50 protein-coding genes, 1 tRNA gene, 1 other RNA gene and 1 pseudogene (1 of these 53 running past the window's edge) are annotated in these 57,671 nt (G+C 43.7%); 16 read left to right on the top strand and 37 right to left on the bottom strand.

Features of this window, described 5'->3' with window-relative positions; translation table 11 throughout:
- The 7 genes from acsD to DHBDCA_RS01120 form a co-directional block, all read left to right on the top strand.
- On the top strand, positions 1 to 171 hold the final stretch of the coding sequence (gene acsD, locus DHBDCA_RS01150) for an acetyl-CoA decarbonylase/synthase complex subunit delta (protein ID WP_015042300.1). It extends 774 nt beyond the left edge of the window; only the last 171 of its 945 coding nucleotides appear in the window; the start codon falls outside the window, past its left edge; it ends in the stop codon at positions 169 to 171.
- A gap of 51 nt (positions 172 to 222) precedes the next feature.
- Positions 223 to 1,578: an acetyl-CoA decarbonylase/synthase complex subunit gamma gene (gene acsC, locus DHBDCA_RS01145; RefSeq protein ID WP_015042299.1), complete on the top strand. Its 1,356-nt coding sequence runs from the start codon at positions 223 to 225 to the stop codon at positions 1,576 to 1,578.
- Between the two features lie 81 nt (positions 1,579 to 1,659).
- A complete protein-coding gene (acsE, locus tag DHBDCA_RS01140) occupies positions 1,660 to 2,445 on the top strand; it encodes a carbon monoxide dehydrogenase/acetyl-CoA synthase methytransferase subunit (RefSeq protein ID WP_015042298.1) in 786 nt (261 codons plus the stop codon).
- A 55-nt stretch (positions 2,446 to 2,500) separates the two neighbouring features.
- Positions 2,501 to 4,627 (top strand): acetyl-CoA decarbonylase/synthase complex subunit alpha/beta, encoded by a 2,127-nt coding sequence (gene acsB, locus DHBDCA_RS01135; RefSeq protein ID WP_015042297.1) that lies wholly within the window; start codon positions 2,501 to 2,503, stop codon positions 4,625 to 4,627.
- 51 nt (positions 4,628 to 4,678) lie between these two features.
- Entirely contained in the window at positions 4,679 to 6,613 is a 1,935-nt protein-coding gene (gene acsV / locus DHBDCA_RS01130; protein ID WP_015042296.1) for a corrinoid activation/regeneration protein AcsV, read from the top strand.
- 74 nt (positions 6,614 to 6,687) lie between these two features.
- Positions 6,688 to 6,879, top strand: a complete 192-nt coding sequence (locus tag DHBDCA_RS01125; protein WP_034379108.1) for a CooT family nickel-binding protein — start codon at positions 6,688 to 6,690, stop codon at positions 6,877 to 6,879.
- Between the two features lie 11 nt (positions 6,880 to 6,890).
- A complete protein-coding gene (locus DHBDCA_RS01120) occupies positions 6,891 to 7,496 on the top strand; it encodes a DUF3786 domain-containing protein (RefSeq protein ID WP_242824939.1) in 606 nt (201 codons plus the stop codon).
- A gap of 186 nt (positions 7,497 to 7,682) precedes the next feature.
- Here the strand turns inward: DHBDCA_RS01120 and DHBDCA_RS01115 are convergent, their stop codons facing one another.
- Positions 7,683 to 8,321 carry a cobalamin B12-binding domain-containing protein gene (locus DHBDCA_RS01115; RefSeq protein ID WP_015042293.1) on the bottom strand — a complete coding sequence of 213 codons (639 nt, stop codon included), beginning with the start codon at positions 8,319 to 8,321 and terminating at the stop codon, positions 7,683 to 7,685.
- A gap of 419 nt (positions 8,322 to 8,740) precedes the next feature.
- On the opposite strand from DHBDCA_RS01115, the gene DHBDCA_RS01110 reads away from it, so the two are divergent.
- Positions 8,741 to 10,117, top strand: a complete 1,377-nt coding sequence (locus DHBDCA_RS01110; RefSeq protein WP_242824890.1) for an ISNCY family transposase — start codon at positions 8,741 to 8,743, stop codon at positions 10,115 to 10,117.
- 93 nt (positions 10,118 to 10,210) lie between these two features.
- Here DHBDCA_RS01110 and DHBDCA_RS01105 read toward each other — a convergent pair whose 3' ends face one another.
- Complete coding sequence (locus DHBDCA_RS01105) at positions 10,211 to 10,990, bottom strand: TatD family hydrolase (RefSeq protein WP_015042292.1); 780 nt, start codon at positions 10,988 to 10,990, stop codon at positions 10,211 to 10,213.
- On the bottom strand, positions 10,987 to 12,984 hold the full coding sequence (gene metG / locus DHBDCA_RS01100) for a methionine--tRNA ligase (protein ID WP_015045096.1): 1,998 nt from the start codon (positions 12,982 to 12,984) through the stop codon (positions 10,987 to 10,989). The genes DHBDCA_RS01105 and metG overlap by 4 nt, the downstream gene beginning before the upstream one ends.
- A 292-nt stretch (positions 12,985 to 13,276) precedes the next feature.
- On the opposite strand from metG, the gene DHBDCA_RS01095 reads away from it, so the two are divergent.
- Positions 13,277 to 13,543, top strand: a complete 267-nt coding sequence (locus tag DHBDCA_RS01095; protein ID WP_015042289.1) for an AbrB/MazE/SpoVT family DNA-binding domain-containing protein — start codon at positions 13,277 to 13,279, stop codon at positions 13,541 to 13,543.
- Between the two features lie 59 nt (positions 13,544 to 13,602).
- Here the strand turns inward: DHBDCA_RS01095 and rsmI are convergent, their stop codons facing one another.
- From rsmI to DHBDCA_RS01040, 12 genes are all read right to left on the bottom strand, one after another.
- The gene (rsmI, locus tag DHBDCA_RS01090) at positions 13,603 to 14,436 is read right to left on the bottom strand and encodes a 16S rRNA (cytidine(1402)-2'-O)-methyltransferase (protein ID WP_015042288.1); all 834 of its coding nucleotides are present in this window, start codon (positions 14,434 to 14,436) and stop codon (positions 13,603 to 13,605) included.
- Positions 14,437 to 14,451: 15 nt separating this feature from the next.
- The gene (locus DHBDCA_RS01085) at positions 14,452 to 14,760 is read right to left on the bottom strand and encodes an initiation-control protein YabA (protein ID WP_015042287.1); all 309 of its coding nucleotides are present in this window, start codon (positions 14,758 to 14,760) and stop codon (positions 14,452 to 14,454) included.
- A gap of 2 nt (positions 14,761 to 14,762) precedes the next feature.
- Entirely contained in the window at positions 14,763 to 15,515 is a 753-nt protein-coding gene (locus DHBDCA_RS01080; RefSeq protein WP_015042286.1) for a PSP1 domain-containing protein, read from the bottom strand.
- Complete coding sequence (locus DHBDCA_RS01075; RefSeq protein WP_015042285.1) at positions 15,508 to 16,353, bottom strand: DNA polymerase III subunit delta'; 846 nt, start codon at positions 16,351 to 16,353, stop codon at positions 15,508 to 15,510. Before DHBDCA_RS01075 ends, DHBDCA_RS01080 begins: the two co-directional genes overlap by 8 nt.
- Positions 16,354 to 16,366: 13 nt before the next feature.
- Entirely contained in the window at positions 16,367 to 17,812 is a 1,446-nt protein-coding gene (locus tag DHBDCA_RS01070) for an aminotransferase class I/II-fold pyridoxal phosphate-dependent enzyme (RefSeq protein ID WP_015042284.1), read from the bottom strand.
- A 605-nt stretch (positions 17,813 to 18,417) separates the two neighbouring features.
- The gene (gene nifJ / locus DHBDCA_RS01065) at positions 18,418 to 21,954 is read right to left on the bottom strand and encodes a pyruvate:ferredoxin (flavodoxin) oxidoreductase (RefSeq protein ID WP_015042281.1); all 3,537 of its coding nucleotides are present in this window, start codon (positions 21,952 to 21,954) and stop codon (positions 18,418 to 18,420) included.
- Between the two features lie 289 nt (positions 21,955 to 22,243).
- Complete coding sequence (locus DHBDCA_RS01060; protein WP_015042280.1) at positions 22,244 to 22,498, bottom strand: pro-sigmaK processing inhibitor BofA family protein; 255 nt, start codon at positions 22,496 to 22,498, stop codon at positions 22,244 to 22,246.
- A 145-nt stretch (positions 22,499 to 22,643) separates the two neighbouring features.
- On the bottom strand, positions 22,644 to 23,240 hold the full coding sequence (recR, locus tag DHBDCA_RS01055; protein ID WP_015042279.1) for a recombination mediator RecR: 597 nt from the start codon (positions 23,238 to 23,240) through the stop codon (positions 22,644 to 22,646).
- A gap of 81 nt (positions 23,241 to 23,321) precedes the next feature.
- A complete protein-coding gene (locus tag DHBDCA_RS01050) occupies positions 23,322 to 23,660 on the bottom strand; it encodes a YbaB/EbfC family nucleoid-associated protein (protein WP_015042278.1) in 339 nt (112 codons plus the stop codon).
- A 108-nt stretch (positions 23,661 to 23,768) separates the two neighbouring features.
- The gene (dnaX, locus tag DHBDCA_RS01045) at positions 23,769 to 25,445 is read right to left on the bottom strand and encodes a DNA polymerase III subunit gamma/tau (protein ID WP_015042277.1); all 1,677 of its coding nucleotides are present in this window, start codon (positions 25,443 to 25,445) and stop codon (positions 23,769 to 23,771) included.
- Positions 25,446 to 25,629: 184 nt separating this feature from the next.
- Positions 25,630 to 25,896, bottom strand: an RNA gene (gene ffs / locus DHBDCA_RS14790) — signal recognition particle sRNA large type.
- A gap of 77 nt (positions 25,897 to 25,973) precedes the next feature.
- Positions 25,974 to 26,067 (bottom strand) — tRNA-Ser (locus DHBDCA_RS01040).
- Positions 26,068 to 26,262: 195 nt separating this feature from the next.
- Here DHBDCA_RS01040 and DHBDCA_RS01035 point away from each other — a divergent pair.
- Complete coding sequence (locus DHBDCA_RS01035) at positions 26,263 to 27,639, top strand: ISNCY family transposase (protein WP_242824890.1); 1,377 nt, start codon at positions 26,263 to 26,265, stop codon at positions 27,637 to 27,639.
- 33 nt (positions 27,640 to 27,672) lie between these two features.
- Here DHBDCA_RS01035 and DHBDCA_RS01030 read toward each other — a convergent pair whose 3' ends face one another.
- Genes DHBDCA_RS01030 through DHBDCA_RS01010 form a run of 5 tightly spaced genes read right to left on the bottom strand, consistent with a single transcriptional unit; the run spans position 27,673 to position 32,067 of the window.
- A complete protein-coding gene (locus tag DHBDCA_RS01030; protein WP_015042275.1) occupies positions 27,673 to 28,299 on the bottom strand; it encodes a TetR/AcrR family transcriptional regulator in 627 nt (208 codons plus the stop codon).
- 17 nt (positions 28,300 to 28,316) lie between these two features.
- A complete protein-coding gene (locus DHBDCA_RS01025) occupies positions 28,317 to 29,432 on the bottom strand; it encodes an ABC transporter permease (RefSeq protein WP_015042274.1) in 1,116 nt (371 codons plus the stop codon).
- 15 nt (positions 29,433 to 29,447) lie between these two features.
- Complete coding sequence (locus DHBDCA_RS01020; protein ID WP_015042273.1) at positions 29,448 to 30,371, bottom strand: ABC transporter ATP-binding protein; 924 nt, start codon at positions 30,369 to 30,371, stop codon at positions 29,448 to 29,450.
- On the bottom strand, positions 30,372 to 31,286 hold the full coding sequence (locus DHBDCA_RS01015) for an ABC transporter ATP-binding protein (RefSeq protein WP_015042272.1): 915 nt from the start codon (positions 31,284 to 31,286) through the stop codon (positions 30,372 to 30,374).
- Positions 31,279 to 32,067, bottom strand: a complete 789-nt coding sequence (locus DHBDCA_RS01010) for an efflux RND transporter periplasmic adaptor subunit (protein WP_015042271.1) — start codon at positions 32,065 to 32,067, stop codon at positions 31,279 to 31,281. The genes DHBDCA_RS01015 and DHBDCA_RS01010 overlap by 8 nt, the downstream gene beginning before the upstream one ends.
- 256 nt (positions 32,068 to 32,323) lie before the next feature.
- Here DHBDCA_RS01010 and DHBDCA_RS01005 point away from each other — a divergent pair, with 256 nt between their 5' ends.
- Positions 32,324 to 32,992, top strand: a complete 669-nt coding sequence (locus DHBDCA_RS01005; protein WP_015042270.1) for a hypothetical protein — start codon at positions 32,324 to 32,326, stop codon at positions 32,990 to 32,992.
- Between the two features lie 169 nt (positions 32,993 to 33,161).
- Here the strand turns inward: DHBDCA_RS01005 and DHBDCA_RS01000 are convergent, their stop codons facing one another.
- The 3 genes from DHBDCA_RS01000 to DHBDCA_RS00990 all read right to left on the bottom strand — a co-directional run bounded on the left by DHBDCA_RS01000 (position 33,162) and on the right by DHBDCA_RS00990 (position 36,397).
- Positions 33,162 to 34,838 (bottom strand): CotH kinase family protein, encoded by a 1,677-nt coding sequence (locus tag DHBDCA_RS01000; protein ID WP_015042269.1) that lies wholly within the window; start codon positions 34,836 to 34,838, stop codon positions 33,162 to 33,164.
- 55 nt (positions 34,839 to 34,893) lie between these two features.
- Positions 34,894 to 35,619, bottom strand: coding sequence for a DUF4956 domain-containing protein (locus DHBDCA_RS00995; protein ID WP_015042268.1), 726 nt, complete (start codon positions 35,617 to 35,619; stop codon positions 34,894 to 34,896).
- A 97-nt stretch (positions 35,620 to 35,716) separates the two neighbouring features.
- Positions 35,717 to 36,397 (bottom strand): polyphosphate polymerase domain-containing protein, encoded by a 681-nt coding sequence (locus tag DHBDCA_RS00990; RefSeq protein WP_015042267.1) that lies wholly within the window; start codon positions 36,395 to 36,397, stop codon positions 35,717 to 35,719.
- Positions 36,398 to 36,513: 116 nt separating this feature from the next.
- On the opposite strand from DHBDCA_RS00990, the gene DHBDCA_RS00985 reads away from it, so the two are divergent.
- The gene (locus DHBDCA_RS00985) at positions 36,514 to 37,758 is read left to right on the top strand and encodes a CapA family protein (RefSeq protein ID WP_015042266.1); all 1,245 of its coding nucleotides are present in this window, start codon (positions 36,514 to 36,516) and stop codon (positions 37,756 to 37,758) included.
- A 309-nt stretch (positions 37,759 to 38,067) separates the two neighbouring features.
- Positions 38,068 to 39,329 (top strand): annotated as a pseudogene (locus DHBDCA_RS00980) (ammonium transporter).
- Between the two features lie 118 nt (positions 39,330 to 39,447).
- Here DHBDCA_RS00980 and DHBDCA_RS00975 read toward each other — a convergent pair.
- The 3 genes from DHBDCA_RS00975 to DHBDCA_RS00965 form a co-directional block, all read right to left on the bottom strand.
- Positions 39,448 to 39,783 carry a group II intron maturase-specific domain-containing protein gene (locus DHBDCA_RS00975; RefSeq protein WP_015042264.1) on the bottom strand — a complete coding sequence of 112 codons (336 nt, stop codon included), beginning with the start codon at positions 39,781 to 39,783 and terminating at the stop codon, positions 39,448 to 39,450.
- 176 nt (positions 39,784 to 39,959) lie between these two features.
- Complete coding sequence (locus tag DHBDCA_RS00970; protein WP_015042263.1) at positions 39,960 to 40,601, bottom strand: hypothetical protein; 642 nt, start codon at positions 40,599 to 40,601, stop codon at positions 39,960 to 39,962.
- Positions 40,602 to 40,886: 285 nt separating this feature from the next.
- Positions 40,887 to 41,255 carry a helix-turn-helix domain-containing protein gene (locus DHBDCA_RS00965; protein ID WP_015042262.1) on the bottom strand — a complete coding sequence of 123 codons (369 nt, stop codon included), beginning with the start codon at positions 41,253 to 41,255 and terminating at the stop codon, positions 40,887 to 40,889.
- Positions 41,256 to 41,475: 220 nt separating this feature from the next.
- On the opposite strand from DHBDCA_RS00965, the gene DHBDCA_RS00960 reads away from it, so the two are divergent.
- Together DHBDCA_RS00960 and DHBDCA_RS00955 are read left to right on the top strand one after the other, a co-directional pair.
- Positions 41,476 to 41,679: a helix-turn-helix domain-containing protein gene (locus DHBDCA_RS00960; protein ID WP_015042261.1), complete on the top strand. Its 204-nt coding sequence runs from the start codon at positions 41,476 to 41,478 to the stop codon at positions 41,677 to 41,679.
- Between the two features lie 198 nt (positions 41,680 to 41,877).
- The gene (locus DHBDCA_RS00955) at positions 41,878 to 43,239 is read left to right on the top strand and encodes an MATE family efflux transporter (protein ID WP_015042260.1); all 1,362 of its coding nucleotides are present in this window, start codon (positions 41,878 to 41,880) and stop codon (positions 43,237 to 43,239) included.
- Positions 43,240 to 43,396: 157 nt separating this feature from the next.
- Here the strand turns inward: DHBDCA_RS00955 and DHBDCA_RS00950 are convergent, their stop codons facing one another.
- Positions 43,397 to 45,004: an L-lactate permease gene (locus DHBDCA_RS00950; protein WP_015045094.1), complete on the bottom strand. Its 1,608-nt coding sequence runs from the start codon at positions 45,002 to 45,004 to the stop codon at positions 43,397 to 43,399.
- Between the two features lie 182 nt (positions 45,005 to 45,186).
- On the bottom strand, positions 45,187 to 46,461 hold the full coding sequence (locus DHBDCA_RS00945; protein WP_015042258.1) for a hypothetical protein: 1,275 nt from the start codon (positions 46,459 to 46,461) through the stop codon (positions 45,187 to 45,189).
- 293 nt (positions 46,462 to 46,754) lie between these two features.
- Here DHBDCA_RS00945 and DHBDCA_RS00940 point away from each other — a divergent pair, with 293 nt between their 5' ends.
- Entirely contained in the window at positions 46,755 to 48,161 is a 1,407-nt protein-coding gene (locus DHBDCA_RS00940) for a sensor domain-containing diguanylate cyclase (RefSeq protein WP_015042257.1), read from the top strand.
- 1 nt (position 48,162) lies between these two features.
- Here the strand turns inward: DHBDCA_RS00940 and DHBDCA_RS00935 are convergent, their stop codons facing one another.
- From DHBDCA_RS00935 to DHBDCA_RS15645, 9 genes are all read right to left on the bottom strand, one after another.
- Positions 48,163 to 48,450 (bottom strand): hypothetical protein, encoded by a 288-nt coding sequence (locus tag DHBDCA_RS00935; RefSeq protein ID WP_144020262.1) that lies wholly within the window; start codon positions 48,448 to 48,450, stop codon positions 48,163 to 48,165.
- Positions 48,451 to 48,650: 200 nt separating this feature from the next.
- A complete protein-coding gene (locus DHBDCA_RS00930) occupies positions 48,651 to 51,125 on the bottom strand; it encodes a S8 family peptidase (protein WP_015042256.1) in 2,475 nt (824 codons plus the stop codon).
- Positions 51,125 to 52,084: an AAA family ATPase gene (locus DHBDCA_RS00925; protein WP_015042255.1), complete on the bottom strand. Its 960-nt coding sequence runs from the start codon at positions 52,082 to 52,084 to the stop codon at positions 51,125 to 51,127. The genes DHBDCA_RS00930 and DHBDCA_RS00925 overlap by 1 nt, the downstream gene beginning before the upstream one ends.
- Before the next feature lie 111 nt (positions 52,085 to 52,195).
- Entirely contained in the window at positions 52,196 to 53,476 is a 1,281-nt protein-coding gene (locus tag DHBDCA_RS00920; RefSeq protein WP_015042254.1) for a tyrosine-type recombinase/integrase, read from the bottom strand.
- The gene (locus tag DHBDCA_RS00915) at positions 53,451 to 53,717 is read right to left on the bottom strand and encodes a helix-turn-helix domain-containing protein (RefSeq protein ID WP_015042253.1); all 267 of its coding nucleotides are present in this window, start codon (positions 53,715 to 53,717) and stop codon (positions 53,451 to 53,453) included. Before DHBDCA_RS00915 ends, DHBDCA_RS00920 begins: the two co-directional genes overlap by 26 nt.
- 605 nt (positions 53,718 to 54,322) lie before the next feature.
- Positions 54,323 to 54,745, bottom strand: coding sequence for a sigma factor-like helix-turn-helix DNA-binding protein (locus DHBDCA_RS00910; RefSeq protein ID WP_015042252.1), 423 nt, complete (start codon positions 54,743 to 54,745; stop codon positions 54,323 to 54,325).
- Between the two features lie 968 nt (positions 54,746 to 55,713).
- Positions 55,714 to 55,884 carry a hypothetical protein gene (locus DHBDCA_RS15340; RefSeq protein WP_167967852.1) on the bottom strand — a complete coding sequence of 57 codons (171 nt, stop codon included), beginning with the start codon at positions 55,882 to 55,884 and terminating at the stop codon, positions 55,714 to 55,716.
- 47 nt (positions 55,885 to 55,931) lie between these two features.
- Positions 55,932 to 56,780, bottom strand: a complete 849-nt coding sequence (locus DHBDCA_RS00905) for a permease (RefSeq protein ID WP_242824938.1) — start codon at positions 56,778 to 56,780, stop codon at positions 55,932 to 55,934.
- Between the two features lie 67 nt (positions 56,781 to 56,847).
- Positions 56,848 to 57,126 carry a MarR family winged helix-turn-helix transcriptional regulator gene (locus DHBDCA_RS15645; RefSeq protein ID WP_051014013.1) on the bottom strand — a complete coding sequence of 93 codons (279 nt, stop codon included), beginning with the start codon at positions 57,124 to 57,126 and terminating at the stop codon, positions 56,848 to 56,850.
- Between the last annotated feature and the right edge of the window lie 545 nt (positions 57,127 to 57,671).

Genomic DNA, 57,671 nt, shown 5'->3' with positions numbered 1-57,671 from the left:
TCTGCCTCTACAGAGGAAGATTCTCCGGAATGGGGCTGCCAGGAAGAGCGTGGAATTGCCATGGAGGTTTCCACCGCCGCCAGTGTTATCGCCGTCGGTTCTGATGCTGTTGTTCTGCGTCATCCGCGTTCAGCAGAGACGATCCGTGCTTTCGTGAATAACCTGAAATAATTAATATTTGAAGACTTTGATAGTAATTTTGATTCAAGGAGGAAAATGAAAATGGCAATGTCCGGATTGGATATCTATAAACTGACTCCCAAAACCAACTGTAAAGAATGTGGCTTTCCTACCTGTATGGCTTTTGCGATGAAGGTAGCAGCCGGTGGTGTAGAAATAAGCAAGTGCTCGCACATGAGTGATGATGCGATGGCAAAGCTCTCTGAGTCCACGGCTCCCCTGATGAAGATCGTGACTTTCGGCAAAGGAGAAACCGAATGTAAACTTGGCGGTGAAACTGTTCTTTTCCGTCACGAGAAAACTTTTGTCAACCGCAACAGATTTGCTGTACTGCTTTCCGATGCGATGTCCCAGGAACAAATCGATGCGAAAATCGCCAATATGAAAAACGTCGACTATGTCCGAATCGGCGAAGAAATGAGAGCTGAAATTGCTGCCCTACAGTATGTTGGCAACAAAGACGCTTATCTGGCTTTAATCAACAAAGTCAAAGCTTCCAGTTTAAAAGTAGCCTATATGCTGGTATGCGCCGATGTTTCCGTGCTGAAAGATGCTTTGGAACTGGTCAAAGATGAACTCCCGATCGTATTCGGTGCTAACAGCAACAACTATCAGGAAATGGTTGCTTTGGTCAAGGAGCTCAAACTGCCTCTCGGCTTAAAAGCACCCTCACTTGCTGAATTGTATGATCTGGTTGAAAATGTCCAGAAACTTGATTACAAAGAATTACTGCTGGATATCGGCAACGCTTCCGCACGTGAAGCTTTTACCAACGCTGTGCAGATCCGCAGAACAGCTTTAAAAGAACAAGACAGAACCTTTGGTTATCCTTCCGTAGCCTTTGTCAACGAGCTGGCCAAAGGCGACAAATTTATGGAGGTTGCTCTGGCCTCCCTGTTCACCATGAAATATGGTTCCCTTATTGTTATGGACGATATGGATTACGCCCGCGCTCTCCCGCTCTTCGGTTTAAGACAGAATATCTATACTGACCCGCAGAAACCGATGAGAGTTGAACCGGAATTCTATCCGATCAATAACCCTGGTGACAACTCACCTGTTTTGATTACGGTCGACTTTGCCCTGACTTACTTTGTTGTTTCCGGTGAAGTGGAAAGATCCAAAGTACCGGCCTGGATGGGAATCCCTGATGCCGGCGGTTACTCTGTACTGACAGCATGGGCCGCAGGCAAGTTTAGCGGCTCGGTCATTGCCAAATTCATTAAAGAGTCCGGCATTGAAAGCAAAACGAAATGCAGAAAGCTTATTATCCCTGGAAAAGTTGCCGTTCTGAAAGGTGACATCCAGGACAGTCTTCCTAACTGGGAAGTTATCATTGGTCCTGATGAAGCCATGCATCTTCCTAAATTCTTAAGGACGATGGAAGGCATTAACTGAACTGAAAAAGATACGAATTAACCTGAAGTATTAACCCGAAGTATTCTGTTCTCAATAAAAAAATTCGGAGGTGCTCCTAACATGGATAGATTTTTAGTCATTGGTGAAAGAATCCACTGTATTTCTCCGGTCATTCGGCAGGCCATCGCTGACCGTAATCCTGCCCCGATTCTCCAGAGGGCTAAAGAACAGCTTGATGCCGGCGCTGTTTACCTCGACCTGAATATTGGACCTGCTGAAAGAGACGGCGAAGAAGTCATGGCCTGGGCCGTTCAGCTTCTGCAGAATGAATTTGATAATGTTCCGATTTGTTTGGATACAGCCAATAAAAAAGCAATTGAAGCCGGTATCAGAGTCTACAACCGTTCCAAAGGCAAACCGATTATCAATTCTGCCGATGCCGGTCCGAGACTGGGGCTCTTAGAAGTCGCCGCCGCCAACGATGCCATGGCTATTGCCCTGTGTGCTAAAGACGGCATTCCTTCTGACGTTGAAGAGCGCATCACCTACTGCACCGAAATGCTGGAAAAAGCAATGATGCTCGGTATCGACCCGATGGATCTCTTATTTGACCCGCTGTTTCTGGTCATCAAGGGCATGCAGGAAAAAGCACCGGAAGTCCTTGAGACCATTCGCCAGATCACGGAAATGGGTCTCAGAACCAATGCTGGATTAAGCAATGTCTCCAATGGTGCTCCAAAACATGTCCGTCCGATCATTGACGCCACCTATTGTGCAATGGCCATGCAATGCGGTCTGACTGCAGCCATTGTAAACCCTTGCGACCACAGGCTTATGGAGACAATCAAAACCTGTGACATGATTAAAGGCAATATGTTATATGCCGATTCCTACCTGGAGCTATGATTGATAGCCTCGTCTTGCAACGGCCTGGGGGGATTCTACGGAAAGGGGAATATACATGAATTTATATAGCACCATATTTGCAGGCGCCAAGCAAGCTCTCGATACTGCTGCCGGATATGTTGAAAAAGCAATCTCCTTAAAAGGAAGAGAGCATAAAGTTGCTTTTCCGGATACCGCTTACTCCCTGTCCCTTATTTATGCCATTACCGGCAAAAAAATAGGCACCCTGGGAGAACTTGAAGGTGCTTTAGACCTTGTCAGAAGCCTTATTGTGGAAAGAGAACAGCTTCGAGAAGCAGAGAATGCCGGTATGGCAGCTGCTGTCTCTTCCGAAATTATTGAAGCTTTAAAGTATGTCGTGGACGAAAAGCCCTATGAAGCTCCGTGCATGGGTTTTTTGACGGATGCGATTATCCGCGGTTGGGGTGTTGGTCTCGTAATGGACGATATCCCGGGGCAAGCGGTTATCATTGGTGAGTTTCCGGACCCCGAATCAGCCGCCAAAGTCATCAAAGAATACCAAGCTAAAGGGCTTTTAACCTTCCTTGTCGGTAAAGTCATCGATCAGGCCATTGAAGGCGGGGTCAAAGTAGGACTTGAGTTCAGGGTCATGCCTTTAGGTTATAACATGACCTCTGTAATCCACGTCGTTACGGTAACCATCCGCGCTGCTTTAATCTTTGGAGCCTTGACCCCTGGCGACTGGGAAGAATTCAAGCGTTATACCTATAAAAGATTGAAAGCTTTTGTCAATGCAGTAGGACCTTTAAGCAATTACAAAGTTGCTGCAGGCGCAGCTGCGATTAACCTCGGCTTCCCGGTTGTAACCGACCAGGATGTTGCCGAAGTCCCGATGAAGCTTATCACTCAAAAAGATTACGATAAAATGGCTGCAACTTCCCTTGAGATCAGAGGCATTAAGATAAAGATCACAGAAATTCCGATTCCGGTTGCTTTTGCTGCTGCTTTTGAAGGAGAGAGAATCAGAAAAGATGCTATGTTTGTTGAATTCGGCGGCAGCAAAACAGAGTCCTGGGAGCTTGTTACGCAAAGAGAAGCCAGTGAGATTGAGGATCATAAGATTGTGATCATTGGTGACGATATTGACACCGTGCAGCAGGTCCCCGGAAGAATGCCTCTGGCAGTACTCGTCGAAGTAGCCGGCAAGAGCATGCATTCAGATTTTGAGCCGGTTCTGGAAAGAAGAATCCACTATTTTATGAACTATATTGAAGGCATCATGCACGTCGGCCAGAGAGACGCCACCTGGATCCGTATCAGCAAGGATGCTTACGAAAAAGGCTTCAGACTACGCCATTTTGGTGAAGTGCTGTATGCCAAGATGCTGGACGAGTTTGGTGCAGTCGTCGACAAATGTCAGGTCACGATTATTACTGATCCTGACAAAGTCAAAGAAGTGAAAACCCAGCAGGTTGTTCCCAAATATGCAGCAAGAGACGAGCGTATTGCCAGTTTGACTGATGAAAGTGTCGACACTTTTTATACCTGTATTCTCTGCCAGTCCTTTGCCCTATCCCCTGTGTGCCTTGTTACACCGGAAAGACTAGGATTATGCGGCGCCGTAAGCTGGCTTGATTCCAAAGCTACTTTTGAGCTCGATCCAACCGGTCCTTGTCAGCCAATTAACAAAGGTCCTGTTGATGATCCTGTCAAAGGTATCTGGCAAGAAGTCAACAAAACCGTGGAACGGCACTCCCAAGGCGCTTTGAGCCAGATTACGCTGTACAGTTTACTGGAAGATCCGATGACTTCCTGCGGCTGCTTTGAATGTATTGCTGGCATTATGCCGGAAGCCAACGGCATTGTCATTGTGAACAGAGAGTTCTCCGGCGTATCTCCGGTAGGCATGACATTCGGCGAACTGGCTTCCATGACAGGCGGCGGCGTTCAGACTCCTGGATTTATGGGACATGGCAGACAGTTTATTTCCTCTAAGAAGTTCATCTCAGCTGAAGGCGGTCCCGGACGTATTGTCTGGATGCCGAAAGAACTCAAGGAATTCGTTGCTGACAGACTGAATGCAACTGCGAAAGAAGTGTATGGAATTGATAACTTTGTCGATATGATTTGTGATGAAACCATCGCTTCAGAGTCCGAAGCAGTCTTAGAGTATCTAAGTGAAAGAGGCCACCCTGCACTAACAATGGATCCGCTGATGTAGTTTAAGCAGTACTGTTATAGGACTGTCCTATCAGAAGGGGTGTGGTGCAACATGTTTAAAGTAAAATTTATCCCTGAAAACACCGTTGTGATTGCCAAATTAGGTGAGACACTGTTCGATGCGGCCCGCAAAGCTGGTATCTTCCTTGATGCGCCTTGCAATGGACTCGGATCATGCGGCAAATGCAAGCTAAAGGTTCTTAAAGGCAGTGTAAATTTTCGTAAAAACCATCACATTACTGAATCTGAACTAGCACAGGGTTTTGTCTTAGCATGTAATTCCAAAATTAATGGCGATATTACTGTTGAAGTGCCGGCTATCCAGACATCCGCACTAAGCGGAATGAAAGTTGAAGATTTGGCTGGAACGAAAGATCAACATATCATCGACAGCGTTATTAACATGGCTGCCAAGAATCATATTCTGTTTAGCTCTCCAGTGCAAAAGGTCTATATGGAGTTAGACCTGCCAAGCCTTGATGACTGCCTCTCCGACTGGGACAGAATCCAAAGACATCTGCTTAAGAACAGCGCTTATCACAAAGTCGTCTGCCAACTGCCTATCCTCAAAAAAATCCCTCATGTTCTAAGGGAAAATGATTTTCAGGCGACCGTAACGTATTTCGCAGAAACCAGCGAGCGAATCAGAGTCATTAATATTGAGCCCGGAGATACATCCGACAAGCTGTATGGGGTAGCTATAGATGTAGGCACTACATCTATAGCTACCATCCTGGTCGATCTTTATAACGGACAGATTATTGCCAAATCCTCTGCCGGAAACGCCCAGATTAGATATGGCGCTGATGTGATCAGCAGAATCATCCACTCAACCAAAAAAAATGGCTTACAGGAATTAACCAATGCAATTATTAAAGAAACAATTAATCCTTTGCTTAAGAAAATGAGACAGGAAATTGGTATTTCCAAAGACGCGATCAGCGTGATCGTCGCCTCAGGAAATACAACCATGATGCACCTCATGCTCGGGGTTTATCCGGACTATTTGCGGAAGGATCCCTATATTCCCGCTTTCCTTAGTTCTGAATACCTTAAAGCTGGCGACCTCGGATTAGAGGCTTACGCTGAAAGCATTATCTATATATTGCCTTCAGTATCAAGCTATGTTGGCGGAGACATTACTGCCGGCGTGCTCGCTTCTGGCCTGTGGTCGGAAGATCAAAATATTCTTTTTATGGACTTGGGTACCAATGGTGAAATTGTTTTTGGCAATAAAGACTTCTTGCTCACTTGTGCCTGTTCGGCCGGACCTGCATTTGAAGGCGGAGAAATAAGTTCCGGAATGCGCGCGGCACCAGGCGCGATTGAAAATGTCAGGATTGATAGAAAAACTTTTGAACCTACCATAGATACAATTGATAATCAACTGCCGCTCGGCTTATGCGGCTCAGGGATCATCGACGCCATAGCCGAAATGTTCAAGGCAGGGATCATTGACAGCCGGGGCCGTCTGAACCGCCATCTGAAAACCCACCGTATCCGTTCTGATGAATATGGAATCGGCGAATATGTGCTGGCTTTCAGCAGAGAATACCATATCCCCAAAGATATCACAATTACCGAAATTGATCTAGAAAATTTTATCCGGGCCAAAGGTGCTGTCTACTCTGCCGTGGTCGTATTATTAAAAAGCATGGGTATGGATTATTCCGGAATAGACAAAATATATATAGCTGGTGGGATCGGCACGAATATCAATATGAATAACTCAATTACGATTGGGCTTTTCCCGGATCTCCCGGTCGAGAAGTTTGAATATCTCGGCAATAGTTCCTTGTTAGGCAGTTATCTGACTCTGCAAAGCACTGACGCCAGAAAAAAAGCCGAGGATATTGCCTCCCATATGACTTACCTTGAACTCAGTGCCGACAGCTCCTACATGGGAGAATTCATATCTGCCTGTTTCCTCCCCCACACCGAAATTGAAAGATTCCCAACCGTTAAGAACCAGCGAAAAATCGTCTAAATTAATGCGTAAGCAGCTGGATTGAAGCCCCATCTGACAGGCATAAAAATAACTGTTAAGAAAGGTGATTTAATATGTGTGAATCTAACGCTTATGTTCTGACTCCTAATGGAGAGAAAATGGTTATGGAAAATATTGCAAACATGAAGGTTGACTCTGGTAAGATCTTTTTAACAGGTTTATTGGGAGACGAAAAAACAATTAACGGCATCATTCAGGAAATAAAACTCTTGGAACATAAAATCCTGATCACCGAAAAAGCGTAAAGGAATAGCACGTGTCTGATACACCTATGCACTATGAATTTATTCGCGCGAAACTCAAAGACTGTGACCCTGTGGAAATATCCCGGAAATCGGGAGCAACGTATGACAGGCAAAAGCAAGAGTTTCATGTTTTATTAATGGGCACAACTTATTTTGTCTCCTACCCTTCAGGGGAAATCTGTGATTCTGACGGTGCCAAAATTACAAACTTTCCGGTTATAACATTACTCCTGCGTTACCTGGTCAACGCCAAGGGTACAGCTCCTACACAAAGGGACATCACCTATCGGGAAGTCTCGGGCGGACAGGTTTACTACCCGAATTTTTACGGCCGTTGTATCATGCGGCTTGCCAGGATGTTCGGCAAGGATTTCCCCGCCTTGGAACGCGCGATGCAAAAGTTGAATGCAGTGAAAACAACGCACGGAGACCTCAGCTACCGTTTTCAGTTTATAAACAACATTTATGTCACCTTTATTCTCTGGAACGGCGACGAGGAATTTGCCACGGGAGCCAATATTCTTTTTGATGCCAATACACTGGATTACTTCAACGCTGAAGATCATGCTGTTGTCTGCGATATTGCGCTAAGCTTTTTGAAGGAGCTCGCGAAGTAAATAGATCATTATAACATGAATCCAAGCAAGCTTAACAAGGACGCTTCATTATATTGAGGCATTTTTGCAGCTCCAAACAGCAATAAGGGAAACAGTCCCAGTGGACTATTTCCCTTATCTCCTCGCTAACATCCAAAACGCCTTAGTTTTGCTGAACATGGTCGCTTCGGCTTTTACATCAGATATTTACTTTACCCAGCTCTGGCAAATCTTAACGCCTTCGGCTGCATTCGTGGTAAATGCATCTGCCCCAATCTGTCTGCAGGCTTCTTCTGTTACAGGGTTTCCGCCAATAATGATTTTGAGGCTGTCACGCACGCCAGCAGCTTTCAATTCATCTACCGTTTTTTTCATCGCTTCCAGGGCCAGCGTCAGTACACCGCTCATCCCTACGACATCAGGCTGTACTTCTTTGACTTTTTCAATGAATGCGCTCGGGCCTTGGTCGATCCCCAAATCAAAGACTTCAAATCCGGCTGCTTCAGACATGCTTCTGAAAATGTTCTTGCCGATATCGTGCAAATCGCCTTCGACAGTGGCCAGCACGATCTTGCCTACTTTGGCGGATTCGTCGCTGCCGATTACCGGTTCCAGGATATCGATGGACTGGGTTAAGAGCTCACCAGCAAAAATCAAATCGCCTATAAAGTACTCGCCGCTTTCAAACAGTTCGCCTACTTTTGCCATCCCGCGCTGGCAGGCACCAACGACGGACTGAGCCTCTTCTTCGGTAGGCTTCGATGCAACAAAGTCATTCAGCATCCCCATCAGTTTATCTTCGTCCAGGTCACCTACGGCATCTGTTAACACTTTCAGATCAATCATTTTTATTTCCTCCTTAAAATTAATAACGCAAAGCAATTATAAAAAATTCGCATCCGCTTAATACTAATATCTTGTTTCTAGGACTGAAATAATATCCTCCGGTAACCGAGAAATATTGCACTCCTCCTGTCTGGTACGTGTTTTCTTAATCAAAGACTCCAGTTTCAAAACACATCTTTCCGCTATCGGTGTATAGCTGTATCTACAAGCTGGTGAAAAAAATTATTAGCCCTCTCGAAACTTGAACGAGTCTAATCTGATTTGGTATTTGCATTTTTCCTATACACTATATATTTTACCATTAGACCGGGAGTATTCACAATAGAAAAGATGACCATTTGTTGTTGATCTGCGATAATGTCATAGTATAATTCTTCAAGGAAAATGTCATCCCCTCACAAAACAGATATAATGGGAGGATGAAATTAGAAATGAGCAAGCAAGAAGCAAGAAAAGTAACCATTATCGAAGAATTATTGGCAGGCCATTTATTAAACAAACAAGCAGCAGGGCTTCTAAATCTCAGCGTCAGACAAGTACAGCGGTTGAAAGTGGAGGCCACCGCCAATGGGGTCATGAGCATTCTGCATAAAAACAGAGGACGTAAGCCTGCTAATGCCTTAGATCCAAAGTTAGCCTTGAACATCATTGAGATTTACGAAAAGGAATTGATCAACTATAACTTTTGCCATGCTACCGATGTTCTCGCTGAAGACAAGGGGATATTTGTCTCTGTCAGCACTGTTTCAAGACATCTAAAAGCCAGTGGTATTCGATCCCCAAAGGCCAAACGAAGACCGAAGAAACATCGGTCAAGAAATGCCCGTAAACGTGAAGGAGAACTCGTTCAGATGGATGCTTCCAGTTATGATTGGCTGGGCAATGACTCCTACCTGCACCTTCATGGTGCTGTAGATGATGCCACAGGTCGTATTCTAGCTCTTCATTTCGAAAAGGAAGAAACCTTTGAAGGGTATTGTGAGTTGATGTTTCAGATGAATCAAGACGGCCATTTGCCAAGGGAAATTTACACCGATGGTAGAACAGTCTTTGCTTATGACAGTAAAACAAAAAAGAAACTGACACTAGATGAAGAACTAACTGGTAAAGTCGAGCGTCAACCCCACTTCGCAAGAGCTCTCAGAGAAACCAAAATTCTACTTATCATTGCCAAGTCTGCACAAGCTAAAGGGGGGATTGAAAGGCTCTGGGAAACTTTGCAGGATCGTTTGCCTAAAGATATGAAGCGTAAAGGCATTAATTCAATTGAACAGGCTAATGAATTCCTGAGGCAATATATTCCCTATTACAACCGCAAATTCTCCGTCCAGGCTGCCAGCATGGAAAAGGCCTATTTGCCCAAACAGGATTTGGCTGCATTTCAGTTAACCTTTGCTATACATGAAACAAGAAAGCTTGATTCAGGCCTTTCCTTTTCTTATAGAGGTCAGAAATACCGGTTGCCAATTTCTAAGGATAATAAAGAAATCCCTGCATCCCCTCATGACACGATTACTGTAGCAACCAGTAAACATATCGGAATGCAGGTTCTTTTCAAGGGCCTTGTGATTAAACCAGAACCGCTTAATACTCAGCCTAAGGAAAGTATAATACATATCTCTCAGCCAGACAACTCTACTAATTGCCTACCTTCTGAGACTTTAATTAAACCTAAAAACAAAACTAATTCCCCTTGGTTTGGCTATACCGAAATTTTCTATTCCAAGAAACTTAGGGATGACATTTCTGCTGCACAGTTATCACCCTATCAGGGTGACATTATCGCAGACTATTGACATAGAAAAGATGACCATTTTGACAAAAAACCGCCAAAATTTTCAGAATAATGCATCTCTTCGTTCGGTTTGCAGATCACTGAAGATTACTACCTATTCACACTGAAGCTGATCCATTCTGAACAATCTGCGGGCATTTTCACTGCTCAGACGGGCTGCTTCCCTGATCTCCATTCCCCTGATTGCCGCAATTTTGGCTAGCACTTTACACACATAAGCAGGCTCATTTCGTTTGCCACGATAGGGTTCAGGAGTGAGATACGGACAATCTGTCTCAATTAAGAACCTATCTTCCGGCACTTTCGCCGCGACTTCAGGGGCATGACGGGCATTTTTAAAAGTAAGCGGTCCTGAAAAAGACAAATAAAAACCCATGGCCAAAAGTTCTTTTGCCATTTCCCAGGAGCCTGAATAAGAATGAAAAACGCCGCCTGCCTCAGGAAGATGATTTTTAATAATTTGGAGAACATCCCCGTGTGCATCCCGGTTATGAATGATCACCGGTAAACCGGCTTCATTGGCCAGTTTTAATTGATGAATAAACCACTTGCGCTGGTCATCCCGTGGCGAAATGTCCCTGTAATAATCCAGACCAATTTCTCCCCAGGCAACAACTTTCGGGTTCTGCGCCAATCTGAACAACGTTTCCCAGGTTTTATCCGTACAAGTTTCAACATCGTGCGGATGAATGCCTACTGCTGCATAAATAAACGGGGATTCTTCAGCCAGCCTCACCGAATCCTGACTTGTCTTTTCTGTAGAGCCGACGTTTACAATCGTCGTTACACCAGCTGCGGTAGCTCGGGCAATGGTCTCATCCCTGTCCGGGCTAAACTGGCTATCCTCTAAATGCGCATGCGTATCCCAAATCATTTGACCTGAGCCCCTGTCGGAAGATCTTTCTGAACATTAAGCACCTCCAGCTCTCCGTCCTGCGACGCTGCCAGAATCATTCCCTGGGACATGATTCCGCGGAGCTTGGCAGGCTTAAGATTCGCAACCAGAATAACCTTTTTGCCGACAAGCTCTTCGGGGCTGTAATGCTGGGCAATACCAGATACAATCGTTCTACGCTCCCCACCCATTTCTACTTCCAGTTTTAACAGTTTGTCGGCTTTTTCTACTTTTTCTGCCTGCAGCACTTTAACAACCCTAAAATCCATTTTGGCAAACTCTTCAATGCTGATTTCTTCCTTGAGCGGAGCCATCTCCGCCATGTGCTGCGAATCTTCCGGCTGCGAAGGACTGACTTCTAGATTTACTTCTTGTTGATGGTCTGTATTCCCCTGCACCTGTGTGACACACCTTTCTATTTCAGAATTGACCTGCTCAAGATATGCGGAGACATCGATTCTCGGGAAAATGGCTTCTCCCTTTCGGATGGCTGTGCCCGGCTGAATAACATTCCAGCTGTCTGCCTGTTCCCAGTCCTTGAAGAAATCTGTATCTCCCAGGAGGGGTTTGATTTTTCTCGGTACTCCCGGCATAAAGGGGGCGCATAAAATACCTAGGATCCTAATGCACTCCATAAATGTATAAAGCACCGTATCCAGCCTGTCCTGATTATCCTCACTTTTTGCCAGATTCCAGGGAGCTGTCTCATCGACATATTTATTGCACCTGCTGACAAACTGCCAGATGACCTCAAGCGCAGCCGCCGTATCACAGGCCAGCATTTTTTCTTCTGTCCCTTGTTTTACCCTGCTGCTTAAATCTCTGATCTCCCTCTCCAGATCGGTATCTTCTCCGGGTTCCGGGACAATTCCATTCCGGTATTTTACGACCATGGCCAAGGTGCGAGACACAAAATTTCCAAGATCATTCGCCAGATCACTGTTTAATTTTTCGACCAGATCGTCCTCTGAGAAAGTACCGTCCAACCCATACTGTAGTTCTCTTAACAGGAAATACCGAATGGGATCAGCACCATATCTCTGAATCAGCTGAAACGAATCCTGAACGTTTCCTCTTGACTTGGATATTTTTCCACCTTCTTTACTTAAGAACCATCCGTGTCCAAAAACCTTCTCGGGCAAAGGAAGATCAAGCGCCATCAAAATAATTGGCCAGATAATGGTATGGAAACGGACAATATCTTTGCCAACAAGATGAACATTGGCCGGCCAGTAAGTTTTGTATTTTTCGCCGTCAGGATAGCCCAGCGCAGAGATATAGTTGATCAGGGCATCGAGCCAGACATAGACCACATGTTTCGGATCAAAAGGGACCTTGATGCCCCACTGGAAGGTCGTACGCGATACACAGAGATCTTCAAGCCCGCCTTCAATAAACCGGATCATTTCATTTCTTCTCGAAGCAGGCTGAATAAAATCGGGATGGTCCTGAATATATTGCAGCAGTCTGCCACTGTATTTGGACATCCTGAAAAAGTAACTTTCTTCTTTCAGAAGTTCCACATTTCTTCCACAATCCGGATTCGGACATTTTCCGTCAACAAGTTTGTTCTCTGTCCAGAAAGTTTCACAAGGTGTACAGTACCAACCTTCGTATTCGGATTTGTAAATATCGCCCTTTTCATAAAGCCTTGTAAATATTTGCTGTACGACTTTGGCATGCCGTTCTTCTGTTGTCCGGATAAAATCATCATTGGAAATGTCAAGCAGTCTCCAGAATTCCTTAAATTTATCGACGATTCCGTCAACATATGTAAGCGGATCCATCCCGGCATTTTCAGCAGTCCGTACAATTTTTTGCGCATTCTCATCCGTCCCGGTCAAAAAATAGACATCATCGCCCTTCATTCTTCGCAGACGGGCCATCGCATCCGCAGCAATAGTCGTGTACGCAGTCCCGATATGAGGACTGGAATTGGGATAATAAATAGGTGTGGTAATATAATATTTCACAGGAATAGACCTCCTTTTATTTACGGTAGACAATTCGTTATCATCAGCAGTTTCAAGGTTTGCTTTGTTTGCATTTTCTTAATAAATATAAGAAACTTCAGCAAATACTGTCAAGGCCAATGAGATTATTTCGACGAACTAAATATTATAATTTTGGATATCATGAATATACTATATATTTTTTGTGATAAAAAAGCGTTTTTAAAACTTTTCGCCTATTGACTTTTTCAGGCATGATTGGTAACATTAGGATGATATATGTCGAAACTTGTTGAGAAAGGGGATGAAAATTATGAAATCCACAGGAATTGTGAGAAAAGTTGATGAATTGGGTCGAGTCGTATTACCAATCGAACTTCGCAGAACATTAGGAATTGATGAAAGAGACGCTTTGGAAATATATGTTGACGAAGAAAAAATCATACTTAAAAAGTATGAGCCAGCTTGCGTCTTCTGTGGCAATGCTTCCAATGTTCAAGTATTCCGCGGAAAGAATGTCTGTCGTGAATGTGCCGCGGCAATGGGGGAAGCTGCTGCTTCAGAAAATAAGGCCGGTTGAACATCTGGCTTTCCAGACAGGAGGTAAATAGTTACTTCCTGTTTTTTTTGTCCATTTTGTCACTTCTGATCCAGAAAAGCCTTATAAATCATACTCTTACTCATACCATATTTTTTAGCAACCATTTTCATTGCTTCCTTGCGATCTTTGCCGTCTTTTTCAAATTTTCGGAGGTCCTCCATCCAAAGGGAAGGGTCCCCGGGATCAATGTTTTTTTCTGCAGGTGCCAGAATAATACAGCATTCACCTTTTACTGGTGCAAGCCGGAATTCCTGCAGAAGTTCATTTGCGAGACCCCTGTGTACCGTTTGGTGCAGTTTAGTCAGCTCCCTGGCTACTGCGGTCTGACGGTCCCCAAGAATCTCCAGAATGTCTTCCAGCGTTGCTTTGATCCGGTGAGGTGCCTCATAGAGAATAATGGTGTAAGGAATCTCGGTCATTTCTCTAAGGATTTTCTTGCGCTCTGTTTTTGTTGAAGGCAAAAATCCCAGAAAGAGAAAATTCTCCGCCGGCATTCCCGACAGAACAAGTGCTGTTAAAGCAGCATTGGCGCCAGGCAAAACGTCAACACAGATTTTTTCTTCCTGACAGCGGGCAATAAGTATATGACCGGGATCAGATATCCCGGGCATTCCCGCATCAGAGACCAACGCACCGCTTTTTCCTTCTTTTAAGAAGCGAACAATCTCCTCGGCACGCGATTTTTCATTATGGTCATGGTAACTTAAAAGAGGGGTCTTAATCTGATAATGATCAAGAAGTTTTCTCGAATGCCTCGTATCTTCCGCGGCTATAAAATCGACTGCTTTCAGTGTTTCGAGCACCCGAAGCGTAATATCTCCTAAATTGCCGATTGGGGTGGCACAGACATACAAAATCCCTGTTTGCGGCATGATATCCTCCGGTCGTCAGTCTTTACGAAGAAAAGCATTGCAGAAAAGGCAGCTTCCTTCAACGGGTTCGCCGAAATAAATATGGCAGACATGAAAACCTTCCTGATAGAGCTTTTCGAGATTTTCCTGTGCTTCCTTTTGGATTTTGGCTGCATTTTTCTGTACTCTGACCGTATCTGCCTCTGAGACGGCACAAAGCTGCCTTTTTAGTTTGACGTTTTCTTCTTCCAGATACTCAACATATTGCCTAAGGCTTTTTACTTCACTTAAAAGCGTTGAGATATTTTCTTCAACTTCCGTAATTGCCTGATATAGCTGGCCCAACTCTATTCCTCCGCTTCTTCGGCAACAAGTTTGCGCAATTCTTCTTGGCTCTCCTTATCATATACCTCAGAGAAAACTCGATTCTCTTTGGGTCCCTTATTTAATGTGTTGTGACATTCATAGCAGCTATTCTCATATTTAAGACAGCACATCAGCCTTCCGCAGATGCCGGAAATTTTTGTCGGGTTAAGCGAAAGATTCTGATCTTTGGCCATCCGGATCGATACCGGTTCGAAATCTCCCAGGAAAGAGCTGCAGCACAGTTCCCTGCCACAGGAACCGAGTCCTCCGAGCATCTTCGCCTCATCCCGCACCCCGATCTGTCGAAGTTCTATGCGGGTACGGAATACGGAGGCCAGATCTTTCACCAGTTCCCTGAAATCCACCCGGCCTTCGGCTGTAAAAGAAAAAATAATCTTATTGCCATCAAAAGTATATTCCACATCAATCAGTTTCATCGGAAGCTGATGGGCATGAATTTTTTTGAGGCATATCTGAAAAGCCTCTTTTTCTTTCTTCTCATTGTTTTGATAGATTTCCTCATCTTCGGGTGTTGCTAAGCGCAGCACCTCTTTGAGCGGCGATACCACTTCCTCTTCGGAAATCTCTTTTAACGAAATGACCGCTTTACCGTATTCCATTCCCCGTACCGTCTCCACAATAACACCGTCGTTCGGCTTTATATCGAGGCTGCCGGGAAGAAAATAATAGATCTTGCCGGCTTTTTTGAAACGAATACCAACAACTTTAGCCAATATCGGTTCCTCCCAATTTCAAATGTTTTAGGGCCAGTACTTCCAGCGCCAGCCTGTGATTAACCTGTCTGCGGACGGCTTCTGTCATTTGTGTAATTTCTTTGAGAACCTGAGGTGACTGCTGCCCTTTAATCACCATTTCTTTCAGGACAACAGCCAGGACCTGCAGAAGAAGCTGGCCTTCTTCTCTTTCCATCGGAAAAAGCGCAAACATTTTCAGGAAATCTTTTTTTTCGATGGCCTCCAGATAGTTTCCCGACAGGCTCTTGATCCGGCTTAGACCAACCTCCTGGATTTTCCTTGCCAGATCTGGGTCTCCACCGCTAAGCCTGAAAGCATCCGTCTCCTCCAGCCAATCGCTTTCTGCCGGTGAAGAGAAATAGACTTCCTGAGCACGGCTCCTTAAGGTATTTATAATTCCCTCGGCATTTCCTGCACTTAAGACAATTAACGTATGATCCGGTGGCTCCTCGGCCAATTTAAGCAGCGCATTCGCAGCAGGGAGTGTAAGCTTGTCTGCCTGGTCAATCAAACATATCCGGAATTTCCCTTCATAGGTCTTGCGATATAGTTTCCCCTGAATCTGAATAATCTGTTCGATGCCAATCGATGTCTTTTGGGGCCTGATCATATGAAAATCAGGGTGATTGCCGGATAACATTTTTTTGCAATCCGGACACTCCCTGCAGGGTTTATTTTCTTTTCTACAGTTTAACATGAGAGCAAGATCTCGAACAGCCCTTTCTCTTTCGATCATCCCACTGCCGTGAAATAAGAGAAAATGGGCCAGTTTTCCTTCAAGTGCTGCTTTTGTTAATAATGTATAATTGATCCCCATGATCCTATCCACCTTAAATATTCACTGCGAGAATTTCTCCGCGTTCCGAACCATCCCACCCCTGCCAATTATACTCCCTGGCCCTGTTCAGATATTCCAGCACATAAGAGGTGATCTCTTCTCCTCCTGCAATAAGCGGGATGCCAGGGGGATAAATCGAAATAGTTTCTCCGGAAATTAAACCAAGGGCATCCTTTAGTTTCACCGGTTTCTTGGCTGCCAGCCATGCTTCCCTCGGTGTCAAATGCATCGGAGGGATAAGCAGAGTGAAGCCTGATCCGGCAGAATTCTGAGATTGATCCGTTCTTCGCTCCTTTTGCTGTCCTACCAGCCCACGGTACTTGCCCACCAGGTATTCCAGCGCCTTCGTCAAATGACGTACATCCTCAGGCCTGCTGCCTGCGCCGAGCATAAAAAGAATATTTTCTTTGTCCCATAATTCAGGCTCAATCTGGAATACCTTTCTTAAAAAATCTACAGCTTCAAACGCAGTCAAGCCCAAACCCGAAACATTGATCAGAATTTTGGACCAATCAACATCATAAATGCCATATTTCCCGGAGTCCTTACCTGTAAGTATCCGAAAAGGTCCCTCCAGTTTTTGGTGCAGCAGACATACTTCCACGTAAAGATCCTGCCAGATCTGTGTCTGTGTTAATCCTTCAAGCGCCGTTTCCAGAGAAGCCATCAGAAGATAGCTCGGACTGGAAGTCTGCAAAAATTCCAATGATTTTTTCAGGGCCGTACGGTCAACTCTGCTGCCCTGCACATGGAGCATTCCGGCCTGAGTAAGCGCCGCGAGGGTCTTATGGGAACTATGGAGCACCAGGTCTGCTCCTTCGGCTACGGCACCGGCAGGGAACAGCCCTCCCTGCAAATGGGAGCCATGAGCCTGATCCACCAGGATCGGAATAAACGGAGCATTCCCGTCCCTTTGCTTGATGATTGTTTTGAGATCTGTGACTGTTCCGTAATAACTTGGACTCGTCAGATGCAGCGCCCCAATTCCTGCCAGATCGTCGGAATATTCTACCGCATCCATTCCTAGCGCCAAATGAAAATCCGGATGAATAATCGGAGCAATATATTCGGGAACAACTCCCGACAGGATCAAGGCACCAAAAACTGACCGGTGCGCCCTGCGGTCAATTCGGACTTTTCTGTCTGTCAGCCGCATACCGGCCATCAGCGCAGCAAACATAGACTGGTTACCCGCGGTACCTCCGTTAATCAGAAAAAAGGTCTCTTCCGATCCATAAGCTTCCGCAGCTTTTTTCTGTGCTTCAGCGATAATCCCATGTGGATGATGGAGCATATCCAACCCTGGAAGTTCCGTTAAATCATAATCCGGAAACATCATTCCGGACAGTAGTTCCTTACTGCCTTTATGACCAGGCGTATGAAACGAAACCATACCCTGCCCACAGTAGTCATCAAGTCCTTTTCTCAGTGAATCCACCGGGTTCCTCCCCACAATAGGTATCATTTTATTTTAGCATATTTTCACTTGTATTTCACCTTTGTTTTAGCGATTTGACTGTCCACATATGTAATCAGCAGACTGTCCGTATAGGACTTTCCGTATAAGCAGTAAATTCTCCTGATATGTTGGGGTCCGGACATCGGCTGTCATAATTTGTTCTTCACAAGCTGAGCAAATAAACCTTCCGGCAAGGCGAAACCCGTCATACAGACCATTTAAGGGAGTATTCCGGCACAGTGAACAACGTGGATAAATATTATGCATTGAGACTCATTCCTTTCGGTTAACCAGAATGCTTACTGTTTATTTAGTACCTTTCAACCCTAAAATTATTATATAATGGGATCAGATTTTTTTAAGGCAAGTAGCTGCAAGACAACGCAGTATTAAAAGAAATCTGCCACCAGGATATTATAAGATCTAGGGTTGATATGGTACTTGATGCTTATAGTATATTCTTCCCTTAAAAAAGAGTTATTAGTACCCTTTTGCCGGATATGGAAACTAAAAAAAGAGGCTGCTGCGGCAAATGTTCATCATCTGCCTGCAGCAGCTTCCGTTTGTTCTCCAATTTTGCAGTGTTAGTTCCAATCCTGATCATTCAGGCGCTTGTATGATTTGTAGCGTTCTCCGGCAAATTTTTCGGCTCCTTTAAAAAGGTCTTCCGCCGTATCCGGGAAAGTACGAAGCAAGGAGCTGTATCTTACTTCAGACATGATAAAATCTCTGAAGGACGCTGATGGCTCTTTCGAATCGAGGGTAAACGGTTTTTCTCCTTTTTCGAGAAGATCCGGATTGTAACGGTACAGATGCCAATACCCGGCTTCAACAGCTTTCTTGGCCTGTGTGACACTGGTCGCCATACCGGAATGAATGCCATGGTTGATACAGGGTGCATACGCAATAACCAGAGAAGGTCCTTTGTACGCCTCTGCTTCCTGAATGGCCTTTAAGGTCTGAGTCATGCTGGATCCCAGAGCAACCTGGGCAACGTAAACATAGCCGTAGCTCATGGCCATCATGCCGAGATCCTTTTTGCGGATTTTCTTGCCGGCTGCAGCAAATTTAGCAATGGCAGCACGTGGTGTTGCCTTGGAAGCCTGACCGCCTGTATTCGAATAGACTTCTGTGTCGAGAACCAGAATATTGACATCATCGCCTGAAGCCAGGACATGGTCCAGTCCGCCGTAGCCGATATCATAAGCCCAGCCGTCTCCACCGATGATCCACTGTGATTTTTTGACCAAGTGATCTTTCTTCTCCAAAATCTTTTGCAGAAGTTCATTGGACTTCACATCGACGGAAGCAAAAGCGTCAAGCACTTTTTTGGCAGCGGCCTTGGAGGTATCTCCATCATTCATATTCTCTGTCCATTCCTGGAAAGCTGCTTTCATTTCCGTAGGAATATCCAGACTGAGGGCCTGCTTCATTTCGTCAGCCAGTCTGCTGCGCATCTGCTGAACGCCAAGATACATACCATACCCGTATTCAGCATTGTCTTCAAACAAGGAGTTGGCCCAGGTAGGTCCTTTACCTTCTTTGTTGGTGGTATATGGAATGGAAGGAGCACTGCCGCCCCAGATCGACGTACAACCTGTGGCATTTGCAACCATCATCCGATCCCCAAACAGCTGGGTTAAGAGTTTTACATAGGCAGTCTCTCCGCAGCCGGGGCAAGCGCCGCTAAATTCAAGCAGCGGTTTAACAAACTGGCTGTTCTTCACGGAATATTTATTGGCAATTTTGTCTTCTTTACCGCTTAAAGCCACCGCATACTCCCAGAGAGGAGCCTGGACCGCGGTCATCTCTTCGACTTCCCTCATAACCAGCGCTTTTTCTTTCGCAGGACAAATATCCGCGCAGTTGCCGCAGCCTGTGCAATCGAGCGGGCTGACCTGCATGCGGTATTGGAGTCCGGCCAGATCTTTGCCGGCAGCCTTGACAGCAGCAAAAGCTTCCGGAGCCTGAGCCGCTTCCTGCTCATCCATCAGGAAAGGTCTGATCGCGCTATGCGGGCATACATAAGAACATTGGTTGCATTGGGTGCAGTTATCTTTGATCCATTCAGGAATCGCAGTACCAATCCCGCGTTTCTCGTAAGCCGAGGTCCCCAGAGGGAATGTTCCGTCCTCACGGCCTAAAAATGCACTTACCGGAAGTTTGTCACCTTCCTGGGCAGCCATAACACGCGCAACATCTTTAATAAAGGCAGGGTCTTTCTCATTTCCGAGGAAAATGCCCTTATTGGCATCGGCCTCAGCCCAGGATGCGGGAACTTCAACTTGCACAAGTGCATTACATCCGGCATCGATCGCCTTATTGTTCATGTCAACGACTTCCTGTCCCTTTTTGCCATAGGCCTTAACAACCGAATCCTTCAGGTACTGAAGCGCATCCTCCAGCGGAATGACTTTGGCCAGCTTGAAGAAGGCCGACTGCATAATCATATTGATCCTGCTGCCGAGTCCAATTTCCCTGGCAATCTTGCCAGCGTCAATAATATAGAACTTGGCATTCTTAGCCGCAATGGCTTTTTTGAGTGCATCAGGAAGCTTTTCGTCCAGTTCCTCCACCGGCCACTGACAGTTTAATACGAACGTACCTCCAGGTTTCAGTCCTTTCAGCAGATGATATTTATCCACATAGGACTGGTTATGACAGGCAATGTAGTTCGCGGTATTGACAAGATAAGGCGCTTTGATCGGGGTTTTGCCAAATCTCAGATGCGATACGGTCGTACCTCCTGATTTCTTGCTGTCATAGGCGAAATAAGCCTGAGCATAGAGTTCCGTGAAATCTCCGATAATCTTGATCGCCTGCTTATTGGCACCGACGGTTCCATCCGCACCAAGTCCCCAGAACTGGCAGCTGATGGTTCCTTCAGGGGTTGTATCAATAAATTGCTTCTCTTCCAAAGAAGTAAACGTAACATCATCAATAATGCCGATCGTGAAACCGTGCTTGGGACTTTCCGCTTTCAGGTTCTCATATACCGCGAGGATCTGAGAAGGTGTGGTATCCTTGGAACCCAGACCATAGCGTCCGCCGACAATTACCGGTTTTTCGGCCTGCTTGGAGAAAACATCTACAACATCAAGGTATAAAGGTTCGCCAAGGGAGCCCGGCTCTTTGGTACGTTCCAATACAGCTATTTTCTTGACTGTCTTGGGCAAAGCTGCGATAAAGTGTTCCGCAGAGAAAGGCCGGAACAAACGAACCCTTAATACACCTACTTTTTCACCCTGGGCTGCAAGATAATCAATCGTTTCACTGATTGTATCCCCGACAGAACCCATAACAATAATAACCCGCTCAGCATCCGGAGCTCCATAATACTGAAAGAGCTTATATTCACGTCCCGTAAGACCCTTATATTTTTGCATATATTCTTCGACAATCCCAGGCACCGCCTGATAAAAACTATTACTGGCTTCGCGGGCCTGAAAGTAGATATCGGGATTCTGGGCGGTCCCTCTGAGACAGGGATGTTCAGGATTCAAGGCATTGTCTCTGAACTGTTTCAATGCTTCCCAATCAAGCAGCGTTCCAACTTCTTCATACTCCGGCACGTTGATTTTGGAAATCTCATGAGAAGTCCTGAAGCCATCAAAGAAATGAAGGAACGGCACTCTGGCTTTTATTGCAGAGAGGTGAGCGATGTAAGCAAGATCCATGGCTTCCTGCACACTTCCGGAACTTAACATCGCAAAGCCGGTCATCCGGACAGACATGACATCCTGATGATCGCCAAAGATGGACAAGGCATGTGCTGCAAGTGCTCTGGCACTGACATGAAAGACACCGGGCAGCTGCTCACCGGAGACTTTATACATATTCGGAATCATCAGAAGCAGACCTTGAGAAGCCGTATACGTCGTAGTAAGCGCTCCAGCCTGCAGCGAACCATGAAAAGCACCAGCGGCTCCGGCTTCCGATTGCATCTCAACTACCTTCATCGGTTGGCCAAAAATATTCTTACGGCCATACGCAGCCCATTCATCAACAAGCTCTGCCATATCGGATGAAGGGGTAATCGGGAAAATAGTAGCTACTTCGGAAAACGCATATGAAGCATGCGCAGCAGCTTCGTTCCCTGACATTGTTTTCATTTTCGACATTTGTTTTCTCCTCCTCAATCTTCTTGTTTGTTTTTCTTTCGTTAGAGATAACCCCTATCCGACCAACTAAATAAAAGAAACTAAAAAAATAACATTAACGGATTGAAAATGTTGCTTCGGCCAGTAGTATGCGATTAAACTACCTGGATTAGGCTACAAATACAGGGAACTATTTTTTTACGATAGTCCCCTGCTATTTTAGTATACTTTTTATTTCTTCTATTCGTCAAGCTTAATTTTGCTGCAAAAGGGCTTATTTAAAAAAGAATACTGTATTCAATCAGACAATTTATATTCCTATTAATTGCAGAACAGCAAGCACAATTACCCCAGGAAATCCAAGTATCGCGACAACACTCACGGTAAAAATATTAATCGGGATCTCAAATGAAAAAATGCTTAACAGCAAATCCACGACCCATAAACCGACAATTCCGCCAAGGATGTGAATGAAGAGCTTAATCAGTTTATTGGGTTTTCTTAATGAGGCCACGGTCACCAATATTAATAGGACAATAAACAACCCTAAAAAAACGAACGTCATGATGGTGATTCCTCCCGCCGTATATCCTGTTATCAGGCTATGCCGACAGTGGACAAGATAGAACCAAAATAGCAAAGGGAGTATCCCAAATTCAGATACTCCCACAATGATCAATACAATCTAAAAATAAGGACCGACATCTGAATTACAGCTGACGTCTGCCTTCGAGCGCCCGGGCAATGGTGACTTCATCCGCGTATTCTAAATCTCCGCCTACCGGCAGGCCATGCGCGATCTTTGTTACTTTAATCTCGATGGGTTTTAGGAGCTTTGAAATATACAATGAGGTGGCCTCACCTTCAACCGTTGGATTCACTGCCAGTACAACTTCCTGAACCCCTTCCAGCCGGTGGAATAATGGAGATAGATTAAGCTGCTCCGGCCCGATCCCTTCCATTGGCGACAGTACACCGTGTAAGACATGATAAAGCCCTTTATATTCGCCGGTCTTCTCCAGCGCAATCACATCGCGGGGCTGTTCTACGACACAAAGAAGCGTTCTGTCCCTGCGTTCTCCTGAACAAATTTTACATGGATCAATATCGGTATAATTCCCGCAAACCGTGCATTGTTTGATATCCTGCAACGCTTTTGTCACTGCCTGCGTCAGTTCACCGGCTTGATCCGGATGCCTCAAAAGATAAAAGGCAAGGCGCCCTGCAGTCTTCGGCCCAACTCCAGGCAAGCGAGAAAATGCCGCAATCAAATCGGACACTGGCTGAGGATAATATAGATAATCCATAAAATGTATACTCTCCAGAATTTTTCTAGTCCCTTGTCAACCTTAAACTGATTAGATTTAGCATTAAACGGTATCAATGTTTTAGAATAATCCGGGAATATTGAATCCTCCGGTTGCTTTGGCCATGCCGTTCTCGACCATCGCCTGGGCATTCCTAAGTCCCTGGTTGACTGCAGCTTTAATCATGTCCTCGAGTAGTTCAGCGTCATCCGGATCAATCGCTTCCGGCTTTATCTTGAGTTCCAGAACTTCCATTTTACCGCTGACAACGACTTCCACCATGCCGCCGCCTGAAGATGCCTGAATACTTTGACTTTCCAGTTCTTCCTTCGCTTTCATCATATTCTCTTGCATCTTCTGTGCCTGTTTCAGCATCTGGTTCATATTGCCCATTCCGCCGCCGCCTTGTTTAAATCCCATGAATAACACTCTCCTTATTCGACTATTCTTTTTTTGCTATTGCTTGATTCTTTTTTCTAACATTCGTTTGCTCGCTTATGGCTCGCTTAAAGCTGTCTATCATCTATATTACTTTTCTTTTCGCACCTGCACAAGCTGATCTCCAAATAATTCGCGGGCTTTTTGGACCAAATAGTCGTCTTCAGCTGGTCCCATCCGGTCCGTTACTCTTTTTTTTGACTCTGTAGAATCCGCAGCTTCAGCCGGCAGATCCTGAACCTCACTTTCAATAAGGTTGTTCAGACTGAGTTTTCTACCAAATGTTTGCAGAAGTACTTCTTCCACAACATTTTTATTTTCTACCTGATTGAATTTGTCCCGGTGGAAAGAATAGCCGTCTTTAAAAACCAAATAGACCTGATCATCTTTTACGGCAAGCGGTTTTCCCTCCAGCAGGAAAGCATGGGTAGATCTTTTCCGTTTCCGGACTTCCTCGAGTATTTCCGGCCATTTATCCTGGACCGTCTGGAAGTTGACACTGCCTTGTTCAGCAGCAGGTAAGGTTTCAGCCATATTCTGGTCCTGTTCGGTGGTTTCAACTGCCTTCGTTGGAGCCTCATCCTTACTTTCAGCCGGATGTTTACCGGCCGTCTGCACAGCCTTTTGCGGCTGTTTAACGTGCGTTTCTTTAGGCCGGTTTTCGGTTGTATCAGTTGAACCCCCCGCTATATCTGCTCCAAAAATGGTCTGCACCAGAATCATTTCCGCTGCCAGACGGGCATTTGTCGCGTAGCGCAATTCCCCTTCACCCTTCAGAAGGACATTGATCCAGCAGAGAAGTCGGTTCAGACCGATTGCCTGACTCTGCGCAACAAGCCGTCGGGTCATCTCAGGTGCCATCAAAGGTTCCTGACCGCCGGTCAAATATAACAGCGCCTGCCGCAGATAGTCCAACAGTTCGCGGATGATTTGCCGGGGATCCCGACCCAGAGAAATTCCTTCTCCGAGCTTAGCCAGGGTCAAAGCATAATCTTGATTCAGCAGGGAATCCGTCAGATCTGCACTGAATGTTTCCCCAACCATGCCGATCACCTGATAAATATGCTCCATCCTGATAGGATCATCCTGCAGTAGACACTGGTCCAGGATGCTTAATGCATCGCGCAAACCACCTTCGGCCTTAGCCGCGATAACCCGCAGTGCTTTGGTCTCGATATCCCGTCCTAAAGCCTGACACACCTCCTGCAGTCTCATCGCAATGCCTTCCGCGGAAATGCGGTGGAACTCAAATCTCTGCACTCTGGATAAAATCGTCAGTGGCACTTTATGGGCCTCCGTCGTTGCCAAGACAAAGACAACATTGACCGGTGGCTCCTCCAATGTTTTGAGCAAAGCATTAAAAGCCTCAGGTGTGAGCATATGGACTTCATCGATAATATATACTTTATATTTGCCGCCAGACGACGCCAGCTTTACTTTCTCTCTTAAATCCCGGATTTCATCAATGCCTCTGTTGGAAGCGGCATCGATTTCCAGGACATCCATCGCATTTCCCTGCTCAATATCCAGACACGATGCACACCGGCTGCACGGTTCAGCGCCATCCCGGTCGGAGCAGTTCAGTGCTTTCGCCAAAATCTTCGCTGCCGAAGTCTTTCCTGTACCCCGGGGCCCGCTGAACATATAAGCATGCGCGACCTTATTCTGGCTCAGTGCATTAGTCAAGGTTATTTTGACATGTTCCTGGCCCACCATCTCACTGAATTTTTTGGGCCGCCACTCTCGATAAAGTGCAAGATATGCCATGTTATCACCCGTCACTTCCTAAATTCATAAAGAATACTTGGCCGACGCCAAGCCGTTGGCGGAAGCCTTAGTTGCACTTAGATATATCAAAAAGCAATATACTTTCGGATATACGACCAGAAACTTGAATTTTCTGATACACCAAAAAAGATGGTCTCCAAAAACCACCTTATATGAATAAAGACCGTGCACCTTTGATCGAACCAAAACCTCCGGACGTTAACCCTGCTCAAATGTTCATTCCCGGTCACCTCGCGGCACACAGAACTAACTCCTTAGTGCTGCTTCCGTCAGGATCTGACACGGTTCAAAGCGTTCCGTTGCGCAAGACCAGAAACTCATCACATTCAAACATGGACTGCTCCGACGACCAGATCCTCATCAAAGGAATTAAACCCCGCTATAGCGGATTGCGGGTTACAAGGAACCGCTGACTCCCCGTCTAGCACGGTCAAACTTTATTATACCATGAAAAAGAAAGTAAATAAATAAAAAGCCTTTAAATGTCAAGGCTTCGAATAATGTCAATGGCGGAGAGAGTGGGATTCGAACCCACGACACAGTTCATCACCATGTACCCGCTTTCCAGGCGAGCGCCTTCGACCAACTCAGCCATCTCTCCGGGTCTGAAACAGTAATTATTTCATTAATATCAGTTTTTCGCAAAAGATTTAACAAAGTCGCAAATGTTATTATACTGGCTCGGACAGCGAACGTCAACTCTAATTCAATATTAATGTTGTTGATCTGCGATAATGTCATAGTATAATTCTTCAAGGAAAATGTCATCCCCTCACAAAACAGATATAATGGGAGGATGAAATTAGAAATGAGCAAGCAAGAAGCAAGAAAAGTAACCATTATCGAAGAATTATTGGCAGGCCATTTATTAAACAAACAAGCAGCAGGGCTTCTAAATCTCAGCGTCAGACAAGTACAGCGGTTGAAAGTGGAGGCCACCGCCAATGGGGTCATGAGCATTCTGCATAAAAACAGAGGACGTAAGCCTGCTAATGCCTTAGATCCAAAGTTAGCCTTGAACATCATTGAGATTTACGAAAAGGAATTGATCAACTATAACTTTTGCCATGCTACCGATGTTCTCGCTGAAGACAAGGGGATATTTGTCTCTGTCAGCACTGTTTCAAGACATCTAAAAGCCAGTGGTATTCGATCCCCAAAGGCCAAACGAAGACCGAAGAAACATCGGTCAAGAAATGCCCGTAAACGTGAAGGAGAACTCGTTCAGATGGATGCTTCCAGTTATGATTGGCTGGGCAATGACTCCTACCTGCACCTTCATGGTGCTGTAGATGATGCCACAGGTCGTATTCTAGCTCTTCATTTCGAAAAGGAAGAAACCTTTGAAGGGTATTGTGAGTTGATGTTTCAGATGAATCAAGACGGCCATTTGCCAAGGGAAATTTACACCGATGGTAGAACAGTCTTTGCTTATGACAGTAAAACAAAAAAGAAACTGACACTAGATGAAGAACTAACTGGTAAAGTCGAGCGTCAACCCCACTTCGCAAGAGCTCTCAGAGAAACCAAAATTCTACTTATCATTGCCAAGTCTGCACAAGCTAAAGGGGGGATTGAAAGGCTCTGGGAAACTTTGCAGGATCGTTTGCCTAAAGATATGAAGCGTAAAGGCATTAATTCAATTGAACAGGCTAATGAATTCCTGAGGCAATATATTCCCTATTACAACCGCAAATTCTCCGTCCAGGCTGCCAGCATGGAAAAGGCCTATTTGCCCAAACAGGATTTGGCTGCATTTCAGTTAACCTTTGCTATACATGAAACAAGAAAGCTTGATTCAGGCCTTTCCTTTTCTTATAGAGGTCAGAAATACCGGTTGCCAATTTCTAAGGATAATAAAGAAATCCCTGCATCCCCTCATGACACGATTACTGTAGCAACCAGTAAACATATCGGAATGCAGGTTCTTTTCAAGGGCCTTGTGATTAAACCAGAACCGCTTAATACTCAGCCTAAGGAAAGTATAATACATATCTCTCAGCCAGACAACTCTACTAATTGCCTACCTTCTGAGACTTTAATTAAACCTAAAAACAAAACTAATTCCCCTTGGTTTGGCTATACCGAAATTTTCTATTCCAAGAAACTTAGGGATGACATTTCTGCTGCACAGTTATCACCCTATCAGGGTGACATTATCGCAGACTATTGACACTCTAATTCAATATTAATGTTTCTACAGCTTTTACCCGTTCTGCTCATCAGCCAAATTTACTTTCAGTTCTGTCAAATTAGCTAAACTTGCTTCCTGCTTTGTATTGCTTAACGGTTCAACGGCCCCGAAAATGAACATATTCAGGAATTCCAATCCGACCTGTTCAAAAGACATGCCGCTCTTCAGGATAAACTCAGGACTGAGAATCTCTGACATCGCTGTTAACAGTGATGTCTTAAAAATCCTGGAATCTACCCGTAAACGCAGTTTACTGCTGACCAGAAGGTGATCGATCAACCTGTCAATCTTTTTCTGACGGATCTGGTCAATTTTTTGCCAGAGCATCGGATAATGATGGCTTAAATCAGCTAAAAACTGAGGATTGATCAGATAAGAAATATTCTGAAGAGCCCCGACAATGATCGTGTTGATATCTTTTGAATCGGAAAGTCTCAAATTCCTGGCAATAATTTCATCCGTTACCTTATCAATCGTTGCTTCAAACAAGTCTTCTTTGCTGGCAAAATGACGATAGATCGTTCTTTTACTTAATCCGGCCGCTTTGGCCAGTTCTTCCATGGAAAGACGGGAAAAACCCAGAGCATTCTTTATAGCAAGCTGTTCACAGGCCAGAATAATTTTTTCTCTCGTATCCACGATGTTAACTCCTCTTTTTAGGCTATTTTCTTCTTAAACTTCAGAATACTGATCGTAAGAAACAACACTGAAAATAAAATCAGGCAGATGACCTGGCTGACCAGGTAGGAAAAACCAATTCCTTTCAGAACGATTCCTCTGATGATGTCCAGGTAATATGTCAGCGGAATCACATCGCTGAGATAGTAAATGATCCTGGGCATGGCGTCCCGCGGGAAAAGAAAACCCGAAAGCATAATACTCGGAAGCATGATAAAAAAGGACATCTGGAAAGCCTGCATTTGATTTCTGGCAATATTGGATATCATGATACCCAGACCTAAGGACGCTGTGATAAAGAACAGCGTCAAGCCATACAGTTCCAGCAGGCTCCCTTTGATCGGAACCCCAAACACCAGGACCCCGACCAGCAGGGCAACGGTAATCTGGATATACCCCAGAAAGATATAAGGAATAATTTTTCCGATCATCAGCTCATACGACTTGATCGGCGTAACGATAAGCTGCTCGAGCGTTCCCTTTTCCCTCTCCCGGACCAGGGACATCGATGTCATCATCACCATAGAAAGTGTCACAACAATTCCCAGGATCCCGGGCACCATATAATAAGCGGTAATTCCGTCCGGATTATACCAGGCCCGTACTCGGATGTCGTACGGCGGATTAGTCAGATCGATATGCAGTTTCTGAGTAATGACTTCCTGTGATTTCAGCAGGCCGATGGAATTAGCTGTCGCCATCGCCTGGTTCGCTACCATATTGTCGCTCGCATCGACAATCACCTGGACAGAGGCAGATTCGCCTTTTTGCACGTTATTGGCAAAACCTGGCGGAAAAACGATCCCGACCTTCGCCTTGCCGCTGTCAATCATATCATTAACTTCCTGAAAACTATTGGCCGCATAAAGGACGTCATAATATCCGGAAGCACTGAAAGCCTCCAGCAGATCTCTGCTCTCCTCGCTAAGAGACTGATCAAATACTACCGTCGGGATATGTTTGACTTCCGTTTGGATCGCATAACCAAATAGAAGCAGCTGAATCAGAGGAAGCATAAACACCAGTCCCAGTGTCAGTCTGTCTCTGCGGATATGCAGAAACTCCTTATAAAGAACAGCCTGAATTCTTCCCATTCGTATCCTCCTCGTCTATTCGGCGTATCCCGAGGTTCTTTGCTGTTTGGCCAAAGCTACAAAAACATCTTCCAGGGAAGGCATAATGATTTGAGGTTCGCAGGCCAAGTCCTGCTCCAGCTGCGAAACATTATCCTCTCCTGTCAGCAGGACGTGAAGGAGCGCCCCGTGGATCGTACACTCCTTAACATAAGGCAGTTTTTCGATTTCCTTCACGCGCTGCATGCCATCCTTGAGCTTCAGCTCAACCATGCAACCTTGAATTGATTTCTTCTTGAGTTGGTCCGGACTATCCACCGCCATCAGTTTCCCGCCGGATATAAACGCGGCCCGATGACAGCGTTCTGCTTCATCCATAAAGTGGGTTGTTACCATGACCGTGGTTCCCTCATTCGTCATTTTTTTGATGATCTGAAAGAACATTCTGCGGCTGGTCGGACTAACTCCGCTGGTCGGCTCATCCAGGAAAAGCAGCGGTGGTTTGGCAATGATAGCGCAACCCAAGGCAAGCCGCTGTTTCCAGCCCCCGCTTAAGTTACCGGCAAGTTCATTTTCCCTTCCTGTCAGATCGGCCATCGCAATCATTTCATCCATTCTCCCGGATAAATTTTTGCGCGGAATTCCATACAGACCTGCATAGAATTTTAAATTCTCTTTCACTGTAAGGTCATCATAGAGGCTAAATTTTTGAGACATGTAGCCGATGCTTTGTTTAATTTTTTCAGCTTCCTTTCGGAGATCATAGCCCAGAACTACCGCAGAGCCTCCGGTTGGTTCCAAAATGCCGCAGAGCATTCGGATTGTCGTCGATTTACCCGCGCCATTCGGTCCTAAAAAACCAAAAATCTCCCCTCTTCCGACCCGAAGCGAAACGTTGTCAACTGCGGTAAAGTCACCAAATTTTTTTATCAGGCCTTCGGTAATAATCACATTTTCCATCTATTTTCCTCCTGCCATGATGACAAAGACATCTTCAATGGAAGGGGCTGCTTTTTGCAGCTGGCTAAAGGTGCAGCCCTTTGTCGTAAGGGTCTGTTCAATCAAGGCTTCTGCTTCGACGTTCTTGTCGATGATCAAACGGTACTTGTCTCCAAATAGGGAATAATCCAGGATTCCATCTGTTTCCCCGAACAGCCAGGGTTCTTTTGTATCAGCCATAACCTCCCAGACCTGATAAGGGAATTTTTCTTTCAGGCCCACTGGCGTATCCAGCACATGAACGCTTCCTTCATTCATGAACGCTACCCAGGTACAAAGTTCCGCCTCATCCATATATGGGGTAGACACCAGAATGGTCATTCCTTCCCGGTTCAACTGGTATAGAATCTTCCAGAACTCCTTGCGGAATTCCGGATCAACACCATAGGTCGGTTCATCGAGAATCAACAGTTTCGGCCTGGTGACAAGCGCGCAGGTCAGCGCCAGTTTTTGCTTCATTCCGCCGGAAAGTTGATCCGCAAATCTTTTTTTAAACGCAACCAGGTTGGTGATTTCCAGAATCTCTTCCGAACGATGGATAATGACTTCTTTTTTAAGGCTGTACATCTCCCCGAAAAAGAGTAAGTTCTCCATGACCGTAAGGTCGCCATAGAGGCTGAAACGCTGCGGCATATAACCAAAATTTCTGGCACCGGCGTCTTTTCCTTTTTCCCGTTCTCTGTCCGTGAGCCCCAAAACCCTTACTTCACCGGCATCTGCGGTTAGCAGCCCGCAGATGACCCGGATGAGCGTCGTTTTACCTGCTCCGTCCGGACCAATCAAACCAAAAATTTCTCCCTCGCTGACGTTCAGACTTACATCGTTAACGGCCAGCAGAGATCCAAATTTTTTAGACAGTTGATTTACCTTAATCATTGGCCGTCTCTACCATTTTGATCATAACATCTGCCGGCATGCCTGGTTTTAATAATCCTTCGGGATTATCCACTGCAATTTTGACTTTGTAGACAATATTGGCCCTTTCTCTTTTGGTTTGAATCGTTTTGGGCGTAAATTCTCCCTGGCTGGCAATTTCAGCAATCGTGCCTGTAAACACCCTGTCCAGACCACTGATCGTGAAATTCGCTTCCCTCCCCAATTCTATAAAAGGCAGGTCATCTGTCGGTATATATACGTTAATCCAGACCTGGTCCAGATTGACAACCGTGGCCAACGTGGATCCGGCCGTGACATATTCACCAATTTCATAATCTTTGGCTTGAATGGTCCCGTCAATCGGAGATTTTATCTGCAGATCAGCCAGCTGTGCCTCCGTTGCTTTGACGACAGCCTGCATCAGCATTACCTGATCTTGGGCAGCAGTAATTGTATGGTCACTGCTTCCCGACGGCAAAGCATCCAGATTGTTTTGAGCAATTGCTACATTTAGTTTATCCCTTTCCAGCTGGGCTGCCAGATCATTACGCTGTATCTCGGCAATGATATCTGCTTTCTTGACCTTATCCCCGGATTTCACCTGAAAATTCTGAACCTTGCCGGCGATCATCACACGCAAGTCCACGGTGGTAGCTTCAATTGTACCGGATGCCTCAACCGTCCCATCATCGGAAAAATAAAAATACTCCCACCCCAGATAGCCTGAAAGCAATACAGCTGCAGCAATAATGGCTGCCACGATTTTCTTTTTTTTCGCCATTTTCACGTCCCCTTTTCAAATATGCTTTTCTTTTTCTCTGCCGTTTCAGCAATATCATACAGGATGTGATACAGTTTATCCATTTATATTTTATACGGAAGTCACGAATTTATGACTATAGTGACATTGTAGCATGACAACATCGTTTTGCAAAATAGGAAATCAAACAGAATGAAAAGTTGGCTATATTATTATTTTTTTGGCATACTGAAAATAGCGTTATATCATTTTTTAGACTGCAAAGGAGGCTAATTCAATGAAAATTGTCCCCGAACCTATTACACATGTATTAACGAAAAAGCATGTCCTCTGGAGCATTATCGTCCTGGCTCTCTTGTTTTTTAACGGATGCTCTCTCGCCAAACCGGAACCGAAACCGGCCCCTTCTCCCTCCAGCGAGCAGACTGAAAATATTGCCGCGTACATTCCGTTGAGTGTCGGCAATTACTGGTTCTATGAAGGAATCGGTAACGAATATGCTTCGTATACAGAAAAAGTTACGTACCAGCAGCGTAATCAATACCAGGTCATGATTGACAATGGCGGCACTGTTACCGCTAACAGGTATAAAGTTGCAGCAGACCGTGTTGTTAATACCTTCAGACAGTCTGAATTCTATGAAGATAAAAACATTTTGAACCAACCGTCAAATATTGAGGTCGTCCTGCTGCAATTACCGCTTACTACAGGCAATTCGTGGACCAGTGAAGGAAATTCATATGAGATCATTGACACGGCCGCCACGGTAGAAGTGCCAGCCGGGATTTTCGAAAATTGCCTGACTGTGAAAATCACGTATCCTGAAAGCGGAAATTACAGCTTATATTACTATAAGAAAGACGTCGGTCTGGTCAAATCCGAGTACGTGATGCCGGAAAATGAAAAAGTAATCTCCCAGCTTAAAGAATATGATGTCCAGCACTAGTGCCTTGTCAACCCTAAAATTTATGTAAACCATTGAGGGAAATTTTGTATGGCAAGGAGCTGCAAGACAACACAGTCATACAGAAATCTTACCAGTAGAAATATAGATTCAGAATAGACATGATAGGTTTACTCTGAATCAATGTTCAAACAGCAAGCCCTGTTTATACTTAGATCGAATGCTTGTTTCTTTTTTTCAGGATAGCCAGACTTAAAATCATAAGCACGAATGCCGCACCGCCAATAAAATAATTGTCCCGACGGTTTCCGATCCATCCGTTATTAGGATCTTGACTGGATGCTTCCTGCCAATTCATGCCCGGCATCTTTTGCTTATGCTCTATTCCTTCAGGCATATCTCCCGGCGGCTGCATACCCGGTTGATCCTGTCTTGTCAGGGGCTGCTGCAGCCCGCCTGCATTTTCACCGGCCCCATCTTCTGTTGTTCCTGATGAAGCCAGTTCCCCGCTCAGCTGTTTGGAGACATTATCAATCCGGTCCCGGATAAATGCAGCCAGTCCTATCAACTTTCCGCTTCCCGGCATATTCTTTCTAGCTCCAAAGCCACCTCGAAACGTGGTCATACTGTCTGTTGTGGGTTCCTGAGACGAGCCTTCGCCGATCGCCTGTTCAAATTGTTCCAGCGTATAGAACTTGGTTGGGTCACTTGTGACATAAGGTCTAATCAGATCTGCGGTTTTCTCGATTTTAGCCGTCATTTTCCCCAAAGCAAAAGGCCCTTCGATAAATGCTTTCATGTATTGGTGATAGACATCCTTATACGCCCGTACTTCGAGTAGTTTGCCCAGCAGCGGGCGTTGGTCCAAGGTCGTTCCGGAGACCGGCTGATCAATCGACAGCGCAGTGCCTCCGCCAAATCCGCCAAAGGACAAATTATAATCCCAGGGGAGGAAACTGAATAAACCGTTCTCCTCATATAAATAATAATTGTGGGTAAACTGTCCCTGATAGCTGTCCATATTGACAAGTACGGTGTTAACTGCAAAATATCGCAGGATCTCGTCAATATTCAGGTATGTTTCTAAGTCCCTGCCCTCATTCAGTGCTCTGATCATCTTGACTAAAGCCTCATTGCTGCCTTCTTTCGAGTCGGTCACAGCTTGCAGGCCACTGTAAGATTCAATATTGTCATCACTGTAAACCAGATCGTTTCCTTTACCCCGATCGCCATACGGTTTATAAAGTGTCCCATGGTCCTGGCCAAAGTACCTTTCCGCATATGCTTCTTCAACGCCCTCAACTGCCAGATACAAACCTGCTGGATGATCATTGATATAAAGGTTCGCGTAGCAATAAGCAGGAACAGGAACGCCCATCTCTTTCAGCAGTGAGTAGGATAGATATTCCCGCATGCAGGACGCATCATCCCAGCCATTATTTAAATTCAGTTTGGTCAGCCCCGAGAGGCTTTGCCCTTCAATATAATGATCAAAATCAATTTTAAAGCTGTAGCGGTCGGAATTGCTTCTCAGGACTGAATTAAGACTGGAATTGCCTTTGGTACGGATTCCGACATTTTTTGTCTTCACGCTATCGATCACAACCTGAGCCTCTTTATATTCTTCCTCTGCGGGATTTTGCAGCATGTCCTGATAATCCGCCTCAGGGATTGAAATGCGAATTTCGATGACTTTGTCAGGATCGAAGAAACGTTCCGTATAAGCGGAATAAACAGACTCTGCAGAGGAGCTGCCTGTTCCTGTTTTTCCAGTGTTCAAACGGACATTGGCACTATCTCCCTGCTTGAAAGACAGTGCCGCATAGGCGGTCGTTAAGGTGCATACTGTAAGCAGCGCCGCAACGATCCCTGTAAATTTTTTGTCCATGTTTTAATCCCTCTTTTTTCAGGTGTCGAATGTAATGCTGCTTAAGGGAGGATGATTATACTGCAAGCTCTCCGTTATAACTTACCAGGACGACATCATTTACACCTTCTATAGCTGCCAAGGCATTAACAAAATCCGTATTGTCAACTCTTAATCGCACTTCAATGGTAAGTTCAATTCCCTGTCCACCGCGAACCGCTTTTGATTTAATTTTCATTCTTTTGACATGCTCCGCCAGCTTTGTTAGCAGCATTTTTTCTGCCTCGCTGCCACTGCAATTTATAACCACCATATAGGGAATTTCATTGGTTGTTTTACTTGTAAAAATGATCAGCATGATTCCGATGACAATCGACCCGCTAATGACAAGCAGATACTGCCCGGCCCCACTGACGATTCCCGCTGCGATAGCCCAGAAGATAAAAACGATGTCCATTGGGTCTTTGATCGCTGATCTGAAACGTACGATACTTAAAGCTCCGACCATACCGAGAGAAAGAACGATGTTAGATGTGACACCCATGATAATGAGTGTGGTAATCATCGCCATACCTACTAGAGAAACATTAAAGTTCCTGGAATACATGACCCCATTGAACGTCTTCTTATACACCGCATAGATAAACAGTCCGAGTAGAAAAGAAATTAGCAACGTAATCGCCACATCAACAATAGAAAAATTTGTGACTGCGTTTTCGAGAAAACTGTTTTTAAAAATATCTGTAAAGGTAAACATTTGATCTGTAGCCGCTGTTGTAACGGCAGTCGTTGTTGTATCCATGATACTATCCTCCATTAAGATTCTAAATTATTTTGATGTTGAAATTCGATTTTACGGATTTAATTCACATTCTTTGTATTTATTTATATTTTGCGTTTTATCCGTATTTCCGGGATAAAACATATTTTGAGATTGCTGCCTTCTGTCTGCTGTCCAATTGAATCAGGTTGGCAATATGACTCGGCAGGTAACAGTCATATTTGATTTCCAGAATCGCCGTATCACTCGCTAAAGCATAGGCCAGTGGGGTGGTGAAATCCAAAAAGCTGGTCGCGGCGAGTCCGGTTTTTACATCACCGTCGATCGTGATCCTTACTCTACCCGGTTCCCATATATAGGCCTGACGCCGGTACTCTACAATTGTTTTCGGCTTAAACAGACCGGTTCTCATTTTCGTATAAAGATGTCGGCATACAGCTTCCGGACAATTTTTCAAAAATTGATAGTTGCCGTTGATTAAGTCTCGACATCCCCCTTCGGTCAAAATCGCATTCTCTTTAAAACCTGACCCATCGTTCTTGACTTTCTTCTCAAGCCGGATGATTGCAGTGGAATGATCATATGTTCTGATTCTGAATTTTTCCCGATATTTAACCCCTATCAACTTCTCTAATAATGCCGTATCATTAATATCATCAAAGTAAAGACTTCTGACGGTATAAAAGCCTTCGGGCCCGGTATGTTTGTCCTTGGGAAGCACCCTATTTAAACGGTTGACCAGTACTGCTCTGTCGAAGTTATTGATGCTCATTTTAATTTCCTGGCGATATTTGCTCACATGCTCACCCCCTGTCGCATATTCCAACGATCTTTTGATGATGCTATTTTATCCACTCTATGTGTCATTAATGTGAACGCTGGTTAACAAATTTGTGAAGAATTTAGGTGATGGCTATGTTAAGAAAACGTTGGCTTTCTGTATTTACAGCGGTGATCTTACTTCTTAGTGTTACCGTTTGGGAAAAAACCATGACGCCGCTGGCTTCTGAAACAGAACTGATGCCTGCCGCCAATAGTGCTGCTTCAGAAAGTGATCCGTCAGAGACTGCTGCTTCTAAACCTGAGGCTGCTGAGTCTACACAAATTAAACTTACGCTGCTTGGGGATATCATGTGCCACCCAACACAGTACGAGGCCGCCCAGACAAGCGGAGGCTATGATTTCAGACCTTCTTTTGAAGAAATCGGGGAGGATACAAGGCTCGCTGACCTGACTCTCGCCAATCTTGAAACGACCCTGGCCGGGAAAGAAATGACTTACAGCGGTTATCCTTCCTTTAATACCCCGGAACAAATAGCTGATACTGTCCGGAAAACACTTGGTGTGGATGTTGTCTCTACCGCCAATAATCACTCTTTAGACCGAAATTTTTCGGGCCTAAGCCGGATGATCGATTTTCTGGATCAATATGGTCTGAAACATACGGGAACCTATCAGACCGCCGAAGACAGTCAGGAAATTCTGATCCAGGAAATTTCCGGCCTGCGTATCGCTTTCTTAAGCTATACCTATGGCACCAATGGGGTTACCCTTCCTGAAGGTAAAGCTTTTGCTGTGAATTATCTGGACCGGGAAAAAATTCTTAGGGATGCTGAGAAGGCACGCACTCTGGGAGCAGACTTAGTTATTGCCTCTTTGCACTGGGGAACGGAGTATGCCACAAAACCGTCCGTTGAACAGGTCAATCTGGCCACCTGGATTTTCGAAAATACGGAGGTCGATATCATCGCGGGCAATCATGTCCATGCTGTCCAACCGATCACCTTTCTCCAAGTAAAAAACAAGTCCACTGGTAAAGAAAAAGAGGGATTGGTGATCTATGCTCAGGGAAATTTTATCTCCGATCAGAAAACAGATACGGCGAATATGGGTATCATGGTTAACATTTTTCTGGATATCCGTTCTTCAGAAAAACCAGTTATTACGCATGTTGCGTACTATCCGACCTGGGTTGATGAAACTCCGGGAGCCGGTCCAAAGACATATCGTGTCTTAAATGTGACAAAGGCCCTGGCCGATTATCAGTCAGGGCAGGATCCTCTGCTGGACAGCGCAGATTATGCGGAAATGCTGGCCTATGTATCTCAAATCAAGCAAACTATCCCTTCTGGAAATAGGATTCGCTTCGCCAACGAATAATGTATACAGTATATCTCTCTGTATACATTATTTATCATTATTATCTCTTTACAGCCTGCTGAATGTTCATTATATTCTTCTTAGGCAAAGAAGCCATAAAAAAAGTCAGCCTGCAAGCTGGTTTTTTTGGGGGCTTCTTTTTTTGATGTCTACGGACGACGGCACAGGAAGCGTGGAGGCGTTTAAATAGCCTTCACGGTGTCGAATACGTCATAGATGACAAAGTCATTCGACTGGACGAATGTCGCGGTGCCATGAATGGCAAGGAGATGCTGGCAAGGACGACAAAGATAAAAAGGAGAGATTGTAATGAATTATGGCGATATTGCCTTTATGCTTTTCAGCACCGCCCTAGTTTTCTTAATGATACCCGGACTCGCTTTTTTTATGGAGGGCTCGTCAAAAGACGCCATGTCCTGTCGATTATGATGCAAAGCATCGCTGCAATCGGAATTATCTCAATTCTCTGGATTGTTATCGGTTATACCCTGGCTTTTGGGCCGGATATCGGGCATTTGATTGGCGGATTGGACTATGCAGGCTTAAGAGGTGTCGGTCTGAATCCCAAAACGGAAAGTGCAACAATTCCTCATATGTTGTTTATGCTCTATCAAATGATGTTTGCAATTATTACTCCAGCTATTATGACCGGAGCAACAGCGGAGAGACTGCGCTTTCCAGCCTATATCCTTTTAATCTCCCTGTGGAGCCTTTTGGTTTATGCGCCTCTTGCTCATTGGGTATGGGGCGGAGGCTGGCTGGCTGATCTGGGCGTCTTGGATTTCGCCGGAGGGATTGTCGTCCATATAAGTTCGGGCTTTTCAGCCTTGATTGCCGCTTTATATATTGGCAAACGCTACCATAAAGACTCAGAGCAGGCTATCCCGCATAACATTCCATATGTGATTCTTGGCGGAGGTCTCCTGTGGTTCGGCTGGTTCGGGTTTAATGGCGGCAGTGAACTGGCTGCAGACGGTATTGCTGTGCTTGCCTCTACCACTACCCACCTGTCTGCCTGTGCCGGACTACTGGGATGGATAATCATTGAAAAACTGCTTCATGGCAAACCAACCGTACTCGGTGCTGTCTCAGGCATGGTTGCAGGGCTCGGCGCCATCACACCTGCCTGCGCTTACGTGACTCCGCTTGCTGCTGTCTTGATTGGACTGGTTTCTTCAGGTTTGTGCTACTTTGCAGTCGCTTGGCTGAAAGTTAAACTGGGTTACGATGATGCACTTGATGCTTTTGGCATTCATGGCATTGGCGGAACCTGGGGAACCCTGGCTGCCGGAATTTTCTGCACCACAGCCTTGAATCCCAATGGTGTGGATGGACTTTTCTATTCCGGGTCATTTTCCCAGGTTGGGATACAACTTTTGGCCATCCTCGCGACTTACGCTTACTGCGGCGTGATGACCTTATTGATCCTTAAAGTCATCAGTCTCATTACTCCTCTTGCAGCGACAACTGAAGAACAGGAAACAGGCCTTGATATCAGCCAGCATGGCGAAAGCGCCTATCCGGACATTGAAGGGATGACTTCCGATTCTGCCTGGAATATGCTGAATTAATAATTGACTATACGAATATATTAAATAGCACTTCTTCTATCTGAACCAATCGAGTAGGAGGGGGCGTCTCGCCCCCGACCTCTCACACCACCGTATGTGCGGTTCCGCGTACGGCGGTTCAATAGTTTAAGTGCAGTACCTCGTATTTCTTGGCTATGTCATCATAGCCGAGGGATTCGAGGTATTTGTCAGTCAACGTATGATTAAGTATCCCGCTCCCGGCTACTCTCCAGTAGCCTTTGCCAGTGTACCCATTCTTGTGTGCCCAGTAAACCGACATGCCGAGTGCTATCAGGTTCCCGATTCGGGTTTTTGGTCTCTTCCACTGCTTCCAGATATACATCCGTATCCGTCGTTTCAGCCACCTGTTCAGTTCCTGAATTCTGCTCCTCATACCGGCAATAGCGTAATAATTAAGCCACCCCGTGGTATATAGCTTCAGATTCCACCTCACGATGGACACCCTTGCCGTTCGGCTAGCACTTCCTACTACCAAGCGTGCAGCGGACTCTCACCGCCGAGTTGCTACCCATGCCGGGCGCACTTAAAAAAGGATTTTCACCGTAATCGGTGAAAATCCTTTTTGGTTTTGCCAGGAAAAAGTATACTTGAAATTTTTGAATGTAACAATTATTGGGCAAAGGAACGGCTTAAAGATTCGACTTGAACTGCATAAGCCGATTTGTAATGCCCATTATTCTCGTAAAAGGTCAACCTGCCGTTGATACCCAATCGATATGCCGTATACGATTCATATTTATTCATATAGACATCCTCTAAATACCTCAGATATCCACCGGCTAAGTAGGTTGCATAATATTTGTCTGTTGACAGGAGTTCCCCGTTCGGATAAGGGATCTCTTTATGATAATATTCGGTGATGGCCATGTAGGCCGTTTTTGCTGTAGCCAATTTCATTTGGGTCGTATTGTAGGATAAGGATCCTCCATCCATATTGGTGGCAGGTACATATTTTGATTCTTGGGCAATTAAGGCAAACAGTTCATAAGGTTCCAGATGAAAGGTCTCTTCTACGCTCGCAATATACGCTAGATATTCGGCATCAACCTGATAGTCTCTGGCAATTCGTGCTAAATTCTCTTGCCTGTATGTTTGATCTTCTTTTACACTAACGACGTTACATTCTTCTTCGCTTACTTTTTCCCTGTCTTCGGCAAAGGCGGCTGTCCCGACAAACATCACCTGTGCAGCAATCGTAAAAGCTACCAGGAACATAGCCAGGAAACGGCCAATCCTTTTCTGTTGAAACACGGTCTTTCCTCCTTAAGGACTTTTTGACAGCTTTTCGCCATCATCTTTTGTTATTTTGTCAGAATATAATTATCCAATACTTGAGATCCTCCCATAATTTTTATCTTGTATCTCAAGTGACAAAATTCTACATTTTTTTTACTTCAACCGATTTTACCACATCAAACCAAGAAACGCAAAAAAGAGGACCATTAATTTCCTCTATTACCATTATATATATACATTTATTTTTTATTAATAGTGTCTTTAGAACGTCTCATATCCGTTTAAAGGCCGGTGTACGGCTCAGTAGAGTTCGGAATCCCTGATCTTCTTTTTTATTTGCAGATACGTCAGCAATTCTTCCTGATCTTTTTCTTCCCAGAAATCAAAGTCGTCTAATTTCTCTAAGACTTCTCTAAAATGGACGCTTTTATCCGCCAGTGAATAAATCTCAGGTTTTGAACCCGCATCCTTCGTTTGTTCCCCTAAAAGGTAGGATACCGATACACCTAAACCCAGGGCAATATCTGTCAGCCGATCTAAAGAAGGTCTTCTTCTGTTTTGTTCAATATCACTCAAATAAGAGATAGAAATACCGCTTCTTTCAGAAAGCTTACGAAGTGTGAGCTTCTTCTCTTTTCTTTGCTCTTTAATCCGATCACCGACAGTCAACGCAATTTCCCCCAAATTTTCGATAATAGCGAATTAATACTAGTATAATCGCTGAAAAACGCCAGGTCTACTGAATTGCTATACATTTTTGACGTAAATATGCGCAATGTGGAAGAATATCCTATATTTGCTTGGGATTGGAACCTATTTTTGGCAGACGGCTAAATTTAACCGTTGCATAATTACGCTATATGCGTAATTATTAGACGGAGGTGGTGTTATGTCCCTTGGTTCAAAAATTCGGGAGATCCGGAAGAAAAAGCATTTAAAACAAAAGGAACTGGCTGAGATTGCCGGTATTTCCGTTTCTTATCTATGTGAAATCGAAAGAGATAAAACAAATCCATCTATTAAAACACTTTTCCATCTCACTCAAGCTCTTGGAGTCCGTCTGTCGACGCTCCTCGGCGATCAGGAATATTAGAAACAGAATAATATTAGTATTTTTTAAATGAGAAGGATTTTTCTGCGGAATGAAGTCCTTTTATTTTTTATTTGATAAATGCATAAAAGAATATTTCAAAGAGCTCCTTGAAAATTTCAACTAAGAATGTTAATATGAATAATTGTTGTTTTTCTGATAATCCCCAATTTATGAAGAAACTGTAGAAGGAGACTGTACATGGATAAAAGTTTTGAATTCGGTAATAAAAGCATTGGGAAGCTATTATGGCAATTCTCCTGGCCGGCGATTGTCGGTATGTTGGTGAATGCCTTATATAATATTGTTGACCGGATTTTTGTGGGCCGCGGCGTCGGTACACTTGCAATTGCTGCAACGACAGTGGCCTTCCCAATTATGCTTCTATTAATGGCACTGGGGATGCTAGTTGGTATTGGTGCAACAGCATTAATCTCCATTCGGCTCGGGGAACAAAAAAAAGATGAAGCCGAAAAAATTGTAGGTAATGCACTTACTCTCTTAATTATGCTTCCGCTTCTTTTTATGGTCTTTTATTTCTCATTTTCTGAACAGCTTTTGGTCTTTTTTGGTGCTAATCAGGAAGTATTGCCCAATGCACTTGATTTTACCAATATCATTGTTGCAGGATCCGTTTTTGGCGCAATCGGTTTTGGCATGAACAATTTTATCAGAGCTGAAGGAAACCCCAGAATTGCGATGCTAACGCAAATTCTCGGCGCTGTGATTAACGGGGTGTTGAATTACATTTTTATTTTTCATTTGGGATTAGGTATAGCGGGTTCCGCACTCGCAACGGTCTCGGGCCAATTCATTACGTCGCTTTGGGTATTGGGCTATTTTCTTCTCGGCCATAGCACGCTTAAGCTCCGCCTGAAAAATTTGAAACCGGATTTTCCGATCTATCTGGCCATATTGTCTATTGGCTTTGCTCCGTTTGCAATGCAACTTGCCAACAGTGTGCAGAATATGCTTCTGAATAAGAGTGTCATGCTTTATGGCGGCGACCTAGCGCTGTCTGCCATCGGCGTCATTATGAGTATTTCAACATTGTTCTTTATGCCGATTATCGGTGTCAGCCAGGGTGCTCAGCCTATCATAGGCTTTAACTATGGAGCCGGGCAGTTTGAAAGAGTTAAGGCAACATTGAAGAAGGCCATCATCGCGAGCACCTGTATTGCTGTTGTCGGCTATCTGGTCATACATTTCTGGCCCGAACAAATCATTGGCTTGTTCAGTGATAACGATAAGGCGCTTACAGAACTGGCAACTCACGTGATACTGATATTTTTTACAATGTTCCCGCTGATTGGTTTTCAAATTATTTGCTCAAGTTACTTTCAGGCAGTCGGCAAACCGCTTCAATCATCTGTTCTGAGCCTTTCCCGGCAGGTACTGCTATATATACCGCTTCTTTTGGTCCTGCCTCATTTTTGGGGAATTGAGGGTGTCTGGCGGGCTGCCCCGATTGCAGATATCTTATCCGTTTTGATCACAGCAACGTTGATAACGCTGGAAATGAAACGGCTTAGCAAAAATCAGCCCGCTGTCAGCGTAGGATAATTCAGGCTGATATAAAACTGATATATCTAAAATACGAACAAGGACTTCACAACTTTGAAGTCCTTGTTCGTATTTAGATGACCCGTTCTTTCTCAGAGATCGGGACACTGAAGGATCATATTTCAGCATAGACTTTATTTACGATATGATCTCCCGATTACACCAGGAACTTAAGCAAGGCGACCACCACAGCAGCAGTCACTGCTGACATGATGAGCGCAAAAATAAAGGCAACGCGCATCACTTTGTTTTCTTCACCAAGTTTATCAATAGATGCGGCCGCATTTTGGAGTTTTGCCGGGGAAATTACGCTGGCTAGTCCTCCACCAAAGGCTAACCCGGCTGTAACGATGATAATACCCTTAAGTCCCCAGTTAAGATTCGTTGCTGTTGACATGGTATATTTTGCAAACATCGCAATCGTCGAAGCTTCACTTCCGGTAATGAATCCTCCGAATAATCCAATAAAGCTTACAATAGCTCCGTAGGCTCCATGAAAAGCCTGCGCGGAATAGTCTGCGAGTACTTTCACCATACTTGGGCACAGTGTTTTCGACAGTGCGGCATTGAGATTGGAAGCCATATTAAATCCAGACATATTCATGACTTCACCAATCGCAAAGAAGATCGCTGCTGAGAAAACAGGTTTTGGTGCCCTTCGCCACCAAACTTTTATTGAATCTTTAATTTGGGCGGCTTTTGGGCGCATAATCGGGATCGAAATCAAGATGCTGACCAGAATCCAGGTGTAGGCATTCCATAAAGCTCGGGTTGCTATCGGCTTGCCGTCTGCAGATAAGCCGGGAATGCTGAGCGTCAGTGTCCGGTATAAATAATCGAAAGATTCCTTTGGCAGGTTAAGCGCCAGAATCAGAACGATCAAAAGCAGCCAGGGCATACTGGCTTTCCACAAAGGATATTCTTTTTCATAGGCAAGTTCTTCCGGCGTCAGCCGGCTTCGATCAATAATTTTTTTACCCGTTAGCTTAAGATACAGGATCATTACAAGAATGACTGCAAAACCACTTAAGACTCCTGTGAGGACAACAAGATTGTCATAATGATTGGTAAAATAAGCGACAATCGAAATGGTAATGCCCGTAACCAATACCGGGACAATCCCCTCTTTGACGGCTTTCCACTTTCCGACAATCCAAAGCATCGAAAAGCCGATCAAGGTAGATACAACCGGCAAAAACATAAAGAAGATGCTTCCGGCCTGAGAAAGGGTAATTTCATTGCCTTTTCCTAAAAAGCTGTTCGCGATATCCACAAACACCACGATCGGGGCGCCGAGTAAGGCATACGTACACAGGGAGTCATATCCGATCGCCGGTAAAGCTATGGCCACATACGTAGAGTATCCCATCGCAATCAAGATAGGCGGCAGAAGAGATACAGGAGTTGCTCCGACGGCAACCATCAACGTTCCAAATCCAATGTTGATCATCATGATCTGAACGGCTCTGTTTTCACTGGCTAAGGTCTTAATAAATATAATAATTCGTTTTAAGGCTCCTGTCTTTTCCATATAGGCCATTTGAAGCAGCGATGTGGCTACGATCAGTGATACTGAAAAAGATTTAATCAGACCGGCCAGCGTCGAGCGTACAATGACTTCTCCCGACGTCTGAAAAAACAAAAACGCCACAAGAGAAACAGCAAGCCAACCCACAATTCCACTGGTATGGGCTGGCTTTTTAAACACAATAAGCATAACAACAATGACTGCTATCGGCAGCAGTGCAAGCAGCAGTGACAACATTCTCTCCCATCCTTCCATTCTACAAGTATAAATTTTTTATAACTACCTACTTTATAATATATGATTTTGCTCAAAAAAAAAAGCACTTTTTTAGTTTTTTACTTTTTGCGTTATATGTTTCGGTCCAATAGAAAGGCCCGCTTTTCACCATAAAAAACGGGCCGAAACTGAAGATTTTCTAACTAAGGGATCATGACATATTGCGCGGGACCCGGAACAATGATCCATCCGTCATAAATGATGCTGATACTGAAATAGTAGTACTCGCCAGAAACTAAATTACCCTGGATATCGCCCTGATAATAAGTGTCGGCGTTGATTGTCACTGAAGTCCTGTTCCGGTCGGTAATCCACTCCAGATAACCGTCATTTGGATATTTTGGATTAGGATTACTCTTTGAAATGACCACTTTGTAGCCTTCAAAATTCGCTGCTTCCGAAGCTGGCCAGCTTAAAATCAAATTACTGCCGCTGGCTGTTGCCGATATGGCAATCGGATCCAGGCTCTGTTGGACACTTTCCTTCTCAGCTAGTGGATTGTATCCATCGGCCGGATACGTGACACGGACGGCATTTCCGGCAACTTTGCCATCACTGTACAAAGCCGTCACACTAACGTAATACGCCTGTCCGGGAGTCAGATAACTGCCAAAGTCCCCACCGTGATACGTTATGCTGTTGTCAATTACCCACCGGCTGGTGCTTTGATTGGTAATGTAAGTCAAATAACCGCTGCTGGGATAGGCCGGCCTGGAATTATTTTTGGAAATAACGACCTTATAGCCCTGGAAGCTTTCACTGTAAATCGGATTCCATTTGACAATGAGCCGGTTGTCGTCCTTAGAAACGGTTACCTGAGGTGCCTTTGAAGAGGAAGAGGAGGATACAACTGGTTTGACAGCAGGTTTTATTTCTGTAGCCGGTGTTTCCTTGGTGGGTTGTGTTGTTTCGGCCGGCGTTACGATAGCTTCCTCGGCAGGTTCCGGTGAAGAGACAGCCGTACCGCCCGGATACGTCAGTTGCAGACTATCACCCGGAACGGTCTTATCCGAATAAAGCACCGTGATGCTAAAATAGTATCTTTCACCAGAGACAAGTTTCTCGCCAAAGTCTCCGTTTTTATAGGCTTCACTGTTATTGATCACCGCACTGGTCATGGTCCTTTCAGTAATGTAGTATAAATACCCGTCGTCGGGATACTTCGGATTCGGATTGTTCTTTGAAATCACCACTTTATAGCCGGAAAATTTGGGATGATCAACCTGATCCCAATGTAAGATAATTTTATCGCCAGAAATCTCCCCGTTCACTGCCACCGCAACATAAGGAGTTTTATCCTCGCCTATTTTTAATCCGGGCCAGGAAGCATTTTGCGCATAACCATAGGTGACTATGCCTAAACAAAAAATGACTGCACATATCGCGATTGCAATATTTCTGGATAAACGAGGTTTCATGGTCTTTTCTCCTTTCATACTACCGTTTGCATACGAGTAACTTACTCTCAACTAAAAATAACGTAAAAAAATAAGATCAACTATGTAAAATCTATAATTCTACAGTATTAATTTAATTCCTTTTTCTTCCTTAATATTTATATATTTAGGAATTAAGTCCCATCAAATTAGGAAATATGGATCTGCACAATCCCAAATGTATAGTTTGATACGATGGAGAGGAGTATGTCATTTAATGTCGAATCATTGATCTAAATAAGCTTAATTACTTTTTCCAAAGGAGAGGAGGGAATATGATGAAAGAACCGGTTGAGTTGATCCAATCAAATCAAACATTTTTAATTAGACGTACCTTAGAATATGCAAAAATGCATAATTATACAAAATATACCTCTACTCTGGAAGAAGCTTGGCGTACATCAATTAACGGGTTGTCCGAAGCTTTAATCTCAGTTCTCAAGTCCTGTGAATCTATACCTGAATTAAATGTGGATGAAGATTATGCAAATGATCCAGTTGGCTCTTTTGGGATACTTGAGGCACAGCTTCATCGCAAACGTGGAGTTACCCTGGAAATGTTTTTAGGATTGATGAAATATTATCGTCAATCCTATCTCGATCTGATAATAGAAACCTATAGGAAAAAAAATATAGATTGTGATTACTTTTTATTGTTTATTAATCGGTTTTTTGATCGTATAGAATTAGCTTTTAGCAGTGAGTGGATCAACGAGAAGAAGGAAGTACTTACGTTAAGTCTTCAAAATACGAATCGTATGATGACGAATGAAAAAAATAAGTATTTAACAATATTTGAAAGTATTCCAACTCCTTCAATCATTTTGGATAGTAATAATATGATTGACAACATGAACAATGCAGCTAAAGAGTTCCTCAAGTCTGCAGGAATCGATGGGACATCTTATTATTCCAATGAAAAACATGAAATATATTTAGTAGATGTATTCCCTTGGCTTGCAGAAGAATTTACTGCTTTTATCAACGGAAATGATATTGAAGTATCCATTGAAAAGAATTTGAAGATGCTCGAATTAGGAACCAGGAATCTGGTTATAAACTTTCACCGCATGCTGGACGTAAGTGAAAAATATAAAGGTACAGTGATCATATTTACGGATTTAACATATAGAAAACAAATTGAGGACAGGTTAAAATTTATCAGTTTTCACGATGATCTTACAAGATTATACAACAGAGCATTCTTTAATGAAGAATTGTTAAGACTGTGTTCAGGCAGATCTAATCCAGTAGCGATTATAGAATGTGATGTTGACGGGCTTAAAGTGGTAAACGATACTTTGGGACATCATGCCGGAGATTTGCTTATTACTTCCACTGCTTCAATACTTCGACGTTCTGTCCGGGAAAACGATGTTGCTGCCCGGGTAGGTGGTGATGAATTTGCAATTGTTTTACCAAATTGCTCACCTGACTCACTAAAAGAGGTCTGTCAGAGAATCGAATTTGAACTCGAAAAGCATAACAAAGAAAACTCTTATTTGCCTGTGAGTTTTTCCATTGGTGCTGCATTAGGGGATGCTAATAATGGCAGCTTAGACCGCATTTATAGGAATGCCGATAGTGAAATGTATAAAAATAAACAAGAAAAGCGAGAGCAATACAAGCTTTGGTTCAACTCGTTATATGCTGAGTATGGGGATAAACTATTTAATAACTAATTTACTTTGCCGCCAGGCCATGGATGACAGCAGGAGCGGCCGCCCGTTCGAATCCCACCTTCTTATTTAAATAAGCTTCATCTTGCGATGAAGCTTTATCTTCAGTGGCGGAGAAGGTGGGATTCGCTCCGCTCGCCTTCGGCTCGCTTTCACGCCGGGGCGGGAAAACCCTCCCATGTGTCGGCTTTTCTTTATCCGCCCGTTCGAATCCCACCTTCTTATTTAAATAAGCTTCATCTTGCGATGAAGCTTTATCTTCAGTGGCGGAGAAGGTGGGATTCGAACCCACGGTACCTTTGCAGGTACGCCGCATTTCGAGGGGTAATTTTATGGGTTTTTCGCTCGTTTTGCTTTATATGTTTTTGTATCCTTATCCCTCAAAGGCTTGATTTTATAGGGATTTCCCAAAATGGCTTTATATGTGCGCATATCATTTTACTGTATTATCCGGGGCAGTTTTATAACAATTTTACAACATGATAACATTTATCAAGATACTTCAATCTCCACAGCATTTTTAATACTAGCTTCAACCTGTGTGATGATTGGCGTGTAGAGATTAATATCAATCTCTGGTGTTGAAATCGAAACAACTAGTGAATATCGAACCTTATTGTTGTAACGTCCAAGATACGCCCGCTCCCTCCACCAACCTATAACTGGGTACACGGCAATGTAATTAGCATCACACAAATCGACCGCGTTTTGTTGACGAAAGTCCGAATGAATTGAACCAACATCTCGATTATCAGTACCTAAATACCAAAACTTACTACCGCTTGTTCCTTCTCCTGAATCCTTCTTGTCTTCACCACGCATTTTAACATTAATGCGTTTCATGAAGTCAGTTTTAGTTTCATTCTGGTTTATTACATCAAATCGCAAACCACATGATGGATAGCGGTACTTATCTTTCCAACCAACCTCGCCAGGACCTGGCTCTATAAAATATGACAGCGTTACACGCATCTCTGTCGGGATAGAACCTAATCCTTGCAATACCTCCTTGGGCCATGGAATATGGTGAATATGCATCTCATTCATTCCGCTTTTGACAAATGGCTGTAATTCTCCCTCCATAACTAAGTTCACGCTATTATTCATGCACTGGATAGCTCTGTCCAAATTTGGAATCCCGTATCCGCATGAACGCAATAAATTACGCCTACCTTTTGTTTTTTTATCATCTTTGCAAAACTGAGATTTCATTGAATCAGTCCATCTTGCTGAATGAATAAGCAATGCACGAACTGTTTCCGGCCATATACCTGGATATTCAGCAATAATCTGTGCCGCCATCCAGGCTGCCTGAGCTGTTGCGGAACTTGTCCCCCATATTGTGCTGAACAGTCTAGACAGCGGCTTATAATGAGTTGTTAATAATGATAAATCCGTACACTCCGTATAATCCGTACCATTAGTCGCCACATTTCCGCCATCACATAGTATTTCAGGTTTTATTGGCCATCTATCATCCCACATTACAGAAGTCGAACTATACGGAGATAACTCTCCACTGTTAGCAACAGCCCTATAGTTTTTCAACAAATTATCCTCTATGCGGACATCTTGGCTATATGCACCAACAGTAATAGCATTCCATGCTTGTCCCGGACTTTCAACCGAGTGTATTATACTTGATTCAGGATATTCCGAATGTGAAAGTTCGAATGGATAAACATTTCCTGCGCTAACGAAGAACAACCGCTTTTCGTCTCTATCCATTGCACCGGAAACAATACTATCAACAGCCCCCGACCAAGATGTGGGGCTTCCGTCATTTGTATTATATCTTTCGGATGTAACAGCCATGCAAACGGTACGTTCAATATGAGGACGGCTGATTTCTGCTAGATACACAGCTCTCTGGGTAATAGCTCCATAGAGTTTGGGATCATTTTCACCCTTTGGTGGTAGGATTTTTACCGACTCAAGATGATGAACAATTCTCTGGCGATTAGGAGAGAGAAGTCTGTCCTGTAAATTGTAGTATAGAGCAATTCCAGCCATCTCCGTACCATGACCGTCATGGTCGCCGTTACCCCAAGCTGCTTCAACTGATTGGACTGTGTCATCATCAAATGCGCCAGAAAGCAAAAGGTGACCAGAAGAAACTCCTGTATCAAGAATACAGATAGCAGCATTTGAAAAATCATAATCTATACGAGACAGCAAATCTTCTACCCATTCTCTTTGTTCTTTACTATTTAATTCTTCAAAAAAACTCGTGACTTCAGGAGCCCTACGAATTTCAGCAATGTATGCATGGCGACTAATCAACTCTCCGAGTTGTGTAGCACTCGCATAAATCAATTTGATCAATCGCTCAGGAAACTTAATTAACTTCTCATCACAATGAATGCCCAATTCTTCACATTTTGCCGAGAACGAAGACTCAACTTCATCAAATTGAACATCTTCGACTCTTAGCCATATTTCGCACCATACCGGGGTGTCTGTAGGCATATCTTCCTTCTTGCCAATCCAGAAGGCTTCCAAAAATGCCAACTTGACATCATCAATACTGCTAATAAGGTCATTGTATTTTGGCTTCCCATTTTTTTCATAAGATTCCAGATACTTTTCTACTTTGTTAATGAAGAACGCTTCTTTACCTTCGGGAACATAAACAGTTGCCCGAACAGTATCTGTCTCTTTATCAGTTTTAACATTCAAAAGGCGAATCCCCGCTGAAAGATTTTCGAGACTTTTGATACTCAGATCATATTGCTGCTTGCCGGAAAATTCAAGATATGTACCTTCTTTATATCGAATTGCCGCAACTTGTTTCTGTGTGAGTGATTGAGCATACGCTTCCTCAAATTTGCGTTTTAAAAAATTCGCATGAGTATTGACATCTCTATCTGGGATTCTCTTTTCAGGGCCTCGGCCGCTTTTGGAGACATAAGGCAATGGTTCTATTGTATTAGAAAGAAATATGTTCTTTTTTTCAACAGCCATCATTACGCCTCCTTATTAGAATAGACCGAAAGCCTTTCGCTGATTATACTCATCAAATTCTCTTGTGAAAGTTCAACATCATTCAAAATAGAGTGCTTAATTGCATCATCGCATACTCGCGCAATCTCTGCATGACTCAAAGAAAGCGCCTTATTAACCAACAGTTCTGATGGCGCAAAATCAGGAGAAAATGCACCTAATTTTATTTCAAATAATCTTTGTACATCATCGGATGATGGTAATGAATAATGCAAGACATCATCAAACCGTCGGAACAATGCCTGATCTAGCATTCGATGATTGTTAGTGGCTGCGATAATGATACTATCTGAAGCGTCTTGTTCAATAAATTGCAAAAAAGAGTTTAAGATCCGGCGCATTTCACCAACTTCATTATCTAAGCCCCTATCAGCACCGATGGCATCAAATTCATCAAACAAATAAACGCCAGTTATACTCTCGATGGAGTCAAAGATCTGGCGCAGTTTTACACTGGTCTCACCCATAAATTTAGTAACCATTTTATCCATTTGGACGACAAACAATGGAAGACGCAGTTCCGAAGCAATAACGGATGCAGTCATTGTTTTTCCTGTACCCGGATTTCCCTCGATTAGTATCTTTCTTCTATTAACCAAACCGTGTTTTTTTAACTTGTCGCGGTTGGTAAATTCATTAAGGATACGAATTATTCTATTATGCACTTCATCAGAAACAACCAAATCCGATAGCCTATCATCCGGACTGGACATTAGCAACATTTGATTCTGATTATTTATTTGAACAACTTTCGCTTTTGAGAAATTTGCCTTATCAAGAAGTGCTTTTAGTTCACGAGCTAAATTTGTATGGCCATGCTTAGCTTCGTATGCAGCAATTTGCAAGACAGTTGTCTTGAATTTTTCGTCGTCACGATCAAAATGAGCTCTAATCAGCCCTTTGATTTGATCTGCTGTAGCCATTACAATCACCTCACTTTAAATACAATTTCCCAGAATAAATCTTACTCTTTATTTGCATAATGTCAATGAGACATACTGATAAATACGCAATTCAAACAGGACGTTACATATTTATCGCTCCATGTTTCTACTCATTTTCTTAGGTTTCTTCGACGCTGCTTTAGCAATCTCCTGCGGATGCAGGGCATTATGGTAAGCATCGAGCACGGTCTTTTTTCGATCCAATCGTACATTCACATACTGTGCTGTGACAGCTTCAAGATTTGTGGAAATACCCAGTGATATGCCTATACCTTTTAGGGTATGGCCTAAAATCTCGCCTACAGTGTAGAAGTCCCCAGTAAGCTGGTGCATATTGGTGGCTGCCGAATGGCGCAAGTCATGAAAGCGGATATGTGGCATTTCAAGATGGCGCAACATTTGACCAAAATTACTAGATACACGATCAGCGCGTAATGGTGCACCATTGGGCTTCGCAATGACAAGGCTATTATCGTAATATTCCTGCCCTGATAATTGGGCCAATTCCTTTTGCTTATGTTGTAAAACAAGCTGACGCACGAAGTACGGCAGAGTAGTTTCTGTGATGGGGAGTACACGGTCATTGGATTTGGTTGGAGCCATTTCCATAATAGTCATGGTTCCAGGCGGAACTTTATAAGGCAATTGCTCCAAGATTGAAAAGGTTTTGTTTTGTAAGTCTACATTGTCCCAGCGCAGTCCTAAAACTTCATTGCGACGCAGTCCATACATGCCGCTTAAAACAATAATCATTTCCCATTCTGTTCCTACGCAGTTGCCCATAAGCCGTTGCATTTGCTCAACCGTATAGGGGTCGGGAGTCTTGCCCTGTTTTCCAAACTTGGTGATAATGTCGCGGGCTGGGTTCGTTTCTATGTAGTGGTATTTTCGGGCCGCCTCTAATGCTACGCTCAAAATACGCTGCGCATAACGGACGGTGCTTTGAGAAAGTTTTTTGTCAAATAGCTTTTGAAACATGTTATCTATCATGGCAGGGGTAAGTTGTTTTAAGGGAACATTGCCAATAAAGGGTAGAATATGGTTTTTAATATGGCTTTTATAACCTGCAAAAGTGCTTGGGCGCAAGTTTGCCTTGCCGTGATTTTCCACCCAGGTCTCCAAATACTCTTTCATGGTTTGTTTGGATTTCGTAGCCTGTAAAGGCTGGTATCCCGGTTTTGTCAGTTTTGTACGCATCTCAGCTTCATGGCTCAAAGCTTCCTGCTTGGTCGCAAATCCGCGCTTACCATAAGTCTTATAGCCGTCGTCTGTTTTATAGCGAATGAAAACATCATAAACCGTTCCTGTGCGGGACGTGCTGACACCATCTTGATTCCGTTTATTTTTAACCTGCCTTGGTGCTACCGACATATTTCTCATTACCTCCTTTCTTGCTTATGCCCGCTGATATTTTATTCCTTTCATACCAGTCCCATATGGCTGCATCAGCCAGCAAACGGCGGTTTCCGTTCTGTACATATTCAATTTCACCTTTGTCCATCAGTTCCCGTAGCTTGTTTTCGCCTATACCGGAAATACGGCTCATTTGCTCTACTGTCTTCAGCATAGGCAGAGGTTCAATAGCTTTTACAGCCTGTTGTTTTACGGCCATACTACTGTCTCCTTTCTTTAAAACATTGACAGACAAAAACCGCGCCTGTTTGCTCCTAGTTGTCTTTATATGGAATCGCTAAGACTTGGAATTGTCTTATCTCTATAAGGTACGAGATGCGACAGTAAGGGTATGCCGTGATTCAGAAATGCATTTACACCCCGAGCATACCCTATGCCACATTCTGTTTTGGTTAATCAAAGTTATTAGTTTTATCCGGCAGACAGTGGTTGACCGTCTCATAGGAATTCCACCTCCCCGTCAGCGACCGGGGCGCGCTCTGGGACTTAACCTCGACTGCACGCAAGTATCATAATTCCTCCGTATGCGTCTTCGCCCTAAATGCAACCGGCATTTATCTATTGCAAGAGTATTGATCGCTTTCACCTTACCTTCATCCAATCCATAAATGGCATTAATCCTTCAGCTGTAATCCGGCGCAATACCGGACAGGTGATCATGGCGTACCTGCAATCTGGCTTCCCTTTACAGGACATACGGGGAAAGTACCCGATAAAACACTTATTCAATTGTCAAGGATCAGTCGAGGGGGTAGAGTATATCCCTCTATTAATCAGCAGATTTTTTAAGCGTTTGTTGCCCCCCTACAAACTATATTTTAAAAATTTTTCCATATTTTTTAGTGCCTGATTGATTGAATGCGCTATTCGGCTTTTATTAACTCCTTCAATCCTTGCAATCTGTGCTTTGCTCATATCCAAAAAGAAATAGGCATAAAGACGCTTTGCTTGCTTTTCCGGCAGACTGTTGATAGCGGCATACAACTCCTGATTGCTCAGTTTTCTTTCATAGATTTCCTCGGGAGATAAGACCAGCAGGACAACATCCTTTTCAATACCGTCGTCAGCGTCAAGAGAATAGTATGCCTTGTGTACACGCCTGCGTTCATAGTCTGCATGGTCTTTTCGGCTAAACTGTTTGAGTAGATTTGCAACCGCTGGAGTCACTTCAACGAAAAAGTCAGATTTATCGACCAGATAATAATCTTTCAAATTGATCTTTGTCATATAGAAACCTCCGTTTTGATTTTTTTGTAAAAAACCAAAACAGAGGTGGAGAGCGGCAACTCTTCTTTTCAAACTTTTCTGTTTTCAGAGCACAACAAGAGAAGCCATATTCAGAAGGATTGTACGAACGCCCATAAAAATGAAAATAACCAAGTTTACATGAAAACGTAAACTCGGCTATAAAAGCTATCTTCTCAAGCAGTTTACTACCCGCTGAATCGTTATCGCCTTTTAGCTTTTGTTGTCTTTTAAAATGGTGATAAAATCTGTGTGTGCGTATAGTATTTGTCTTATGTACTTTGGCAGGGACGGTGAAAAGCTTTATACTGTAATGAGCTTGTCCCATATAATATCAATTCCAACCTACACGGCGGCATCTGCTTTACATAAGATGGTTAAAATTCCACAGGCGTTTTCTTGTAAAGTCTTGTGCTTTTTTTCACAGAAATAAACCCTACTTCCTTTTCATCCTGTTTAATAATACCTGTTACCACCGCCTTTCTATTTTTCAGTTTTTATAACTTCCTGTCATATATAACAGTATTCTGTCGAGCACAAAAAAACAGATGGCCTTGTTTCAACTTCTGTTGATTCAAGACCATCTGCTTACCTATGTCTATTCTCTTTTTGCGGTATTTTTGGTGTAATCGGTGTTTTATTTTTTTTATCATAATATTATCTCCTTCGAGACTCTATGGCTTTACGCCCCTGATTACTTTTTTAAATTTCACTTCTCGAATAAATATTTTCCTTTATACAACATTATTTTCACAATCATCCATTTATGTATATTTTTTACAACACAAAAAGCATTTTACTACATCTTAATAAAATAATAAATATATTTCTGTAAATTTTTGTGCTTATTGATTAAAGAGTAACTAAAATATCCCTAAAGAAGCAAAAAAGCCAGAGAGTTTCAGATATCACGCCCTGGCAGTTCGCATCGGTTCAGATTTTGTTAATGATTACTTATTGCAACAAGAGTTGCCTTCATCTTCTTTTGCTTTGTTCTGATCATTTTCTTTTCCATCAGTAACTTCTTCTATTTCGAAGTTACAACAACATGAATCCTTTTTCGTTTTGTTACTCCCAGTTAAACGACTAAAAAACCCTTTTTTCTCATCTTCATCTTTCATAAACACATTACTCCTTTTTGCTTTTCTTTTTTATATTATGAATATGCCTAGAGAAGCATATTAAAAAGCAGTCCTGATGCTACTGCAGTAACGAATACAATCACAATAAATGCAATAATTATTTTTTTCTTAAATATGCTGGCAAGCATGGTCAACTCAGGGATGGCAATACCCGCTCCGCTAATAATAAATGCTATTACAGCACCGATACTCGCACCTTTCCCCAATAGGGCGATTCCAATAGGAATTGCAGATTCTACACGAATATATAACGGCATCCCGATTAATGCGACAATGATAACAGCAAATGGGTTGTCGGGTCCTGCCACTTTGGCGAGAAGATCGGTAGGCATATATCCGTAAATAGCTGCTCCAATCCCAACACCGATTATCATATAAAGAAATACTGATTTATAATCTCCCCAGGCTTTTAGAAAGGAAACTTTCAGCCTGCTTTTGAACCCCTCCGGCACTTCTCCAATTTGCGGCCCAGACCCTTTGAGGCGAACGTTTTTTACTTGATTGGCCCAACCCATTTTCTCAAGGATTATTCCGAAGATAACTGCGAAAGCCGATGTCAGAACCAAAAAACCGACAGCCACCTTCCACCCCATAAATGCTGTCATTAGAGAGAATACTAAAGGGTCCATTAGCGGGGATGCAATTACAAAAGACATTACCGTGCCAAAGGGAACACCGGCCTGCAAAAAACCGAGTGTTAACGGTACAGTGGAGCATGCGCAAAAAGGTGTCACGGCTCCAAAAAGCACCGCCATAATATTACCCCAGATACCCTTGCCCGACATCCATTTTTTTAGTTTGTCCTGAGGAATATACATTAATACTAGGGCTATAATTGTGCTGATTCCAATAAAAAGAACGGTGAGTTCTGCCATAATCGTAATGAAATACTTCAGGGTAATGATTAACGTGTTCAAAAAAACATCTCCTCTAAAAAGTATATTAGAAGCTTGAGTCAAATGGTTTATTATTTTGTACCGCTTCTACCAGCATTTCCAATGAATTTTCGATTTGTTCAATTTGTCCGGACTCAAAATCTTCCAATATGCCTTGAACATATTCAGTATATTTCTCTATTATTTTTGTCATTACTTCTATCCCTTTCGGTGTAACTGTCACACAGCATACCCGCCCATCGACCAGCGATTGTTCTCGTAAAACATATCCCTTTTGTTCCAGACGATCTATAATCCGGGTTGCACCACTCTTGGTAAAATTCAAAGCGATGCCGATTTCCTGAATTGGTATACTCTTTGTATTTTAGAATTTTTTCTAAAGACCATAAATTCTACTAGGAAAGATCTGCACAGCATTCGCCATTGAAGCCATGGTCTCCAAAATTCCAGGACAGTTCCAGCATCAAATTGTAGATATCTGTTATTCTTTCATCCATCATGCCACTCCAGAAAATAATATAGTTGATATCATCAACTATATTATACGCAGATTTAGTTGTTTCCGTCAACTATCTCAATGGATATTTTTGCATTATTTCTTAATCCAGATGAACTTGTCAGTTAAAATATTTTTTTAACTTCTAACAACTACTTGTATAAAACAAAAGAGCGTTACTTTCTTCGTTTATTTAATCTTAGAAAGTAACGCTCCTGACTTTAGGACTTATAAGACGAAAAACTGCTAGCACTCAGCCCTGAAAACCGTTTAGATAGCGGAGTTCAGGGCTGATTTTTATGTAGAAAATATATTATATTTTGTCCTATTATGTCCTTTTATATTAGTTGCGATTATGGTATAATAGTTTTAGA

This window comes from Dehalobacter sp. DCA (assembly GCF_000305775.1).
In the GTDB taxonomy this organism is placed as follows: Bacteria; Bacillota; Desulfitobacteriia; order Desulfitobacteriales; family Syntrophobotulaceae; genus Dehalobacter; species Dehalobacter alkaniphilus.
The sequence above is the reverse complement of the archived record's forward strand: the minus strand, read 5'-3'. Positions and strand labels throughout refer to the sequence as shown.

Coding starts and splice junctions, on each gene's coding strand:
- acsV (WP_015042296.1), top strand. CDS start 4,679: ATGTTTAAAGTAAAATTTATCCCTGAAAACACCGTTGTGATTGCCAAA.
- recR (WP_015042279.1), bottom strand. CDS start 23,240: ATGGATTATCTATATTATCCTCAGCCAGTGTCCGATTTGATTGCGGCA.
- DHBDCA_RS01015 (WP_015042272.1), bottom strand. CDS start 31,286: ATGATTAAGGTAAATCAACTGTCTAAAAAATTTGGATCTCTGCTGGCC.
- DHBDCA_RS01095 (WP_015042289.1), top strand. CDS start 13,277: ATGAAATCCACAGGAATTGTGAGAAAAGTTGATGAATTGGGTCGAGTC.
- DHBDCA_RS01035 (WP_242824890.1), top strand. CDS start 26,263: ATGAAATTAGAAATGAGCAAGCAAGAAGCAAGAAAAGTAACCATTATC.
- DHBDCA_RS00925 (WP_015042255.1), bottom strand. CDS start 52,084: ATGGCTACAGCAGATCAAATCAAAGGGCTGATTAGAGCTCATTTTGAT.
- DHBDCA_RS01000 (WP_015042269.1), bottom strand. CDS start 34,838: ATGGACAAAAAATTTACAGGGATCGTTGCGGCGCTGCTTACAGTATGC.
- DHBDCA_RS00945 (WP_015042258.1), bottom strand. CDS start 46,461: ATGAAACCTCGTTTATCCAGAAATATTGCAATCGCGATATGTGCAGTC.
- DHBDCA_RS01060 (WP_015042280.1), bottom strand. CDS start 22,498: ATGACGTTCGTTTTTTTAGGGTTGTTTATTGTCCTATTAATATTGGTG.
- DHBDCA_RS01020 (WP_015042273.1), bottom strand. CDS start 30,371: ATGGAAAATGTGATTATTACCGAAGGCCTGATAAAAAAATTTGGTGAC.
- DHBDCA_RS01010 (WP_015042271.1), bottom strand. CDS start 32,067: ATGGCGAAAAAAAAGAAAATCGTGGCAGCCATTATTGCTGCAGCTGTA.
- DHBDCA_RS15340 (WP_167967852.1), bottom strand. CDS start 55,884: ATGAAAGATGAAGATGAGAAAAAAGGGTTTTTTAGTCGTTTAACTGGG.
- DHBDCA_RS01115 (WP_015042293.1), bottom strand. CDS start 8,321: ATGATTGATCTGAAAGTGTTAACAGATGCCGTAGGTGACCTGGACGAA.
- nifJ (WP_015042281.1), bottom strand. CDS start 21,954: ATGTCGAAAATGAAAACAATGTCAGGGAACGAAGCTGCTGCGCATGCT.
- DHBDCA_RS01075 (WP_015042285.1), bottom strand. CDS start 16,353: ATGGGGATCAATTATACATTATTAACAAAAGCAGCACTTGAAGGAAAA.
- DHBDCA_RS00930 (WP_015042256.1), bottom strand. CDS start 51,125: ATGATGGCTGTTGAAAAAAAGAACATATTTCTTTCTAATACAATAGAA.
- DHBDCA_RS01025 (WP_015042274.1), bottom strand. CDS start 29,432: ATGGGAAGAATTCAGGCTGTTCTTTATAAGGAGTTTCTGCATATCCGC.
- DHBDCA_RS01110 (WP_242824890.1), top strand. CDS start 8,741: ATGAAATTAGAAATGAGCAAGCAAGAAGCAAGAAAAGTAACCATTATC.
- DHBDCA_RS00955 (WP_015042260.1), top strand. CDS start 41,878: ATGGATAAAAGTTTTGAATTCGGTAATAAAAGCATTGGGAAGCTATTA.
- DHBDCA_RS00985 (WP_015042266.1), top strand. CDS start 36,514: ATGTTAAGAAAACGTTGGCTTTCTGTATTTACAGCGGTGATCTTACTT.
- DHBDCA_RS00995 (WP_015042268.1), bottom strand. CDS start 35,619: ATGGATACAACAACGACTGCCGTTACAACAGCGGCTACAGATCAAATG.
- DHBDCA_RS00960 (WP_015042261.1), top strand. CDS start 41,476: ATGTCCCTTGGTTCAAAAATTCGGGAGATCCGGAAGAAAAAGCATTTA.
- DHBDCA_RS00920 (WP_015042254.1), bottom strand. CDS start 53,476: ATGTCGGTAGCACCAAGGCAGGTTAAAAATAAACGGAATCAAGATGGT.
- DHBDCA_RS01050 (WP_015042278.1), bottom strand. CDS start 23,660: ATGGGATTTAAACAAGGCGGCGGCGGAATGGGCAATATGAACCAGATG.
- DHBDCA_RS00940 (WP_015042257.1), top strand. CDS start 46,755: ATGATGAAAGAACCGGTTGAGTTGATCCAATCAAATCAAACATTTTTA.
- DHBDCA_RS00915 (WP_015042253.1), bottom strand. CDS start 53,717: ATGGCCGTAAAACAACAGGCTGTAAAAGCTATTGAACCTCTGCCTATG.
- DHBDCA_RS01105 (WP_015042292.1), bottom strand. CDS start 10,990: ATGATTTGGGATACGCATGCGCATTTAGAGGATAGCCAGTTTAGCCCG.
- acsC (WP_015042299.1), top strand. CDS start 223: ATGGCAATGTCCGGATTGGATATCTATAAACTGACTCCCAAAACCAAC.
- acsB (WP_015042297.1), top strand. CDS start 2,501: ATGAATTTATATAGCACCATATTTGCAGGCGCCAAGCAAGCTCTCGAT.
- DHBDCA_RS00910 (WP_015042252.1), bottom strand. CDS start 54,745: ATGACAAAGATCAATTTGAAAGATTATTATCTGGTCGATAAATCTGAC.
- DHBDCA_RS01005 (WP_015042270.1), top strand. CDS start 32,324: ATGAAAATTGTCCCCGAACCTATTACACATGTATTAACGAAAAAGCAT.
- acsE (WP_015042298.1), top strand. CDS start 1,660: ATGGATAGATTTTTAGTCATTGGTGAAAGAATCCACTGTATTTCTCCG.
- DHBDCA_RS00950 (WP_015045094.1), bottom strand. CDS start 45,004: ATGTTGTCACTGCTGCTTGCACTGCTGCCGATAGCAGTCATTGTTGTT.
- rsmI (WP_015042288.1), bottom strand. CDS start 14,436: ATGCCGCAAACAGGGATTTTGTATGTCTGTGCCACCCCAATCGGCAAT.
- dnaX (WP_015042277.1), bottom strand. CDS start 25,445: ATGGCATATCTTGCACTTTATCGAGAGTGGCGGCCCAAAAAATTCAGT.
- DHBDCA_RS00905 (WP_242824938.1), bottom strand. CDS start 56,780: ATGGCAGAACTCACCGTTCTTTTTATTGGAATCAGCACAATTATAGCC.
- DHBDCA_RS01125 (WP_034379108.1), top strand. CDS start 6,688: ATGTGTGAATCTAACGCTTATGTTCTGACTCCTAATGGAGAGAAAATG.